The organism is Sanguibacter gelidistatuariae (genome assembly GCF_900096585.1).
Classification (GTDB): domain Bacteria; phylum Actinomycetota; class Actinomycetes; order Actinomycetales; family Cellulomonadaceae; genus Sanguibacter; species Sanguibacter gelidistatuariae.
Map to the genome: position 1 here is coordinate 225,301 of NZ_FMYH01000001.1, position 57,671 is coordinate 282,971.

Consider the following 57,671-nt stretch of genomic DNA (forward strand, 5'->3'; position numbering starts at 1 on the left):
GGCGCGCACCTGGTCGGCGTCGAGGTCGGGGACGGAGTCGAGCAGGATCTGCGCGGAGCCGTCCGGGTCCGAGATGGCGTCCTCGTAGCCTTCGCGGGCTCCGTCGACAAAGGCCTGGACGACGTCGGGGTCGTCGGCGATGAGCTTCTCGTTGGCGATGATCACCGGGGTGTACCAGTCGAGGGCGTCGTCGTAGTCGCGGACGAGCTGGAGGTTGAGGTCGGTGCCCTGGGTGGTTGCGAGCGGGACGTCCCACCCGGCGTAGACCCAGCCGAGGTCGATGTCGCGCTTGAACGCCTGGAGGACGCTCGTGGAGCCGATGTCGATGTTCTTCACCGCAGCCGGGTCGCCGCCGTCGGCCTCGACGAGAGCGTCGAGGATCGCGGACTCGATCGGGGAGCCCCATCCCCCGTAGGTGTGCCCCTGGTAGTCGGCCGGGCTGGTGATGCCACGGTCGACGGGCGAGGCGAATCCCGAGGTGTTGTGCGCGATGACCGCGGAGATCGACACGATCGGGACGCCCTGGCCGCGAGCCTGGGTCACGGTCTCCTGGAAGGAGACACCGAACTCGGCCTTGCCGGAGCCGACGAGCGCCTCGGCGCCGTCCTCGGGCGGCTGGATGATCGTGACGTCGAGCCCGTGATCGGCGAAGTAGCCCTTCTCCAGGGCGACATAGATGCCCGTGTGGTTGGTGTTGGGCGTCCAGTCGAGGACGAAGGTCACCGGGGTGAGCTTGTCGGCGGAGTCGGAGGTCGCGGCGTCGGACGAGGAGGAGCACGCGCTCAGGGCGACGACAGACGTAGCGACGAGGAGGGCGGTCAAGGGCGAACGGAGGGCAGACATGGCTGTCCTTCCTGCTGAGGTCTGGATGGTCTGGGGTGTGCTGGTCGTGCTGGGTCTCAGGTGCGCTCGTAGAGTCGACACGAGGTGCGCAGGAGCGTCTCGGCCGCCTCGTGCACGACGACGTCCGCGCGGTCCGCGGTCCGCGCGCGGCTCGCGAGGGCTCGCTCCTGGGCGGCCCACATCTCCCGGTACGGCGCGTAGAGCTCGCGGTCCGAGCGGCCGGCGAGCCGGTCGGCCCGCAGCGCGTCGGAGGTGTCGACCCACACGAGGGCCGAGATCAACGAGCGGTCGACCGTGCCGATGCCGCTTCCCTCCAGGACGACGACGGGCTCCGCCTCGACGCGCACCCAGGGACCCGGGCGTGCGCCGTGCCAGTCGTACTCGCGCACGAGCGCCGCACGACCCTGCGTCCACGGGGCCAGGAGGTGGGCGGAGACGTGCGCGATGCCGTCGGCGAGGGCGTCCCATCCGGGGACGAACTCGTCCACGTGGAAGACGGGGGCGCCCAGCGTCCGGGCGAGGCGATCGGCGAACCACGTCTTGCCCGAGCCGGAGAACCCGTCGACGGCGATGACGTGGACGGGCCGGCGGAGTCCCGGCGTCGGCGCAGGGCCGGTGCTGGACGGGCCGAGCGTCGCGGCGAGCTCGTGCCAGTCGAGGGTGCGCTCCTCGGAGCGAGGCGCGGCGGCGGGGCCGGGGGCCGTCGTCGGACGGGCCGGTCGCCGGGGGACCCCGGGCAGGGAGCGATGTGGGTCGGTCATGAGGGACGACTTCTCAGGAGAGGGGCGTCACGCGGCCTGGCCCGTTTCCGGGGCGGGTGGCATGCGTGCGGACAGCTGGTGTCAGGACGCGCCGTCGACCCGTAAGGTTTCGGCGCGTCTAGCGACAGCGCGCACAACAGGGCCGCCATGCGGCCGTGCGGTGTGCGTGCGTGCTCACTAGGTCTCCTCGGGAAGTGGTGATGCCGCCAGCGTAGCGACTTTGTGCACACAGATCAACATCATGGCGTAGTTGCGTATACGCAGATGCGTGACGGGCTAGGATCAACCTCGACGGTCGAGCCGCCCGACCCGAGAGGACTGCCAGTGAGCACCATGTTGACCACACCGACCGGTGACGTCGTCGGCGACCGGGCAGAAGCCGCCGCCCAGCACTATCGCCGCATCCGCGCCGACATCCTCGACGGGGCCTTCCCCACCGGCTCCGTGCTGCACGAGACCGCGCTCACCGACCGCTACGGCGTGTCCCGGACCCCGATCCGCGAGGCCCTCGCCCGTCTCGAGCACGACGGTCTGCTCGACCGCGCCCCCCGCGGCTACCGGGTGCGCTCAGGCACACCCGAGGATGTCCTCGACATCTACGAGGCGCGCATCGCCCTGGAGGCCGTGGCCGCGGCCAACGCCGCGACCCGTCGCACCGAGCTCGAGCTCGCCCGGCTCGAGGGCCTGCACGCGGAGGCCGCGGCCGCAGACGACCTCACGACCGGTCGTCGCCTCAACTCGGCCTGGCACGAAGAGCTGTGGTCGGCCGCGCACAACAGCACGGTCCGCAACCTCCTGACCCGCCTGACCGCGCAGCTGCGCATCTACGACAGCCACCGGAGCGAGGACCCGAGCGACCTCGCGCAGTCCCAGGCCGAGCACGAACAGATCATGGAAGCGCTCCGCAGCCGCGACGCGACCGCCGCGGGCATGGCCATCAGCGCGCACCTCGACCGGTCCCGCGACCTGCGCCTGCGCGCCTTCGCCTCGCACCCGAGCGAGGCCTAGGGCGAGGTCTAGGACGTCGCTGGGTCGGTCACGATCGGCCCAGCGACGTCGGCCTCAGTCGCGCGTCTCGCGCAGGTGCTCGATCTCCGCTTCGGTCTCGGGGTCCTCGAGGTGCGCGACGACTGATGCCTCCTCCGCCACCTCGTCCGGCGACGCATCCTCCGGCTCTTCCTTCGCCTCCGGGCCGGCGTCTTCCCTGACGCCCTCGACGATCTCCGGTATGAACACCGGTCCTGATGTGCCGAATCCGCTTGTCGTCATGACCTTCTCCTTGTCCGTGTCGTGCCTGGCTGCAGCCGCTGCCGACTGTCACGTGATGCCTCCATGCTCGTCCCCCGATCGGGTCTTCACCCTTCGAGCCCTCCGGTCAGTCCGCCGGTCAGTCCGCCGGAGCCGCCGGGGCCGCCGTGGACACGTCGGCTCGGACGCTCCGCGGGGCCGGGCCCGGCGGGAAGATCAGGGTGCACAGCACCGCCCCGAACAGGAAGATCCCGGCCGACCACCAGAAGGCCGTGTGGTACCCGGCGAGCGCGGCCTGGGAGGTGACAGCCGACGTCGGGCTGGTGAGCTTGAGGTCGGTCATGAGGGTGGTGAGGTGGCTGGCGGTCGCCGAGGCGGCCATCGTGCTCAGCAGCGCGATGCCGATCGCGCCGCCCACCTGCTGGGACGTGTTGACGAGCGAGGAGCCGACGCCGGCATCGTCGTCGCGCAGGCCCAGGGTCGCGGTGCCGAGGGCGGAGGCGAAGAGCATGCCGACGCCCAGGCCCGCGAAGAGCAGCGGGACGAGCACCCCGGGGAAGTAGGTGGTGGAGTCGTCGAACCGCGTCATCAGCGCAAGTGCGAACGCGCCGATCACCATGCCCGTGCCCACCAGCCGGCGCGGCCCGATGCGCACCAGGAAGAATGCGCCGACCAGCGCGGACGTCGTCGCGAGGACGGCGACCATCGGCAGGAATGCCAGGCCGGTGCGCATGGCGGTGAAGCCGAGAGTGTCCTGCAGATAGTAGGTGAGGAAGAGGAACACGCCGAAGAGCCCGGACCCGGCGAAGAGTACGGCCGTGAGTGCGCCGCCGCGGAAGCGGTTGCTGAGCACCCGCAGCGGCAGCAGCGGCGAGGTCAGCGTCCGCTGCAGCATCAGGAAGATGGCCACGAGCACGACGCCGCCGATCAACAGGACGAGCGTGGCCGGGTCGGACCAGCCTGCGGTCTCGGCGTGGGAGAGACCGTAGACGATGCCGAAGAGGCCGCCGGCGATGAGGACGGCGCTGAGCGGGTTGACGCTGACGTCGTGGTCGGGGAGCGTCCGGGGCAGCAGGACCACGGCGCCGACGAAGGCGATCACCGCGAAGACGATATTGACCAGCAGGCACCACCGCCACGTGAGGTACTCGGTGAGGAACCCGCCGAGCAGCAGACCGATCGCGCCGCCGGCGCCACTCGCCGCACCCCAGATACCGAAGGCCTTCGGTCGCGTCGGTAGTCCCTCGAAGGTGACCGTGACCAGGGACAACGCGGCCGGTGCCATGAGCGCCCCGAAGGCGCCCTGGAGGCCACGGGCCGCGATGAGCACGTGATACGTCGGCGCCAGCCCACCCATCGTCGACGCGACCGCGAAGCCGACGACGCCGATCAGGAACGTCGTGCGCCGCCCGACCCGGTCCCCGATCCGGCCGCCGATGATGAGCAGCCCACCAAAAGCGAGGGAGTAGGCCGTGACCACCCACTGGCGCATGTCGGCCGGCATGCCGAGGTCCTTCTGGGCGGTGGGCAGGGCGATGTTGACGATCGTCGCATCGAGCACAACCATGAGCTGCGCGGTGACCAGGACGGCGAGGATCCACCAGATCTTGAGGTCTCCCGGCGCCACACCGGTGCGGTGCCGTGCGCCTGTGGCCATGACTCCGCCTCCCGCTCCCGCAGGCAGTGCCGGCTGGTGCCAGCGCGATCAAGCGGACCCTCTAGCAGGGTAAGCCGGGGCCGCGCGGCACGCGCGAGCACCTGCCGGCGCGGGCGGGGCGCGGGTGCCAGCCCGGGTGCCAGCCGGGCCGGCCCGCCCCGGCCTTGCGGCGCCGCCCCCCCTACCCGAGCACCCCGACCAGCTCCCCCAGCGCGCCGTCGCGGGCGAAGACCGGGATGACGCCCAGGGGCGCCGCCTCCTCGACCCAGGCCCCGCCGTCGTGCACGGCGCCGGTGGACAGCGACGTCCAGGACGAGCCGGCCGGGAGGTACACCCGGCGTGACCGCGCACCCGCGACAAGAACCGGGGCGACCAGCAGCGACGGCCCGTAGAGGAACTGGTCGGCCACGTCCCACGCGGCCGGGTCGCCGGGGAAGTCGTGGAAGAGCCCGCGCATGATCGGCTGGCCGTCGGTGTGCGCCGAGGCCATGAGGCCGCGGGTGTACTCGCGCATGGATTCCCGGAGGAAGGCGTAGCTCGACAAGATCTCGTAGACCTCCTCGCCGTAGCTCCACAGCTCGTTCTCGGCGCCGGTGTGGCACCGCCGGGTTCCGTCGGCCGCGAGCACCTCGCGCTGCGGGCCGCGGTCGCCGTGCAGACGCATGACAGGCATGAACGCGCCCATCTGGAACCATCGCACGAGCAGCTCGTGGAAGGCCGGGTCGTCGACGCGCCCGCCGCCGAATCCGCCGATGTCGGTCGTGAACCACGGGATCCCGGCCACGCCCATGTGGATGCCGGCCGTGACCTGGCGGCGCATCGAGGCGAAGGAGGAGTGGATGTCACCACTCCACACGAGCGCGCCGTAGCGCTGGGAGCCGGCCCAGGCGCACCGCACGAGGTTGACCGAGTCGACCTGGCCGCCCGCGACCTGGCCGTCGTAGACCGCGCGGGAGAACAGCTGGGGGTAGACGTTGCCGACCTCGAGGGCCTGACCCGCGTAGTAGCTGTACGCCCCGAACTCGAAGAAGGTGTACTCCGGCTCCGCCTCGTCCAGCCAGAAGAGCTTGACCCCGGGGTAGTTGGCGCTCAGCTTCGCCCACAGCCACTCCCGCGCCCCGGGATGAGTCACGTCGAGGAACCGGCTTGGTCCCTCGAAGGACATCTGGATGTCGACCCCACGGTTGGACCGCACGAGGTAGCCGAGGCGGTCGAGCTCGGCGAAGTTCTCCGAGGCGAGGGAGACCTGCGGCCACACCGAGACCATGAGCTCGATGCCCAGGCCGGCGAGCTCGGCGATCATGGCCGCCGGGTCCGGCCAGAACTCCTCCTCAAAGCGGAAGTCGCCCATCTTGGGCCAGTGGAAGAAGTCCGCCACGATGACGTCCATCGGCAGGCCGCGGCGCTTGTGCTCGCGGGCGACCTGCAGCAGCTCCTCCTGGGAGGTGTAGCGCAGCTTGCACTGCCAGAACCCGAGGCCGTGCTCGGGCATCATCGGCGCGTGCCCGGTCGCCCGGGCGTAGCTGCGCGCGATGTCCGACGGCGTCGCGCCGGCCGTGATCCAGTAGTCCAGCTGGGCGGTGGACTCCGCGACCCACTCGGTGCGATTGGTCGCGAACGTCGCCCGCCCGATGGCCGGGTTGTGCCAGAGGAAGCCGTAGCCCGCGCTCGACATCACGAAGGGCACGCTGACCTGGGAGTTTCGGTGGGCGAGCTCGACCGTGGAGCCCTTGAGGTCGAGGATGTCCTGCTGGTACTGGCCCATCCCGTAGAGCTTCTCGTCGCGGCTCGCCACGAAGGCGGTGCGGGCACGGTAGGTGCCGCCGGGCAGGGCGTCGTAGTCGCGTGCGCGCAGCTTGAGCGCGCCGCCGTGCTCTTCCTCGGCCAGCAGCAGCGTGCCACCCGCGTCGAAGAACTCCAGCCGGCAGCGCGACCGCGTGTAGCCGGCCTGGCCGTCGAAGAACTCCTCGGCCGTCGCGACGACGCGGATCGCCCCGTTGGTCAGCGCGGCGACCTCGGCATTCCCCTCGCCCTGCCCGACGACGATGCTCGCCGCCGCGGCCGGGTCCGGTTCCAGCAGCGCCCAGTCGGAGTCGAGGATCGGTCCGCCGAGGACGGCGCGCACGCGCACCGAGTCGTCCCCCCAGGGCTCGACGACGAGGGTCTCGCCGCTGCCCCGCCAGAGGAGGCGATGACCGTCGATGAGGAAGGCGTCAGACACGGGAAGGCTCCTTGGTGGGCTGGGACACAGGGACGGGCGAGGGGGCGGAGGCCCGCGGCAGCACCCCGGACTGCCAGACGTAGGCCATGATCGCGAAGGCCGGGGCGACGACCCCGAACACGACGGCCAGCCCGGGCAGGACGTAGTACAACCCGAGGGCGACCGCGAGGATCCCGGCGCAGACGAGCGCCAGGACCGGGCGCGCGATCGTCAGCACGGCGCTGCGCCGCAGCACCCGCGCGGGGCTCTCCGCGAAGTGTGCGTGCAGCACGAACACGGATGCGCTCACCACGAGCAGCGCGACCGTGAGGATCCACAGCAGCCCCGTCAGGACGGGGGCGGCCGCCATGTCGACGGCGCGCAGCAGGCGGTGGTCGTAGACGACGACCGCCCACCCGGCCGTGAGCACGAGCCCGATGACGTTGGCGCCGACGAGCTCGCGCCGCCACTCGTCGTGGAACTCGCGCCACACCGAGGGGCGGTGGCGGGCGCCCTCCCAGTCGGCGGCCTCCATGCGGTCGCGTCGCAGGACGGCGAACACAGCCGCGGTGGCCGGGTAGACGCCGAGCACGATCCCGCCCATGAGGGCGTGCACGATCCACAGGAGCTGCAGGTGGGCCAGCCGGAAGCCAGCATCCCCGATCCGGGTGTGCCAGCTCAGGACGCGGTTCATCCCTTCACCGATCCGATCATGACGCCCTTCTCGAAGTACTTCTGCAGGAAGGGGTACAAGATGATGACGGGAAGCGTGGAGACCACGATCACGCCGTACTTGATCTGGTCGGCGAACTGCTGGCCGTAGCCACCTCCGGTGCCGCCGGCCCCGCCCGCGCCGCCGGCGAAGGCGGAGTTCGAGATGAGGATGTCTCTCAGGACGATCTGCAACGGCTGCTTGTCGTAGTCCCGGATGAAGATGAGGCCGGTGAAGAAGTCGTTCCAGTGCGCCACGATGTAATACAGCATGATCACCGAGAGGATCGCCTTGGACAGCGGGATCGCGATCTTGAAGAAGAACTGGAAGTCGTTCGCGCCGTCGAGCGTCGCCGCCTCGTGGAGCTCTTGCGGCAGGGAGTGCTCGTAGAACGCCCTCGCGATGATGAGGTTGTAGACGTTGAGCGCCCCCGGCAGGATGAACACCCACATGTTGTTCAGCAGGCCGACTTCCTTGTAGAGCATGTACGTCGGGATGAGCCCACCGCTGAAGAACATCGTGAAGGCGAAGAACAGCATGAGCGGGCGACGCGCCGCGAAGTCGCGCCGCGAGAGGGCATAGGCGGCCGGGATGGTGACGACCATGTTCACGCACGTCCCCAGGACCGTGTAGACGATGGTGTTCCGGTAGCCGTTCCAGATGCGGGCGTCGGCGAAGATCTGCTCATACCCGAACCAGTTGATGCCGCGCGGGATGAACGAGACCGCCCCCGACTGGACCAGCTGCGGCGAGCTGACCGAGGCGATCATGACGAAGTAGATCGGGTACAGCGTCACGAAGACGATGACGATGAGCACGACGGACACCAGGAGGGTGAAGACGACGTCGCTCGGCGTGGAGTATCTGAGCTTCTTGAACATGTTCATCGGATTCCCCTCACCACAGGCTCGTGTTGGAGACGCGTTTCGCGATCTGGTTGGTGATCACGAGGAACGTGAAGTTGATGGCGGTGTTGAACAGCCCGATCGCCGTCGAGTAGCTGAACTGGGAGCCCAGGATTCCGATCTTGTAGACGTAGGTCGAGATCACCTCGGACACCGGCAGGTTCAACGTGTTCTGCATGAGGAAGATCTTTTCGAAACCGGCGTTCAGCACCCCACCCATGTTGAGGATGAGCAGGATCACCATGGTCGGGACGAGCGCCGGGAAGTCGATGTGCCGGATCACCTGGAAGCGGTTGGCGCCGTCGATCTTTGCCGCCTCGTAAAGCTGGGTGTCCACGCTGGCCAGGGCCGCGAGGTAGATGATGGAGTTCCACCCGCAGTGCTGCCACACCTCGGAGATGACGTACACCGGCACGAAGGTGTTCGTGTCACCGAGGAAGTTGATCCCGGTGATGCCGAAGTTCTCCAGGAACCGGGTGATCAGGCCTGTGCTGGGTGAGAGGAACACCTGCAGCATGCCGACGATCACGACGATCGAGATGAAGTGCGGCAGGTACGTGGCGGTCTGCGTGAACCGCTTGCGGCGCCTGCTGAGCACCTGGTTGATGAGGATCGCCAGGCCGATGGGCGCGACGAAGCCGAACACCAGGGTGGACAGGCTGATGGTCAGGGTGTTGCTCATCAGGGTCCAGAACTGGGGAGACTCGAAGAACTTGATGAAGTACTTCAGGCCGACCCAGTCACCGCCCGTGATGCCCTTGGAGAAGTCGAACTCGCGGAAGGCGAGCTGGATGCCGTACATCGGCCCGTAGGCAAACACCGCCGTGAAGCCGATCGCGGGCGCCAGCATGACCCACAGCTGCCACTGCCGGGCGAAGTGCCGCTTGAGGCGCGGTCCGGCCTTGGTGGGCTGGCCGCTCTTGGTGATCTTTGACGAAGTCTTCTTGGCCTTGGGTGGTCGTCGGTCGATCGCTACTGCCATGACGAAGCCCCTCTGCTCGTGCGGTGGCTGGCCGCAGGACGAACGATCGACGTCGGCGTCGATCGAGTCGGTTGTCCGGGCCGGCCGGCATGCGGCCGGCCGACCCGGACACTGCAGACACTGTGGTCGCTGGTGCGACCGCAGGTCCTGGGACTACTTCGACGCGATGTACTCGTCGTAGTACTTCTGGTGGATCTCGTTGTTCGCCGTGACGCCGAGGGTGTCGAGCTGGGAGACGTAGCTGTCCCACTCCTCCTCGACGCCGCCCGCGGTGATCCACTGGGCGAACTTCGGCATGGCCAGGCCGAAGATGGCCGTGTTGTTCAGGGCGATCGTGGACAGGTCCTCGGAGGACATCTTGATGAAGAGTCCCGGCCACACGAACTTGTCAGCGTCGAGGCCGTCGAAGGCGGGCTGGAGCGGCACGGCGTCCTGCACGGCCTCGGCGAGGTCGCTCGGGAGCTCGACGTTGAGGTCCTCACGGATGAAGATCGGTCCGTTGTCCGCGAGCGAAGAGGTCCACTTCCACGTCGAGGGGTCGAGGTTGGCGTCTGCGGGCGGGAGCACGTTGAAGTCGGTGTCGGAGACCTTCTCGACGTTCGTGGGGATGTCGCCGAAGAGCACCTGGATGGAGGTGTCTGTGCTGTAGAACTCGTTGATGGTGCGCAGTACCGCGTCCTTGTTCTTCGCCTTGGCGGACATGGTCACGTGGTTGCGGGTGAGGTTCTCGAAGTCGTAGGACCAGGAGACGTCCTCGCTCTGGCCGGCTTCGGCGGGCAGGGAAGCCATCGCCGAGTACTGCTCGTAGACGCCGGGACCGAAGCGGTCCGATCCGGACCAGCCCCACGAGAAGCCGACGCGGGCCTCGTCGCCCGTGCCGCGGGCCACCGACTGGTAGGTCGAGTAGTCCTGGGTGAAGGCCTCTTCGCTGATCAGCCCGGCCTCCCAGCACCGGTTGAGGAAGGAGACGAGCTCCTTGTAGCGCTCGTCGGCGAAGAGGTTCTCGACCGTGCCGTCCTCCAGGATGATGCCGGAGCCGCCACCGCCGGAGATGGTCATGCCGGTGCCGCCCAACAGAGCGGTCGGCTGGAAGTAGCCAAATCCGGTGGTCCCCAGGGGTGCGAAGTCCATGGCGATCTCGTCCGCCTGGCCGTTGCCGTTCGGGTCGCCCTCCTTGAACGCGACCAGGACGTCGAAGAGCTCGTCCCAGGTGGTCGGCGTCGCCAGGCCCAGCGTGTCGAGCCACTGCTGGTTGATGTACTGGTGGGTGACGGTCTGCGGCCAGAACCGCTTGTAGGAGGGGATCGAGTTGATCTTCCCGTCCAGGGACGTCGCCAGCAGCTGGGCGCCGTCGACCTGGTCGAACATCTCCTTGACGTTCGGAAGCGCGTCGAGGTCGTCGCTGAGGTCCTCGAAGAGGGAGCCGAAGGTCGCCAGGTCGGAGTCCGTGATCGCGTTGGCCCCGATGATGAGGTCGGGCACGTCACCGGCCGCGAGCATGGGGTTCTTCTTCTGGTCCCAGTCGGCGGACACCTCTTCCCACTTGATGGTGACGTCGGCGTTCTTCTCAAGCTCGGCGACCCACGTCATGTCGGTCATCTTCTTGGTCAGGGGGTGCTTGATGACGAGGATGGTGACGGTCTTGCCGTCTCCGGGCCCGGCGTCGGACCCGCCACCACAGGCCGTGAGCACCAGACTTGTTGCCATGGCGAATGCCACGACACCGGCACTCTTCCTCATACGACCGCTTCGGGTTTGCTGGGTCATCTGTCTCCTCCTTGAGACGTGCGCCAGGGGCGCGGGGTGGGAAAGCACGGCGGGAATGCGGATACAGCTGAGGCGCCCCCGCGGTCGCCCGCGGGGCCTGGGTGGGACGTTTCAGGGCCGTTTCAGGGACGGACGGGGATCCACACCCGCATCGCGCCGGGCGCTGCGTTGCCCCAGGTCGCGAACGGGATAGCGGTGACGGTGAAGGTCGGTGCATCGCCGGCGGTGCTGCCCGACGCCGCGTACAGGCCACCCGAGGCCACCCCGCCTGGGGCGGTGGTCACGGAGGCCACCTGTGTCACAGAGGCGACCGTCACGGCCAGCTCGCGCGGGCTCACCTCGTGGGGTGCACCGGGGACCAGGACGAGGTCGTCGACGATCGCGCCGTCGGGCATGCTCGCCTGCTCGACGCAGAAGACGACGGGCCCGCGCTCGAGGGCGAGGCAGCCCCGCACCGCGTCGACGCGGTGGTGACCGCTCGTCCAGCGTGGGGTGAGGTCCAGGTCGATGCGGTACGTGGCGCCCTCGACGAGCTCCACGTGGGCGTAGCCGTCCGCGCCGACCGGTGCTGCGGCGTCGGGCAGGACCGGGCTGGCCAGGGCGCTGGACGGTGACCAGCTCGGCACCCGGACGGCGAGGCGCGCCCCGGGGGTGATGCGCCCGTGCACGGTGATCTCGACGGCGCCGTCGGCCGGGTAGGCGGTCGCAATCCGCAGGACCCCGTCGCCCAGGTGGGCCGGCAGGTCGATCTCGGCGGCCGCGAACTGGTGCAGCCAGAGCGTGGTGTCCGTGGAGGTCGCCACGTAGGACGAGAGCTGCGCGACGGTCCGGGCGATGTTCGGGGGGCAGCAGGCGCAGGCGTACCAGGAGGTGCGCTCGCGCGGCGCGTTCTCCTCGGAGTAGCGGTCCGGGCGCTGCTGGAGGGGGTTGGAGTAGAAGAACTTCGTGCCGGTCGCGTCGATCGAGGCGGCGAGGGCGTTGTGGACCTCGCGCTCGATCGTCTCGGCGTAGCGGGCGGCGCCGGCCTGGCCGCCGGCCAGCAGCATCCGCCAGGTCCAGTGCAGGTCGGCGATCGTCGCGCAGGTCTCGGCGTAGGCACGCTCGCTCGGCAGCTCGTAGTCGTCGCCGAAGGCCTCGTCGCGGTGCCGCGATCCGAAGGCGCCGGACAGGTACATCTTGCGCTCGTGGGCGCTCGCCCACTGGCTGTCCATCGCGGACAGCAGCGTCGGGTCGCCGTTCTCGAGGTAGGCGTCGGTCACCCCGGCGTTCAGGTACAGCTGGCGCACCGCATGCCCGACGGCGTCGCGCGACTCGCGCACGGGCGCCTGGTCCTGGAAGTAGCGGGCTCCCAGGCCCCCCACCTTGAGCAGCCCGGTTCCGCGCAGGTCGATCATCCGCTCGGCGAGGGTGAGGTAGCGGCGCTCCCCGGTGTGGCGGAACAGCTCGACGAGGGCGGTCTCGATCTCGGGGTGACCGCAGATCCCCTTGTCGCGGCCGGGGCCGAAGCGCCGGTCGACGAGGTCGGCGAAGGCCCGAGCGATCGTGAGCAGGTCGGTGCGGCCGTTGGCGCGGTCCAGCGCGACGGCCGCCTGGACGAGGTGACCGAGGACGTACATCTCGTGCGTCCAGTCCAGCTCGGCGAACTTCTTCTCCGGGTGCACGCCCTGGATCCAGCTCATGACGTATCCGCTGGGCTCCTGGACGCGGGCGACGAGGCCGATCACGTCATCGAGCCAGGCGTCGAACTCGGTCGTGCCGGTTCGCGCGATCTCCCAGGCGACGGCCTCGATGACCTTGTAGAGGTCGGAGTCGGCGAAGTAGAAGCCGCGGTAGGCGGCGCCGGACTCCCCGACCACGCGACGGAAGTTGTCGATGACCCCGCTGGCCTCGAGCTGGTCGATGCAGTGCGGGATGGTCGCGGAAGCGTTGAGATCCTGCCAGTCGGCCAGCGTGCCGGTCGTCAGGCGGATGGCTCGCAGGTCGAGCGGGCGGTGCGCGGCGATGTCGCCGACCGGCAAAGCCGGGGTGGCGAGTGCGCTACGGGCTTGGAGAACAGTCACGGTCATGTCCTTCATCGTTGAAGTGGCTGACTGGAGTGTGTACCGGGTGATTCAGCGTTGTCAACAGCGAGACAAGGGGTGGACAAAACCGTGATGTGAGCGTTATCAAAGTGGGAGCGCATCCATGGGCGGGGCCGGGACCGGCGGTTGGGTTCGGGGTGCCGGACCCGGGCGGCCGGTCCGGGCGGCCGGTCGCTGACCCGCATGCGAGGCGTGGCGGGGCCCAGCGGCCACGCCGAGACTGCGTAAGGGGCGCGGGACGCGCTCAGCCGACGGAGGAGGCGCGGACGATGAGGTCCGCGCCCGTGCGCACGTGCCGGCCGGGGCCGTCGTACCCGCCGAGGCGCTCGACGAGCATCGAGACCGCGCGGGCGACCATCTCGGGTTTACGCGGGCTCACCGAGGTGAGAGCCGGCGTCGTGAACTCGCCCTCGTCCGTGGCGTCGAAGCCGGTCACGGCGACGTCGCCCGGAACCGTGCGTCCGTGGCTGCGCAGCGCGCGCAAGGCCCCGACCGCGATCGCGTCGTTGACGCACAGTGCGGCGTCGAAGCGGACCCCCGAACGCAGCAGGCCGACCATCGCCTCGTAGCCGGAGACGCGCCGGTCCCAGTCCGACCCGCTCGCGAACAGCGCCGGGTCGATCTCGATCCCGGCCTCGCTGATCGCCTGCCGGTAGCCGTCGTAGCGGTCGCCCCCCGGCTCCTCGCCGTCGGGGGAGTTCCACAGCAGCGCGATCCGGCGCCGACCCGTCTTCAGCAGGTGCCGGGCCGCGGCGTAGGCACCCTCGTACTCGCCCATGACCACGCAGTCGAGCCGGTCGATCGGGCCGCCACCGAGCTGTACCACGGGTCGGGTGAGCGCGACCCCGTCGATCATCGAGGAGATGAACTCGTGCGGGCAGATGATGACGCCGTCGACGTCTGGGGTCGTGACGCCGACCACCGCGTCCCGCTCGGCGGCCGCGTCGGGGGCGATCCGCAGGGTCGTCGTCAGCCCCTCGGCCTCGAGGGCGAGGATCAGCCGCTCGGCGATCTCGGCGAAGTAGGGCTGGTAGAGCATCGGGACCACGACCGCGATCCGTCCCGTTCGCCCCGAGACGAGCCCGCGACCTGCGGGGTTGACCGCGTAGCCGACCTGGGCGACGGCTGCCAGCACTCGCTCCCGGGTCGCCGCGGAGACTCCCGGGCGCTCGAGCAGCACGTTGGAGACGCTCTTGGCCGAGACCCCTGCGACGGCCGCGACGTCGGCGAGTGTGGGGCGGGCGGGTCGGGCGGGGCTGGGCGGGCTAGTCGGGCTGGGCGAGCCGGGCGGGCTCGTGGGGCCGGTGGGGCGATTCACTGGAGCCCCGTTCCGAGCGTCGACTCGCGGCGGACCAGCTCCACGGGGGAGATGATGCGGCGCGCCACGTCGCCCCCGGTCCCGGCGAGGCGGTCGGCCAGCAGGTCGACAGCTGACCTCGCCAGCCGCGCCGCACCCGGGTCGACCGTCGTCAGGGACGGTGTTGAGAAGAGCGCGTCGTCGAGGTTGTCGTGGCCGACGATCGCGACGTCGTCGGGCACGGCCTTGCCCGAGCGCACGAGCTCGGCGAGCGCCCCCAGGGCCAGCTCGTCGCTGCCGCACAGCAGCGCATCGGTGTCCGGCTCCTGGTCGAGGATCTCGCGCGCGGCGCGTGCGCCGTCGGCCCGGCCCTCGACGTGGTCGACCCGCGGGACCGCGGGCGCGATGCCCGCGGCGGCGAGCGCCGCCGTCATGGCGTGGTTGCCGTGGCGGGTGCGGTCCATCCCGATCAGCGCGGGGCGGGAGCGGCCCATCACCACGAGGTGGCGCGCCACGAGCGAGGCCGCCTCGACGGCGTCGGCGTCCACGGAGTCGACCCGGTCGGTCGGCCCGTGGTGCACGGCCACGACGGCGTCGGTCGGGCGGAGCGCGTCGATCAGGTGCGCGGGGGCGTCGCCGATGAGGACCACTCCGTCGAAGACGCGGCCGCGGGAGTCGAGCAGTGCGGCGATGCGGTCCTCGCGGTGGTGCGTCGGCTCGACGGCGGCCTGCAGCCCGCGGCGGTAGAGCTCGGAGACGACGGCCTCGGTGAGCATCGACAGGTAGGGGCGGCGCAGCTCGGACACGCCCACGCCGATGACCCCGGTGCGTCCGGTGCGCAGGGTCCGGGCGCTGCCGTTGGGGACCCACTCGAGCTCGGCGATGGCCGCGCGGACGCGGCGGACGACCTCGGGACGGGTGTGCGGTTCGAGGTTCACCACGCGGGAGACGGTCTTGAGGGACACCCCAGCCAGCGCGGCAACATCGCGCATCGTGGCTGCCATGGGGTCCATGGTAGGGCCGCCGGCCAGGATGCTTCGTGGGACCGGTCAGCAACCCCCGCCCCCGCCCTCCTCCCTGTCGCCGAACTCGTGAGCCCGTCGCCGAACTCGTGAGCCACGGCGGTTCTGGGCCTGCCAACCGCCGTCGCTCACGAGTTCGCGTGAGGGCTCACGAGTTCGGCGGGGTACGTGACAGAACCGGATCGTGTTGTTAGCGTTCACACACCGCACACTCTTCGAGGAGCTCGATCGCATGGCAAAGACGCCGTCACCCAGACCACCCCTGGGCTGGAACAGCTGGGACTGCTACGGGACCACCGTCACCGAGGCCGAGGTGCTCGCCAACGCCGTGTTCATGGCGGCCCACCTGCTGCCCTTCGGCTGGGACACCGTGGTCGTCGACATCGACTGGTCGGACCCGACCGCGCGGTCGCACGGCTACAACGAGGGCGCCCCGCTCAACGTCGACGCGCACGGTCGGCTGCAGCCCGACCCGGAACGCTTCCCGAGCTCGGCCGGCGGCGCCGGCTTCGCGCCGCTCGCGGCCACGATCCACAGCCTCGGCCTGAAGTTCGGCATCCACATCATGCGCGGGATCCCGCGGGTGGCGACGGCCGCGGCGGCGCCGATCCTGGGCACCTCGCACACCGCTGACGAGGTCGCCGATGCCACCAACCGCTGCGAGTGGAACCCCCACATGGACGGGTTGCTGCCCGCTCACCCCGCCGGCCAGGCCTACTACGACTCGATCGCCGCGCTCTACGCGCAGTGGGGCGTCGACTTCATCAAGGCCGACGACATGCTCTGGCCCTACCAAGCCGCCGACATCGAAGCTTTCGCCCTCGCCATCGAGCGGTCCGGGCGCCCCATGGGCCTGTCCCTCTCCCCCGGCCGCGACCTCTCCCTCACCCGCCTGGACCACCTGCGCGAGCACGCCACCATGTGGCGCATCTGCGACGACCTCTGGGACACCTGGTCCGACGTCGAGGCGAACTTCGCGCGCTTCGCCCGCTGGGCCCCGGTCGCCTCCGACCGCGGCTGGCCCGACGGCGACATGCTCCCACTCGGCCGCATCGGCATCCGCGCCGAACGGGGCGAACCCCGCGACTCCCGGCTCACCCCGGCCGAACGGGTGACGCTCATGACGCTCTGGGTGATCGCCCGGTCCCCGCTCATGATCGGCGGCGACCTCCCGTCGTCGACCCCAGAGACGATCGCGCTGTTCACGAACGCCGACGTGCTCGCGGTGCTGGATTCTCGCGGGTCCCGCGAGGTGTTCCGGGAGGGGAATCTGGTGCTGTGGACGGCGGATGACGCCGACGGCGCCGGCTACGTCGCGGCGTTCAACCTCGGGGACGAGGCGCTGACTGTCGCGCTGGACTCGGCGAATGTCGGGATGCCTGGAGTCTTCTCGGGGACCGTTCGGGAGCTGTGGACGGGGGCGGTCCTGGCGACTCGCCCGGTCACGGTACAGAGCGACGAGGCCCGCGGCGTCGCCCCCGGGAGCACGGCGATCCCGCTGACGATCGAGCCCCACGGCGCCCAACTGCTCCGCTGGGAGAGCTAACCCACCCAACCACCCCGCCTGCCCCGCCCCGCCCCGCCCCGCCCCGCCCCGCCCCGAAAGACGCTCACCCTCGATAGGTGCACTGTTTCCGCCCCATTTTCGACCCGAAAGAGGGCGGAAACAGTGCACCTATCGAGGGGGCGACCAGGTCGGGCGACCAGGTCGGGCGACCGGGCTGGGCGACCGGCTGAGTGCCGGCCGGGCGAGCGGGTAGCCATGTTCCCTCTGCCGGGCTGCCTACCCCTGGGACGTCCTCCGCGCGGGTTCGATGACGTACACGATCCGGTCCGGTGCGTCTCCGGGGACGTCGGGGGGCGATAGGACGTCCGGGACCAGCGCGCTGGCACGCGTCGACCGCCGAGCCACGGCCAGCCCCGCCGAACTCGTGAGCCATCCGCCCAACTCGTGAACGACGACCGTTTGTCACGCAATTCGTCCGGTAGCTCACGAGCTCGGCGAGCCGTTCACGAGTTGGGCGAGCGCTACGTCTGCCGTGAACGGACGCTCGCGTCGCGTCAGACCGCCCATTGACAGCACGCTGTCAATGCCTCACAGTTGACAGTACGCTGTCAATCAAGGAGACCTCATGAAGACCATCGTCCTGTACGCAACCGCCACGATGGCGGACTGGGAGTACGGCTACCTCACCGCCGGGCTGGCGATGTCCGGCAAGGTCGCTTCGGGGGACCTCGCCCTCGTGGTCGCGGCGGACGGCTCTGCTGGCACCGTGACGACCATGGGCGGCCTGACCATCGTCCCCGACTCCGATCTGGCCGACCTGGACACGCGGGACATCGCGGCCCTCGTCCTGCCCGGGGCGAACACCTGGGGCCAGGGCCACGCGGCAGCACTGCGTCTGGCGGGCGACTGCAAGGACAGCGGCATCCTGGTCGCCGCGATCTGCGGAGCCACCTTGGGCTTGGCCCGAGCCGGGCTGCTCAACGACCGCGACCACACGAGCAACGCACCCGAGTTCCTCGCGCACGCCGCGGAATACACCGCCGCTGACCGGTACCAGGCAACCACGACCGTCTCGGACCGCGGCGTCATCACCGCACCGGCCACCGCGCCGATCGACTTCGCCCGGGCAGTCTTCGAGCACCTGGACCTCTTCCACCCCGCCACCCTCGACGCCTGGTACGGCCTGTACACAACCGGGGAGAAGAAATACTTCGAGCAGCTGCAGCAGGCGGACCAGTGACTCCACGTTCGCCCGCCGGCGACGCCCTGACCGAGCTTGTGCTGCCGGCCTTCGAGCTGAACGGCGAGTTCCTCGCCGCCGCGCGCGAGATCGCTCTGCCAGTCGGGCTGACCCCAGCCGGGTGGCAGGTCCTCGGCGCTACCCTCGACGAGGCCCTGCCGGTTGCCGAGATCGCGCGCCGCGTCGGGCTCGGCCTCGCCCGGCAGAGCGTCCAGCGCACCGCCGACGGACTCGTCGAGAAGGGGTGGGCCGAGTACCTGCCCAACCCGCAGCACCGTCGGGCCAACTTGCTCCAGCCGACCGAGCAAGGTCGCGCGACCGTCGCGCAGCTTCGCGACGCTCAGCACGCCTGGGCCGACGCCGTCGGCGCGGAGGTCGGCGAGCACGAGCTGCGGGCCCTGCTCGACGGGATTCGCCGCGTGATCGCCGCCTCCCGTCGGCATCGCTAGCCGGGGTCGACCTTCCGAGGAAGGCTCAACGCCCGCCGTCGGCCAGCATCTCCCGCACCAACGGCACGACCTTCGTCCCGTAGAGCTCGATGCTCGACATGAGCTTGGAGTGGGCCATCGGGCCGTTGGCGTACTTGAAGTCGAAGCGGTCCAGCTCGAGGGCCTTGACCACACGGACGATCTTCTTCGCGACCGTCTCGGGCGAGCCGATGAAGTACGCGCCCTCCGGGCCAACCTGCGCCCGGAACTGGCCCTCGCCCATCGCTCGCCCGCCGCGCTCGAGCGCGATCTTGGAGAAGTACTTGCCGATCAGCGGCCAGGAGTCCTCCAGAGCCTGCTCGTCGGTCTCGGCGACGTAGCCGGGCGCGTGCACCCCGACGGGTTGTAGCGCCTGGCCGAACTCGCCGAGCGCCCGCCGGTACAGGTCGGTGAACTGCTTGAAGGCGACCGGGTCGCCGCCGATGATCGCGAGCATGAGGGGCAGCCCGTGGCCGGCCGCGCGGATGACGCTCTCGGGGCTGCCGCCTACCGCGATCCAGGTCTTGAGCAGCCCGGACTCCAGGTGCGGGTACACGTCGAGGCCGTCGAGCGGCGGGCGGACGGTCCCCGACCAGGAGACGGGCTGCTGCTCGCGGATCTTCATGAAGAGGTCGAGCTTCTCCTCGAAGAGCTCGTTGTACTGGTCGAGGTTGTAGCCGAAGAGCGGGAAGGACTCGATGAACGACCCCCGTCCGAGGATCACCTCGGCGCGCCCGCTCGAGATCGCGTCGATCGTGGAGAAGCGCTGGAACACCCGGATCGGGTCGTCCGAGCTGAGCACGGTCACGGCCGATCCGACGTGGATCCGCTCGGTCTGCGCGGCGATCGCGGTGAGCACGACGTCGGGCGTGGAGATCGCGTAGTCGGGGCGGTGGTGCTCGCCGATCCCGATGAAGTCGAGGCCGACCTGGTCGGCGAGCACGCCCTCGGCGACGACGTTGCGGATCACCTGCGCGTGGGAGTGCGGGGTGCCGTCGTCGGCCAGGGTGGTGTCACCGAACGTGTCGATGCCAAATTCGAGTGCACTCATCGGGTTCTCCTGTTGGTCCGGCGAAGTAATTGATGCTTCAACTAACCCTAGCGTAGCGGGCTTTGTTCCGGTCCGCCTCGGCCAGAGATCACCCGCACACCCCCTTGAGGTTCGTCCCTGGACCGCCGACACCTACAGTGGACCCGGCCTCCGCCCGTTCGCCCGCGTCGCCGTCACCCACGAAGGACACCATGTCTGCTGCTCGCCCCCGCACTCGCCGCGGTCCCACGTTCTGGATCGGGCTCGGGGGGCTCGCCCTCGTGACGCTCGTCGGTGCCGCAGGAGGTGCCGGTTCGGCAGCCATGTGCGCTGGGTTCTACCTGCTGATCACCTTCATCGTCGCGGCCGTCCGCGGGCATTCCTGGCTCGGTCGGACCACCCGCCGCGCGTCCTCCGTCGCGATCGCCGCCTGCGCGGTCGTCGCGCTCGCCGGGGCGAGCACAGCCTCCCCGGCCGACCCTTCGCCGTCGGCCAGCCCGACGACGTCCATCACTGCGAGCGCCACGCCCACTCCCGCGGAGCCGGCCCCGGACGCCACCGTCATCGAGGTGGCCGATGGCGACCAGCCGATCAGTGGCACGGAGAACCTCGCCGCCCCCGAGCTGCCCGACACGGTGGACGTCGCCGCGGCCGCGCAGCAGGCCACCCCGCAGACGGCCCTGGCCACCGCGCTGCTGCTCACAGTCAAGGGACGCGCGCCCAAGACCGGATACGACCGGGCGAACTTCGGAGCCCGCTGGGCCGACACGGACCGCAACGGCTGCGACACCCGCAACGACATCCTCACCCGTGACCTGACAGCCGTGACCTACAAGCCGGGGACCAAGGACTGCGTCGTGCTCACCGGGACCTTCGCTGACCCGTACTCAGGGACGACGATCGGATTCGAGCGCGGGGAGAAGACGTCGAGCGCGGTCCAGATCGACCACGTCATCGCGCTGTCCGACGCCTGGCAGAAGGGCGCCCAGCAGTGGGACGCCGCCACCCGGGAGAAGTTCGCGAACGACCCGCTCAACCTGCTCGCTGCGGACGGCCCGCTCAACTCCCAGAAGGGTGACGGCGACACCGCCACCTGGCTGCCGCCGAACAAGGCGTTCCGCTGCGTGTACGTCGCCCGCCAGGTCGGCGTGAAGTACACCTACGGCCTGTGGGTGACCGAGGCAGAGCAGAACGCGATGGTCGCGGTGCTCTCGACCTGCCCGGCCGAGCCGCTGCCCGCCGGGTCGACGGTCCCCGAGGCGCCCGTGGTGGTTCCCGAGCCAGCGCCGGTCGTCACGACACCGCCGCCCGCACCCGCGCCGAAGCCGGCGCCCGTCGTCCCGGCTCCACCCGTCCCCGCTCCACCCGTCGAGGCCCCGCCCGCGCCGGCCCCGGAAGCTCCGTCGGACGTCTACTACAAGAACTGCACGGCCGCCCGCGACGCGGGTGCCGCACCCGTCTACCGCGGCGACCCCGGTTACGGCAAGCACCTCGACCGCGACAACGACGGCATCGGCTGCGAGTAGCCAGCCGGTCCTGCCTTCTCGACCCGCGGGTGCTCAGAGGACCATCTCGGTCCTCAGCTCCCGCGCCCCCTCGCTCGCGGCGGAGAGCCCTCCGCCGCGCGGCCAGCGGTCGACCGAGCCCATGTTCTGACGAAGCTGCGTGAGGTCCTGGGCGAGGCTCGTCACGATCGCGGCCGTGTCGTCCAGCCGCATGACCGCCGTGTCAGGGTTCGTGGACGGGTCGGCGACCCGCAGCACATCCAGACGCTCCGCGTCCGTGTCGACGACGAGGATCGTTCCGAGGGCTCGGCGTCGTCCGGTGACGGCGGTGCTCGCCCAGCCGGGAGACTCTGGCCCCACGGCGATCTCCTGGTCGTAGAGCGGCACTCCCTCCCGGGCAACCCGGAGGCGTTGCCGGAAGCTTCCGGGGTCTTCCCGGTGGCGCCCGAGGAGGATCTCTTCGTGGGCGTAGAGTCGCGCCCCCTCGGCCAGGTCGATCCGGTTGAAGGCCACGTGACGGCAGCCGCGTGCGGCGATCTGCGCACCGGGGAGCCAGATGAGGGTTCCGCCCTGCGCGACGGAGATCGTGACGTCGCTGCGGGACTCCCCGCCGTGCACACCGGGCAGGATGATCGTCGCGGCGACCGCGCCCAGCAGCAGCGTGGCCCCCTCGGCGACCTCGATCTCCAGCGTCCAGTCGTCCCCGCCCAAGGGTCCTGCGGCCGCCGCCATCGACCGGACGGTCGCGGCCTCCTGCGCGCTCGCTCCCCAGTCCTGCGCCCACCCGGGCAACAGTTCGTTCGTCGGCCGCAGAGAGATGGGCCCCTCGGAGCGAAGCCGTCGCACGCGCGTCGTCGCGCCGCCGTACCGGTCGCGTTCGAGCTCAACCCGGAGCCGAGCATGAGCGCGCATCAGCGGTTGTGTTCTGCCAGCTTCGAACGGACCCAGTCGGCGACGGCGGTCGCCGCGGGATCCTCGGTCAGAGACGTGAACAGCACGGGCAGCTGGCCGCGCTTGTGAGCCGCATCGCGCTCCATGACCGAGAGATCGGCGTTGACGTAGGGGGCGAGGTCGGTCTTGTTGATGACCAGCAGATCCGACGTGGTGATCCCCGGGCCGCCCTTCCTCGGGATCTTGTCACCGCCGGCGACGTCGATCACGAAGATCTGCTGGTGGACCAGCCCGCGGCTGAACGTGGCGGTCAGGTTATCGCCCCCGCTCTCGATCAGCACCAGGTCAAGCGGCGGGAGCTTCTCCTCCAGCTCCTCAATCGCCTCAAGGTTCGTGGAGATGTCGTCCCGTATCGCCGTGTGCGGGCAGGCCCCGGTCTCGACGGCCGTCACCCTCTCGGACGGGAGCACGCCGTTGCGCAGGAGGAAGTCGGCGTCCTCGGTCGTGTAGATGTCATTGGTGACGACGGCGATCTGGAGCTCGTCGGCGAGGGTCCGGCAGAGCGCGGCGACGAGCGCCGTCTTCCCCGAACCGACCGGGCCGCCGATGCCCACCCGGAGGGCGCGCTTCGCGTTCGGCGGCAAAGGAGTCTGTTCGTCGACATGGACGTGCTCGGGGGCCGCCCTCAGGGTGTTCGCGCCTTCCGTGCTCGATTCGAGCGCATATGCGGTGCCGTGGTTGTGGTCGTGGCCGTCGTGGTCGTGAGCGTTAACTGGCAAAGAGTCTTACCTCCCAGGTTGCATGAGCTTCGGCGGATATGTCGAGCAGGTAGCCGGCGCGGGCCGGGAGGTCTTCCGGGGGTGACGCGGCGTATGCGGCCCCGTCGGCCGCCACCCGCCCCACCTCGTCGCTGAGACGGGCAAGAGTCGCATTGACGTCGAAGGGATCGAGGCCCAGCAGCCGGACCGACGCCGTCGCCGGACCTGCGATCGACTCTTGGGCCGCCGCGACCGCGCAGATCTCGGGACTCAGGCCGGCGGCGGCCGCGACGGCTCCGAAGGCGATCGGCTGGTGCAGCCCGGCGCCCGGCACCTTCGCGAGGCGTTCGAGAGCCTCGGACGGCCAGACTCGGCGCGCGACCCGGATGACCTGCCGGCCGAGCCTGCGCGAGACGACACGCAGGACCGGCGAGGGCGTCCGGGCGGAGAGCTCCTGGTCGTAGCGGTCGAGTCGGTCCCCGACGTCTGACCCGCCCGTGACCTCGATCGACCGGGCGAACGCGTGGCACGACGCGGAGCTGAAGGCGGCCGCGAGGAGCCCCGCCGTGTGCAGGCGACCGAGCAGGAACTGTTCCAGCGCGTCGACGTCGTCGATCCCCTCTCGCTGCGCGGCGGCTTCAAAACCTCCCGAGTGTGCATGCCCACCGGCCGGGAAACGGCCGTCGGCCAGGAGCAGCAGGGCCGGCAGGGTGCGGGCGGTGGGCTGCATCAGAAGAGGAAATAGCGTCGGGCCATCGGCAGGTCGTCGGCGGGTTCATGGTCGATGAGCTCGCCGTCGACTTTCACGGCGTAGGTGTCCGGGTTGACCTCGATCCTTGGCATCGCCGTATTCTCGGGCATGTCCATCTTGGTGAGCCTGCGGGTGTTCTGGATGGCCACCAGCTTGCGGTCGATGTTGAGCCGCTCAGCGAGGTTGTCCTCGATGGCCACCTCGGAGACGAAGGCGACGCTGGTAGCTGCCGCCGCTCGCGTGTGCGCGTTGAAACCGAGCCGCTCCCGGACGGGCTGCGGGGTCGGGATGGAGGCGTTCGGGTCCCCGAGAGCCGCGACCGCGGCGACTCCTCCCTTGAACACGACGGTCGGCCTGACGCCGAAGAGGGCGGGTTGCCACAGCACCAGGTCGGCCATCTTGCCGACCTCGATCGAGCCGACCTCGCGGTCGAGCCCGTGTGCGATGGCGGGGCAGATCGTGTACTTCGCCACGTACCGGCGGGCCCGCAGGTTGTCGTTGGCTCCGTCGCCGGGGAGGGAACCTCTGATCTTCTTCATCTGATGAGCCGTCTGCCACGTCCGGATGACCACTTCACCCACCCGCCCCATGGCCTGGGCGTCGGAGGACATGATCGAGAGCGCCCCGAGGTCCTGGAGGACGTCCTCGGCCGCGATCGTCCCGGCGCGCACGCGGCTCTCCGCGAATGCCAGGTCATTGGGGATCTGCGGGTTCAGGTGGTGGGCGACCATGACCATGTCGAGATGCTCATCGACCGTGTTGACCGTGAACGGACGGGTCGGGTTGGTCGACGCCGGCAGCACGTTCAGCTCGCTGGCGATCCGGATGATGTCCGGAGCGTGCCCGCCCCCCGCCCCTTCCGTGTGGTACGAGTGGAACGTGCGGCCGTTGACCGCGGCGAGCATGTCCTCGACGAAGCCCGCCTCGTTCAGGGTGTCGGAGTGGATCGCGACCTGGACACCGGACTCGTCGGCGACACCTAGTGCGGCATCGATCACCGCGGGGGTGGCACCCCAGTCCTCATGGACCTTGAATCCTCCGACGCCGCCCCGGAGCTGCTCCCACAGGGCCTCCCTGGAGACGGTGTTGCCTCGTCCAAGGAAGAGGACGTTGATGGGCCACGGGTCGAATCCTTCGAGCATCCGCTGCATCCACCATGCCCCGGGGGTCGTCAGCGTGGCCTTGGACCCCTCGGTCGGCCCGGTCCCGCCCCCGACGACCGTCGTCGTCCCGCTCGCCAGGGCGACCTCGAGCAGGTCAGGACCGACGAAGTGCACATGGGTGTCGACCGTGCCCGCGGTCATGATCAGCCCGTTCCCGGCCATGATCTCGGTCGACGGGCCGATCACGAGATCGGGGTGGATCCCGTTCATGGTGTCGGGGTTTCCGGCCTTCCCCAGCGCCACGATGCGGCCGTCTCGGATACCGACGTCGGCCTTGATGACGCCCCAGTGGTCGAGGATGACCGCACCCGTGATGACCAGGTCCGGCGTTCCTTCGGCGCGGGTGGCGGAGGACTGTCCCATGGACTCACGGATGGACTTTCCGCCTCCGAAGACCGCTTCGTCGCCGCCGAAGCCGAGGTCCTTCTCGACCTCGATGACGAGGTTCGTGTCGGCAAGCCGAATCCGATCACCCGTGGTGGGGCCGAACGAGGCCACGTACTCAGAACGAGAGAACCTAGCCATCGAGCTCACCCCCGCACAGTCCCCGAAGCCCTTCGACGATTCTCCTGCCACCGATCGGAACGAGCTGGATCTCCTCGACTGCCCCCGGTTCGAATCGGGCCGAGCCTCCCGAGAGGATGTCCAGACGTTTGCCCCAGGCGGCTGCCCGGTCGAATGCCAGCCCGGCGTTGACCTCCGCGAAGTGGTAGTGGGACCCCACCTGGATGGGCCGGTCGGCTGTGTTCTCCACCCGCAAGGTCGTCACCTCGAGGCCGACGTTGATCTCGATGTCGCCCTCCGCCATGAGGATCTCGCCGGGGATCATCGGATGTTCGGTCGGCGGCGCGGACGACTGCCGGACAGGCGCCTGTCGCCCGCCGCTCCCGGGCCGACGCGGCTCGCTCGGCCCGGACATGCCGGACGACCGGTGCGATCCCCTGTCGTCCGCGACGACGTCGGGGTACTCGCGCCCCGGCGCATCGGATGGGTGGATCGGCTTCGTCGGGTGGTCCTTGGGCGTGTGTGCCGCGCTCTCGAACGGGTTCTTCTCGTCGTTCGTCACTGCAGAGGTCCCGTCACGGTCACGAGCTTGGTGCCGTCCGGGAACGTCGCTTCGACCTGCACCTGGGCGAGCATCTCCGGGATCCCCTCCAGCACGTCGTCACGAGTGAGCACGCATCTGCCCTTCTCCATCAGGTCCGCCACGCGTTCCCCGTCACGCGCACCTTCGAGGAGGAAGGCCGTGATGATCGCGGTGGCCTCCGGGAGGTTCAGCTTCAGTCCCCGGGCCTTTCGTTCCAACGCCAGCTTTGCCGCCGTGTAGACCATCAGCCGTTCTTGCTCGTAGAGGCTCAGGAACATGCGAATCTCCCATCCGATCAGTCGTCGAAGGAATCAGGTCGAGCACGGGCCAGCAGGTGTCGTCCGAGTCGGTTCAGGCCGGTGCGGCAGCTGCGCGTCAGCGCCCGCGGGGCTGGCTGCGTAGGGCGACGTCACCGTGGATGACTCCGACCTCTCGATTCTCCGTCGGGCGAAGTGATTGCGCGCGGTGACCGGCGGCGAGGGGACACGGGAATGCTGCCTCCGACGGGACCAAGGCCCCGCCGCAACCGCTTTCACGCAGGCGACGATGAATTCATCGGATCGACCTCACGGAGGACATCATGACCAGGGCACTTGTCGTCGGCGGCACCGGACTGCTCGGCTTCCACACCACCCTCGAGCTGCTCGCGCGAGGCTACGAGGTGACGTCGCTGTCACTGCCACCCATGCCTGTGGACGACCTCTTCCCGGCCGACGTCGAGAACATCCTGGCCGACATCACCGCGCTCACCGACGCCGAGCTCAGCGCGATCCTCGCCGGCAAGCACGCGATCATCTATGCCGCAGGAGCCGACGAGCGGATCACCCCGCCCGCCCCCGCCGCCCGCTTCTTCTACGAACAGAACGTCCTGCCGGTCCAGCGCATCGTGCGTCTGGCCCGCGCGGCCGGCGTCAAGAAGTTCGTGCTCTTCAACAGCTACACCGCGGAGTTTGCCGAGCTGTGGCCAGACCTCGGCTACCGCACCCACAACGGCTACCCGCGCACCCGCCTGGCCCAGGAGGAGATCGCCTACCTCGAGGGCGACGGCGCCATGGACGTCACGTCGCTGCGCCTGCCGTACATCTTCGGCACTATGCCCGGCCGCACGCCCCTCTGGCAGATGTTTATCGACATCGTCCGAGGTCAGCGCGACATGGTCGCTGTGCAGCAGGGGTCGACGTCGTCGGTCACGGTCACCCAGGTGGCCCAGGCCGCGGTCGGCGCGATGGAGCAGGGCGCGCACGGCGGGCGCTACCCGATCAACGGCTACGACCTCAGCTACGTCGAGTTCCACCGCCTCGTCTGCGAGGCCCTGGGCCGCGATCCGGGCGCCGTGACCTGCGTGCCCTTCGAGGCCCTCGCCCCGACCATGGCGAAGCTCGACGCCGAGGCCGCGGCGACCGGCGTCGAGCACGGCATCCACATGCTCGACGCCGCGCGCTTCAGCGAGCGCCACGCGGTCAGCGACCCGGCCCCCACCATGGCCGCCCTCGGCTACCTGCCCGACGACGTCCCAGCCGCCATCCGCGAGACCCTCGCCTACTGCCTCGCCCGCGAGGCGAAGGTCGGCTGAACCCGGCCGCCCGGCCGGTCAGGCCACCCCGACCCCGGCTCCCCAACACGTACGGGGCGTGCTCTTGACTACGGAACGTGCGTTCAAACGCACGCCCTGGAGTCAAGAGCACGCCCCGTACGGAGGCGCCGCACTAGCTGGCCGAGCCGGTCCGGTCCTAGTTGACGTCCCGGCGGCGGAACACGAGCGCGGCCACGGCGACCACCACAACGAGCACGACCGAGAGGGTCACCACGCCGTTGGTGAGGGAGACTGTCTTCTCGATGCCGTGGCAGACCTGTCCGGTCGGGCCCGACTCGCAGACAGTCTCCCAATATGAGGTGCCGTTGCTGAGGACCGCTTGAAGATTGAGCTGGAGCAGCCACGGCCGCAGCCCTTCGAAGGTGTTCCCGAGGATTCCCTCGACGACAATCGCGTACCCGACGAGGATCCCGACGGCGGCCGCGGTGTGCCGCACGATCGTCCCGACCGCGACGCCGAGCATCGCAAATCCGATCGTCAAGAGCAGGAGTCGGATCCCGCCGGCTCCGACGTCCCTCCAGATCTCACCGGTCATCGTCCCGACGTTGTCATTCAGGGAGTAGGCCAACCACGTCCCGCCGACCATGATCGCACCCGTGACCAGGGCGATCGGTATCACCGCGATTCCCGACGCGCCCACCTTGGTCCCGTAGACCCTTCCTCGACGCGGCTCGAAGGTGAGCCAGTTGCCGATCGCTCCGCTGGAGAACTCGGCGGCGATGAAGCTCACGCCCATCGCGAAGGCTCCGAAGACCATCAGCAGTCCGTAGTCAGGGAGGACCCGATCCGCCCTCTCAGCAAAGGGCGTCGGACCGTACATCCAGCTCTCGATGTCCCCGGGACCGCCCTGCTCACAGCCGTAGTCGACATCCGGGCTAGTTTCCTGGTCGGCGGCCTCCTGCTCCTTGCAGGAGGCGATGTACTCGTCCTTGTTCTCGTCCCAGTCCTTGACGGAGGCGTCGTACTGCGCCTGGATCTGGGCCTTCTCGACGTCGGAGAGCGGTACGGAGGTGCGCCAGGAGCCGTAGAGCATCACCAGGATGACCCCGAGTATCCCGAGCACGGCCAGCTGGTTGATCCGACGACTCCGAAAGCGGGTCAGCTCGACCCTGAACAGGCGCATCACTTCGTCTCTCCCTTACGCGAGCGGCGGCTGGGTCCAGCGCCGGCGAGGACGGCGTCGTCCGGGGTGACGATGTGCGTCCCCGGCCCCTGACCGGCGGTGAGCTCAAGGAACACCGACTCGAGCCCGGCGCGCACGGGCACCAGCTCGTTGACGTAGAGCTCGTGGTGGGCGAGCCGCCGGGTGATGTCGGCGGGGTTCGCCGCGCCGTCGACCAGGAGCAGGCCGCCCTCGGCGCGGACCGTGAGCCCGGCCTCGAGGAGGACCTGGCGGGCGGTGATCGGATCGGCGACGCCGACCCGGACGGTCGTCGTCGTGCCGGCGATGAGGTCGGCGACGCGGCCGCTCGCGAGGAGCGTGCCGCGGCCGATGATCGAGACCGTGTCGGCCACCTGCTCGACCTCGGCGAGGATGTGGCTGCTCACCAGGACGGTCTTGCCGCGCTCGGCGAGGGAGCGCATGGTCGTGCGGATCTCGCGGATGCCCGCGGGGTCGAGGCCGTTGGTCGGCTCGTCGAAGATCAGCAGGTCCGGGTCCTTGAGCAACGTCGCGGCGATGGCCAGGCGCTGCTTCATGCCGAGGGAGTACGTGCGGAACTTGTCCTTGGCGCGGTCGGTCAGGCCGACTTCCTCGAGCACCTTGGAGACGTCGGATGCCGAGACGCCGATCGCCCCGGCGAGCAGGTCGAGGTTCTTGCGGGCGGAGAAGTTCGGGAAGAACTTGGGCTGCTCGACGATCGCGCCGATCCGGGCGACGACGTCGGGCAGCGCCTCGGGCACGGTCTGGCCGAAGATCGTCATGGTCCCGGAGTCCGCGCGGATGAGGCCGAGCAGCATCCGGATGGACGTCGTCTTGCCGGAGCCGTTGGGGCCGAGGAAGCCGTGCACGCCGCCGAGCGGCACGTCGAGGTCGAGTCCCTGCACGGCGACTTGGCGGCCGTGCCGAGTGCGGTAGGTCTTGCGGAGACCGCGCGTGCTGACCGCGAGCGAGGCCGGGTCGACGTCGGGTGGAGCGATTGCAGTTGTCATACGTATCCCCAGATCACACCGTTGGGCGAGGGCCTTCGCACGCCGCATCGACGCGCCACGGGGAGCCTATAGGTCCCACTTCGCCCGCGTCTGTAGTCCCACGGGTGGATATTCCTCTCCCCGCCTCCTCCTTTCCGCTAACCACCAACCCCGCCCCCCGCCCTTCCGCTGAGTGCACGAAATAGCGCATGTCGCCCCGGCGTGTCGCGTATATCTTCGTGCACTCAGCAGCCGAGTGGGGGTGTTGGTGGAGGCGAGGATTTGTTAGCGTTCACATCAGCCGGACGATCCGCAACCCTAGGACACCTCGTGACCCCCACCACGCCCACCCCCCTGCCCGACGACGCAGCCAGCCCCGCGCGCACCGCCGCCGGACCCGCAGACCCCGCCGGCGCTGTCGGCGCTGTCGGCGCCGTCAGCCCAACGGCCCCCGGCGCCGACACGGACTCCGGCTACGCCGGATACGTCATGGTCGCCCACTCCGACGAGACCCATGAGATCCACGCGATGCTCTCCGACGGCGCCGACCCGACGCGCTGGACGCCGCTCAACGGCGGCGACGGGATCGTCACGTCGACGATGGGCGAGCGAGGCATCCGCGACCCGCACCTGGTTCGCTCCCCCGACGGCACGTTCTACCTGCTCGGGACGGACCTCGACATCCGCCGGACCGAGCGCCCCGGGCTGCACGGGAGCTTCTGGGACTGGTTGGGCCGCCACGGCAGCCGCAAGATCAACGTCTGGGAGTCCGCCGACCTGGTGACCTGGGGCCCGCAGCGCCAGGTCGAGATCTCCCCGCGCTCGGCCGGCATGGCCTGGGCGCCCAAGACCGTGTGGGACGCGGCCGCCGACGCGTTCCTGCTCATCTGGTCCGCGCGCATCTACGCGCCCAACGACCCGGGCCACGACCGCGAGGGCCGGCACCGCCTGCTCGCCTGCCACACCCGCGACTTCACGACCTTCACCGAGCCGGTCGACTGGGGCCACCCCACGCTCTCCACGATCGACGCCCTCGTGATCGCGGTCGACGCCGCCGGGAACGCCGTCGCCCCTGGCGCCACCCCCGCCCACGGAGCGGTCAGCTACGTCCGCTTCGTCAAGGACGAGGCCGCCGGGATCGTCTTCGCCGAACGCTCCGACGACCTGCACGCCACGAACTGGGAGCCCGCCTCGACGTCCGTGACCGCGGGCACCGAGACCGGGATCGTCGAGGGTCCGCTGGCCTTCCAGTCCTTCACCGACGGCGAGTGGTACCTCTGGGTCGACGAGTACACCGGCGCCGACCGCGGCTACGTTCCCTTCCACGCGTCCTCCCCGGACGCCGAGCGCTGGGAACCGGTCGAGGGCTACTCCTTCCCCGGCAAGGTCAAGCACGGCACGGTCCTCCCGCTGACCTCGGCGGAATACGCGCGGCTGCGCGGCTGACCTGCGTAGCCGCCGGAGTCTGCGCCCTTTACTGTTGGGCCGTGGAGTCCAAGTGGTTCGCTGCGGCGACGAAGAGCAGCGTCATGGGTACGGCCGCCATGCAGTTCCCCTGGGAGTCCACCCCGCTGGGCCCCATGAGCACCTGGCCCGCGTCGCTGCGCCAGGCCGTCAAGCTCTGCTACAGCACCCGCTTCCCGGTGATGATCGCCTGGGGGCCAGAGCTGACGATGATCTACAACGACGCCTACCGCGACATGCTCGGCACCGACAAGCGCCTCACCGCCCTGGGCGCCTCGGCCCGGTGCGTGTGGGAGGAGATCTGGGACGACCTCGAACCGCACTTCGACTCCGTCCTCACCCACGGCCGCCCGACCTGGTCGGTCGACGCTCCCCTGATCATGAACCGCTCGTCCTTCGAGGAGGAGACGACGTTCACCTTCTCCTTCAGCCCGCTCTTCGATGACGCGGGCGAGGTCTCAGGCGTGCTCGACATCGCCATGGAGACGACCGAGCACGTGCTCGACCGTCGCCGGCTCAAGACGATCGACGCCCTGCACATGGCCATGGCAGACCACCGCGGCGACGCGCAGTCCCTGGCCACCCTCGTCGTGGACGTGCTGGGCGAGAGCCCAGACCTCGCCCGGTGCGCCTTCTACCTCTCGGCCGACTCCGGCCTGGTGCTCGCAGCGGCGAGCGACACCACTCTCGTCGACGACGTGGACCCCGAGACAGTCGCCCACGTCTTGTCCTCACGCGAGCACTCTGTCGTGAGCTCCATCCTCATCGCTCCCCTCGCCCGCCCGCACGACGACTCTGCCACGGGGGTGCTCGTGCTCGAGGCCAACCTGCGCCGTCCCTTCGACGCGGCCCAGCGTTCCTTCCTCATGGTCACCTCCGCCGCCGTCGGTGCCGCGCTCAGCGCGACCCTGGCCCAGCAGACTCGGGTCGACTACCTCCGCGCCCGCGCCGAGCTCTCTGAGCTGCGTGCACAACGCGTGCGTGAGTCCTCGATGACGCTGCAGAGGTCGATGCTGACCCCGCCGCCGGAGCCGAGCGACCTGGAGATCGCCGTCCGGTACCAGCCCGCGGCCTCAGACCTGCAGATCGGCGGCGACTGGTACGACGCCTTCGAGACCACCGGTGGCGCCACCATGCTCGTCATCGGCGACGTGACCGGCCACGACCACCACGCGGCCGCGGCGATGGGCCAGCTGCGCGGGTTGATCCGCGCCATCGCTTTCGACACCGGTCTCAGCCCGGCGCGCGTCCTGGAGCGCACCGACCGGGCGATCGGCGGGCTCGAACTGGGTCCGTCGGTGACGGCTACCGTCGTGCTCGCGCGCATCGACCCCGCTGCTCCGGACGGCACCCGCCAGATCCAGTGGGCCAACGCCGGCCACCCGCCCCCCGTCGTCGTCCGCGGCGACGGTCAGGTCGAGCTGCTCCAGACCGCCAACGACCTCCTGATGGGCATCACCACGGTCGACCGTGTTGACCATCGCACGACGCTCGGCGCGGGAGACACCCTCTTCCTCTACACCGACGGCCTCATCGAGCGACGAGGCCAGCCGATGCCAGTGAGCATGGATCTCCTCATCGACGCCCTGGCCGGCGGGCACCGTCTGACCCTGGACGCGCTGAGCGAGCACGTGCTGTCCCGGCTCGCTCCGGGTGCGGCAGACGACGACGTCGCGCTCGTGCTGCTGCGTCCCGCGCCGGGTGCCGCACTGCTCCAGGCCGCGGAGGCCGACGCTCTCTCAACCGCAGGCCAGTCCTGAGGTCAGCGCCGCCAGGTTCGCCCGCATGACCGTGAAGTAGTCAGCCGACGTGTCCGCGTGCCCCTCGAGCGGGTCGAGCACCGCAGCGCTGACGCCCAGGTCTTCGGCGAGCACGGTGGTCACCTTGGGACTGACCAGCACCTCGAAGTAGAGCGTGCGCACCCCGTCACGGACGACGACGGCGCGCACCTCACGCAGCCGCGCGGGCGCCGGCTCGACGTCGGGATTGATGCCCGAGATGCCGACCTGGTGCAGATCGTAGCGCTGGGCGAGGTAGCCGAAGGCCTCGTGCGAGGTCACCAGGGTGGCGCCAGAGCACTGCGCGAGGCCCTCGGAGAACTCCGCGTCCAGCACGCCGAGCCGGCGCTCGAGGTCGTCGGCCCGCTGCGCGTACTCCGCGGCGTGCGCGGGGTCGATGGCGCTCAGCTCGTCGGCGATCTCGTGGCCGAGGGCCGCCATGCGCATGGGGTCGAGCCAGAAGTGCGGGTCGAGGCTGGTCGCCTCGATGCTCTCACCGTCGAGCTGGCTGGCGGCGTCGACCACGTGCTCGGGGCGGAGCTGGGCCACCGCCTCGTCGGTCGCGGCCTGCATACCGGACAGGACCACGACGAGGTCGGCCTCCCCGAGCGTGCGCACCGCCGCGGGGGACAGCTCGAGGTCGTGCGGCTCGGCTCCGGGCGGGGTGAGGTTGGAGACCGACACCCGGTCCCCGCCGATCTCCTGGGCGGCGAACTGGAGCGGGTAGAACGAGGCGAGCACGTCGATCCGGTCGGCCCCCGAGGGCTGCGGCGCACCTGAGCACGCGGCGAGCAGCGCGAGCGCGCCGACGAGCACGGTCGCCGTGAGGGACCGCCGGAGAGCACTGCGCGGGGCGTGGAGGTGAGACATATTCCTTCTCCGGTCGGCGGGACGGTTCAGTCCGTGTGCGGCTCGTCGCTCTCGTGGTCGTGGCCCTCGTGCTCGTCGGCGTGCTCGTCGGCGTCGTCGACGTCCGTGCGCACCACCCCTGCCTTGCCGGACACCCCGGTCAGCTCGTTGGGCGTGACGGTCAGCACGACGCTGTTCCACACCTCACCGGTCTCGATGTCCACGGCGTAGATCGTGCGAGTCGACGGGTCGGTGATGTACGCCGAGCCGTCGAGCACGGTGAGCGCTGGGCGGGCGACCTGCCACTCCTCGGGCTCCTCCCACGCGGCCATGACCGGGATGGACCGGGTGAGCGTCCCGGTCTCGGGGTCGATCACGTGCAGCTGACCGTCGGTCCCCAGGACGAGCGCCTCGCCGGCGTCGCCGCGCCCGAGGGAGCGGAAGGAGTAGCTCGACGGGAGGTCGACGAGGGTGAGCTCGGCGGTGCGGGTGTCGATGAGCGACACCCTGGTGGGCCGCTCGAGCTCGGCGTCGGCGTCGGACTTGTAGTCGCCGAGGACGATCGGGGACGCCTCGGAGCCGGCCTGGTTGCCGATCCGCCCGTAGGCGTCCGGGCTGGTCACCTTGGAGACGACCCAGTTGGCGTAGACGAGGGCACCGTCCTCACAGCCGATCACGACCGCCTCGTCGGCGGCGACAGCCTCACCGTGCACACCCGGGCACTCGTCGCTGCTGGCGATCTCGACGTCCTCGAGGTCGAACACACGGATGCCGGTGCGGGCCTCGGCGGTGCCCTCGGAGACGATGAGGCGGCCGTCGGTCAGCTCGACAGCCACGCCGTGGTGCACGGACGGCGCCGTGTACGCACGCGTCGCCCGGTCGGCGTCGGCCACCTCGGCGGAGTGGAAGACGACGACGTCGCCCGTCGCGTCGTCGAACAGGGTCGTGCGGCCCTCGTGCGCGACGACGTGCCCGGGCTTCTCGGCCTCGAAGCTCACCTGAGCGAGGCTCGGCTCAGCCGTGTAGTAGTGCGAGTGGTCGCCGTGCGGCTCGGCCCACGTGCCGGCGTCGAGCACCTGGAAGCCGCCGGAGGTCGAGACGAGGACCGAGCGGCCGTCGCCCGCGGCGTTGATCCGGTTGAAGCCGGCGAGGTCGATCGAGGAGACGGTCTCGAGGGTCGTGGCGTCGAGGACCTGCAGTCCGCCCTCGTACGTGATGACCAGGCGCGGGGTGTCAGTGGCGGCCTCGGTGGCGGTCGTCTCCTCGTCCGTGGCGGGCGCGTCGTCGGCCGCGACGGTCGGCAGGGCCTCGTCGGCCGCCGACGAGCAACCGGCGAGCAGCACGAGCGGGAGAGCGAGGCCGAGCGCGACGGAGCGCAGACCGGTGGGGCGAGCGAAGGTGGTGAGAGTCATTCGAGGGACGGGTGACCGTGCGCGGACGCAGCGGTCCCCTCTCCTTCCAGGTAGGTCGACGGGGAGCTCAAGAGCTGTCGTCACACTAACAGATAGTAGTAACCATTCTCATTAAGGGGCCAGCAAGGTCACCTGCAGAAACAGCTGTGCCCAGCCGAGGCGTCAACCACCTCGACCGGGCACAGGTACTCACCTCAGGTCAGCGCACCTACGAGCGCCCACCTCAGCGGAACTGCGAGAACTCCGCGGTCGCCGGGTCGGACCCCAGGCTCTTCCCGGACTCCAGCCCGTCGATCAGCGCAACCTCGGCCGCGCTGAGCTCAAAGCCGAAGAGGTCGAGGTTGGCCGCGATCCGCTCGGGGTTGTTCGACTTCGGGATGACGATGGTGCCCTGCTGCAGGTGCCAGCGCAGCACCACCTGGGCCGTGGTCGCCCCGTGTGCGGCCGCGATGGCTGCCACGACGTCGGACTCGAGGTCCGCCCCGCGTCCGAGCGGGCTGTATGCCTCGATGGCCAGACCCGCGGCGCGCGACGCGGCGACGGTCGCGGCGTGCTGGAAGGTCGGGTGCACCTCGATCTGGTTGACGGCGGGGACCACCTCGGCGCTCTCCAGCAGCGTCGTCAGGTGCTCAGGCAGGAAGTTCGAGACGCCGATCGCGCGCACGGCGCCGTCGGCCAGGAGCTTCTCGAAGGCGCGCCACGTCTCGACGTAGAGCCCGCGCGCGGGGGATGGCCAGTGGATGAGGTAGAGGTCGACGACGTCGAGGTCGAGGGCCGCGCGGCTCGCCTCGAAGGCCGCGAGCGTCGACTCGTAGCCCTGGTCGCCGTTGCGGAGCTTGGTCGTGACGAACACGTCCTCGCGGGCCAGCCCGGACGCCTTGATCGCGGCGCCGACACCGGCTTCGTTGTAGTAGCCGGCGGCGGTGTCGATGTGGCGGTAGCCCGCCTCGAAAGCCGACTCGACGACCCGCTGGGTGTCCTCCTCGGCGACCAAGAACGTCCCGAAGCCGACCTGGGGGATCGCAACGCCGTTGTTGAGGGTGATGGAGGGAATCTGGTGTGTCATACATCCACAGTAGATTGCTCAGTGTGACCTCACCCCTTCCCGACGTCGACCAGTCCACCACCCGGACCCCCTCGCAGGCGTCCCCCTTCGCCATCCGTCCGGCGCGCACCGACGACCCCGCCGAGGTCGCCCGCCTGTACGAGATCTGCCTGCTCACCGGCAGCGACGGCGGTGACGCGACGGCCCGCACGACCGAGCCGCGCCTGCTCGGCGAGATCTACCTGGGCGCCTACCTGCGCTTCGCCCCCGAGCTGGCCTTCGTCGTGGTCGACCCCGAGGCCGACGCCGACGACGCCGCGAGCGTCGTCGGCTACGTCATCGGCACCGCGGACACCGCCGCCTTCGAGGCCACGCTCGACCGCGAGTGGTGGCCCGAGCTTCGCGCGCGCTATCCCCTGGGCACCTTCCCGGAGGGGTCCTACGACGCGAACCTCGTGGCGAACATCCACGGCGAGCACCACTCCGATCCGGCGACCCTCGACCGCTTCCCGGCGCACCTGCACATCGACCTGGTCCCCCGCGGGCAGGGCGGCGGCAACGGACGGCGGCTGCTCACGACGCTCTTCGACGCGCTGCGCGCCGCCGGCGCCCCGGGCGTGCACCTGGGTGTCTCCACGACGAACACCCAGGCCACCGGCTTCTACGCGCACATCGGCTTTCAGAAGCTCTCCGACGACGGGGCGCTGCTCGGCCTCGTCCTGTCACCTCCGGCCTGACCCACCTGCTTCACCCACCTGTTTCACCCACCAGCTTCACCCACCTGTTTCACCCGCGCCACCCCCTGCCTGACCCACCCCCGCCTGGCCCGGGAGGCCCCGTGTTCCTGCTCGACGACGTCCTGATCTCCAGCGCGAGCGACCTCACCCTGGCCTCGACCTGTGAGTTCGCGCTGCTGCGCACCCTCGACCGCCGGCTCGGCCGGGCGGCCGGAGGACCGGAGACGGCCGACTCCCCCGACGCCATGCTCGAGCGCACGGCCGAGCTGGGCCTGGCCCACGAGGCGCGGGTCCTGGCGGGCTACGTCGCCGAGTTCGGCCACCACACGCCGCCCCTGCCCGACGACGGCGCGCCCGTCGCGGAGCCCATCACCTCCGGCGACGCACCCGCAGGCGCGGACGGCGGAGCGCACGGCGTCGTGCATCTTGGGGGGAACTGGGAGACCGCAGCCGACCTGCGGGCCGCCCACGCCCAGACCGTGGCGTACCTGCGTGCCGGGGTCGACGTCGTCTCCCAGGGGACGCTCTTCGACGGGCGCTTCCTCGGCCGGCCGGACTTCCTCGTCCGCACCACCCCGACCGCGGAGACAGACGCGGAGACTGCCGTCGAGACGGCCCAGGTCACGGCCCAGGTCACCGCCCAGATCACCGTCGTCGACGCCAAGCTCGCCCGCCGCGCGAAGGTCACCGCGCTGCTCCAGCTCGCCGCCTACGCCGACCAGCTGCTCGCCGCCGGGATCCCGGTCGCGCCCAAGCTGCGCCTCGTCCTAGGCGACGCGTCCTACTCCGAGCATGCGCTGAGCGACATCCTGCCGGTCTACCGCGAGCGCCGGGCCCGCCTCGAGACCCTCCTGGACACCCACCGCGCCGAGCCCGACGCGGTGACCTGGGACGACGAGCGCTACCTGGCCTGCGGAACGTGCGCGGACTGCCGCCACGAGGTCACGGCCCGCCGCGACCCGCTGCTTGTCGCCGGCCTGACCATCGCCCAGCGCACCCGCCTGCGCGACGCCGGCCTCACCACGATCGACGCCCTCGCCACGAGCGCGGGTCCGGTCCCCGGGATCAGCGCCCGCACCCTCGCGGTGCTGCGCGAGCAGGCCGCGCTCCAGGTCGCCCAGGACACCCGTCCGTCGTTGCCGGACGGCCGCCCGGACGTACAGGCCGTCGTCTTCGCGACCGAGGCCCTCTCCGCGCTGCCCTCCCCGAACGCAGGCGACCTGTTCTTCGACTTCGAGGGCGACCCGCTGTGGGCCGAGCGCGGCTCGAGCGACTGGGGCCTGGAATACCTCTTCGGCCTGCACGACGCCGACTCCCCCGACGGCTCCCCGGGAGCGTTCCGCACGTTCTGGGCACACGACCGCGCCCAGGAGCGGGCGGCCCTGCTGGACTTCTTCGCCCTGGTCGGGGAACGGCGTCGGGCGTACCCCGCGATGCACGTATTCCACTACGCCCCCTACGAGGTGACGGCGCTGCGCCGGCTGGTGGGCCGCCACGGCGTCGGCGAGGAACAGCTCGACGACCTCCTGCGGGAGGGCGTGCTCGTCGACCTCTACGCGACCGTCCGCCAGAGCGTGCGCGTCTCCCAGCCCTCGTACTCGATCAAGAAGCTCGAGCCCCTGTACATGGGCGACGTCCGGCGCGACGAGGCCCTGGACAACGCGGCGGACTCGATCACCGAGTACGCCCGGGCGTGCGCGCTGCGCGAGGCCGGCGATCCGGCCGCGGAGAAGGTCCTCGAGCTCATCGCGGACTACAACCGCTACGACTGCCTGTCCACCCTGCGCCTGCGGGACTGGCTGCTGGCCCGCGGCGCCGAGAACGGCGTCGAACCCCGGGAGCCGAGCGAGGCGGAGCCGGAGCACGACGACGAGCCGGTCGAGGCTGACCCGCTCTTCGATGCCCTCCTGGAGCTGGCCGGGCCGGCCGCGACCGCTGCCCACGCCGACCGATCCGACGACGACCAGGCGCTGCTCATGCTCGGCGCCGCCCTCGGCTACCACCGCCGCGAGGACAAGCCGTTCTGGTGGGAGCACTTCGACCGGCTGACCGCCCCCGCCGACGAGTGGTCCGCGACCCGCGACGTACTCGTCGCGGACGACGTGCGACTCAAGCGGGACTGGTACAAGGAGGGCTCCCAGCGGTCGTTGCGCCGCGAGGTCACCCTCATCGGGACGCTCGCGACCGGCAGCGCCCTGACCGCCGGGTCGAGCGTGTGGTGCATCTACGACGCGCCGCTGCCCGCCGGTCTCGAGGCGCCCGCGGGCGGCATCCGCCAGGTCAGCGGCAGCTCGACCGTGCTCTGGGTGGGCCTGGACGGCGAGGGCCGGGACATGGTCGTCGTCGAGGAGGTCCTCAAGAAGGAGCTCGAGCCCTATGCCGAGCTGCCGATGGCGGTCGGCCCCGGCCGGCCCGTGCCGACCGGGCTCGTCGAGGGCGCGGTGCGTGAGCTCGCCCAGGTGGCGCTGCGCACCCTGCAGTCGCCGTCGGGGTCCTTCCCCGCCCAGTCCGCGCTCGACCTGCTCCGCCGGATGCCGCCGCAGCTGCGCGCGGAGGACGGGGACGACTCCGACTTCGACGAGACCGACGGCCCCGCCGGCCTCCCTCCCGTGGGCTCGGGCAAGGGCGCCTACATCAGCGCGATCACCGCGGCCGTGCGGGCCCTCGACCGCTCCTATCTCGCCGTCCAGGGCCCGCCCGGGACCGGCAAGACCTTCGTCGGCGCACGGGTCATCGAGCGCCTCGTGCGCAGCGGCTGGCACGTCGGCGTCGTCGCGCCCTCGCACGCCGTCGTGGAGCACCTGCTCGACACGATCGTCGAGGCCGGCGTGCCCGGCTACCGCGTCGGCAAGAAGCCCGTGGACGACTCCCCGCACGCCTGGACGTCCATCCCGGACAAGAAGCAGGGCAAGTTCCTCGGTGAGCACCGCGAGCACGGCTGCGTGATCGGCGGCACGGCGTGGGACTTCACCAACGGCTCCAAGATCGGGCGGCGTTCCCTCGACCTGCTCGTCATCGACGAGGCCGGGCAGTTCTCCCTGGCCAACACCCTCGCAGTGTCCCTCGCCGCGCAGAACCTGCTGCTGCTGGGCGACCCGCAGCAGCTCCCCCAGGTGACTCAGGGGACCCACCCCGAGCCGGTAGACACGTCCGCGCTGGGCTGGATCGCCCGCGGTCAGGACGCCCTGCCGGCCGACCGCGGCTACTTCCTCGAACGCAGCTGGCGCATGCACCCCGCCCTGTGCGCCCCGATCTCCCGCCTCTCCTACGCCGGCCGCCTCACGAGCGAGGAGGCTCCGGCGGCGCGCCACCTGGAGGGTCTGGCCCCCGGCGTGCACGTCGTCGAGGTCGCCCACCGAGGCCGTTCGGTCGCCTCCCCCGAGGAAGCCGCCGAGGTCGTCCGCCAGGTCGGGTCGCTGCTCGGGAACGCCTGGACCCCGGCCGACGGCGCGGCCCCGCGCCCGCTCGACGCCGGCGATGTGCTCGTGGTCGCCGGATACAACGCCCAGCGCGCGCTGATCACCGCCGAGCTGCGCGCGGCCGGGTTCGACGGCGTGCGGGTGGGGACCGTGGACAAGTTCCAGGGCCAGGAGGCCGCCGTGGTCATCGTCAGCATGGCGGCGTCCTCGGCCGGTGACGTGCCCCGTGGGATGAGCTTCCTGCTCTCGCGCAACCGGGTCAACGTGGCGGTCTCGCGCGGGCAGTGGGCCGCGATCGTCGTCCGGTCCCCGGCCCTGACGGACTTCCTGCCGACCACCCCGTCGTCCCTGGCGGAGCTGGGCGCCTTCATCGGCCTGTGCTCAACCGATTCCCGGCCCGCTGACCAGCCCGTATCTCCGGTCTCCGACGCACCCGCAGACCCCGCCCAGCCAACCATGTGACCGACACCTCTAGCCATCAGGGCCAGATGCCTGTACTCTGTTCATTGAAGTTGCTGTGCCTCTCATGTCTTTGCCGCTCAGGGTTCATGCCCGCGGATCTTGTTCTTTCAAGAGTTGACGACGGAACACCGTGACGAACGGCTTCGAATCGCGAAGTCGTCCGACGACTCTTGAAGGAGTATCGAAATGACTGTTGGAACTGTGAAGTGGTTCAACGCTGAAAAGGGCTTCGGCTTCATTGCACCCGAGGACGGCTCGGCTGACGTGTTCGCGCACTACTCCGCGATCGCCTCCTCCGGCTACCGCTCGCTCGACGAGAACCAGAAGGTTGAGTTCGACGTCACCCAGGGCCCCAAGGGCCCCCAGGCTGAGAACATCCGCCCCCTCTGATCTCTTTCCTCTCGATCACGGCCTCGTGCCGCTGATCAAGGATTGACATCTTTCACGAATGCCCCGGGCCTTGTGCCCGGGGCATTCGTATGTCTTCACCACGTCACCACCTCTGCGCGCCTCCACGCCAGGCACAGTCGCCTAGCCTGAGAGAACGAGCGCAACTCATCTGGTGACGAAGCATCACGTGCGACCCTCGCTCTCCCCACTCCTTCGGAGGACAGATGAGCGCCACGCTCACCGCTGACAGCCCGCGCCCGCCCGACGGCTCCCCTCGCCAGCGGCAAGTGACCGACTTCGCCGAGATCTCCAGTCAGATCCAGGCCGCCGGCCTGATGCGCCGCCGCTACGGCTACTACTGGGCCAAGCTCGTCGGCATGGTCGCAGTGTTCGCCGCCTTCGTCGCGGCCTTCCTGTGGATCGGCGACTCGTGGTGGCAGATGCCCATGGCTGCCCTGCTCGCGGTCGTCCTCACCCAGACTGCCTTCCTCGGCCACGACGCCGCACACCGCCAGATGTTCCGTTCCGGGCGCTGGAACGAGTGGGTCAGCCTCATCGTCGCGAACCTCTTCGTCGGGCTGAGCTACGGCTGGTGGCAGAACAAGCACACCCGCCACCACGGCAACCCCAACAAGGAGACCGTCGACCCGGACATCGACCTCCCCGTCCTGGCCTTCACCCCCGACCAGGCCGCGGCCCGCACCTCACGCCTGGGCCGCTGGTTCGCGACCCGCCAGGGCTGGTTCTTCTTCCCGCTGCTCCTGCTCGAGGGGCTCGACCTGCACTTCCAAGGCCTCAAGCGGGTCTTCGGCCGCGAGCGCATCGCCCGCCGCTGGGCCGAGATCACCTTCCTCAGCGTCCGGCTCATCGGATACTTCGCCCTCGTGCTGCTGGTCCTCTCCCCGGGCAAGGCCGCCGTCTTCCTCGCGATCCAGATGGGCCTCTTCGGGCTGTACATGGGCGGGTCCTTCGCCCCGAACCACAAGGGCATGCCGATCGTCCCCAAGGACGTGAAGATCGACTTCCTGCGCCGTCAGGTCCTCATGAGCCGCAACGTCACGACCGGCCGCTTCATGGACACCGCGCTCGGCGGGCTCAACTACCAGATCGAGCACCACCTGTTCCCGAGCATGCCGCGTCCCCACCTGCGCCTGGCCCAGCCGATCATCGAGCGGTTCTGCGCCGAGAAGGGTGTCCTGTACACCCAGACCGGACTGTTTGCGTCCTACGGGATCGTCATCCGCTACCTCAACCGCGTCGGCCTGGGCGACCGCGACAACTTCACCTGCCCCCTAGTCCGCTCCTACCGCTAACCCGCGCAGCCGCCCCCGCATCCCGCTGAGTGCTGGGTATTACACGCGACGCCGGCGTTTCGGTGCAATACCCAGTACTCAGCAAGGGGGACGGGGTGGGTTTTAGGGGTGGCGACCGGCTAGCCTCGGTAGTGAGAGGACGCGTGCTGGCTGTCCTCAACAGATTCCTCGAGACAACAGCGGGAGCCGCCCAGTGGCCAATGTCGTGAGCACCCAGGTCCAGACCGCGCAGGGCACTCTGCGCGGCGCGCTCACCCCCACCGGGCTGCGCGCCTTCCGCGCCATCCCGTATGCCGCTCCGCCCGTGGGCAATCTCCGGTTCCGCGCCCCCCGGCCGCCCGAACGCTGGACCGGCGTCCGCAACGCGATGCACCACGGCCCCGTCGCCCCGCAGCGGATCAGCCAGTACTACTCGGCCGCCGGACCCGACACCGATCAGTCCGAGGACTGCCTCACGCTCAGCGTCCTCACCCCCGCGGCCAGCTCGCCCGTTCTGCCCGACGCCGGCCCGTCCCTCTCCCCGCCCGACGCCGCTGCGCCGTCGGCCATGCGCGCGTCGTCGGCCATGCGAACGTCGTCGGCCATGCGAACGTCGTCGGCCATGCCCGACGCCGGCCCTGCCGCTGGGAGCGCCGCGCCGGATGCGGACCCCGCGGCGCTGCGCCCGGTCATCGTGTGGTTCCACGGCGGTGCGTTCGTCCGCGGGGCCGGGTCGGCGCCCGCCTACGCCGGAGACGCCCTCGTCGAGCACGGCGACGCGGTCCTGGTCACGGTGAACTACCGGCTCGGCGCACTCGGCTTCCTCGACTTCTCCCAGTTCTCCACGCCGCAGCGGGTCTTCGAGTCCAACCTGGGCCTGCGGGACATGGTCGCCGCCCTCGAGTGGGTGCAACGCAACATCGCGGCCTTCGGAGGCGACCCGTCGAACGTGACCATCGCCGGGCAGTCCGCCGGCGCGACCGCGGTGACCACGCTCATGTGCGTGCCCTCCGCGGCAGGGCTGTTCCACAGGGCGATCGCGCAGAGCCCCGCGGTCGCCGCGGTCTACGGCGCAGAGCGCGCCGCCGGTTGGGCCCGGGACTTCATCAACTGGCTGCACACGACCGAGAGCCTCGCGGTCGACGCGCTGCTCGGTGCCCCGCCCACCGAGCTTGTCGCGGCGGCCACCCGGCTCATGGCCCTGACCCAGGTCGAGACCCCGGGTGCGATGTGCATGAGCCCGGTCGTCGACGGGGACTTCCTGCCCGAGCACCCGATCGACGTGCTGGCCGCCGGCCGCGCGCACCCGGTCCCGCTGCTCATCGGCTCGACCAAGCACGAGGGCGCGCTCTTCGCGACGGCGAGGCCTGGGCTGCTGCCGATCAGCGCCGAGTCGATCAACCTCATGTTCGAGATCACCGACCCGGGCGCCCAGCTCAAGGTCCTCTCCGCCTACCCGGGGTACCCGAGCAAGCGGGCGCGGGCCCAGCTCGTCGGCGATGCGGCCTTCTGGGTGCCCGGCGTGCATGCCGCCCAGGGTCACGCGACCGTCGCCCCGACCTTCGTCTACCGCTACGACTTCACGACGGCGGCCCTCAACCTCAAGGGGCACGGTGCCACCCACGGGACGGATCTGCTGCCGGTGTTCGGCAACCTGGACTCGTCGCGCGGCCGGGCGGCCACGATGCTCGGCGGCAGCGAGGAGCTGGCCGGGGTGAGCGAACGGATGCAGGACCAGTGGCTCACCTTCGCCCGCACCGGCGCTGTGAGCTGGCCGGTCTACGACGACGTCGACCGCCCGACGAAGATCTTCTCGACCACGGACCGCCTGATCAGCGACCCCGGCCGGGAGCGCCGCCGAGCCTGGGACTCCGTAGCCACCTACCGCTGACCCGCCCACCCCTTCCCCCACCCCCAACTAATCCGCTGAGTGCTGGGTTTTACACGTGAAATGGGCCGTTTCGCGTGTAAAACCCAGCACTCGGCGAGGGGGTGGGATGGGCGGGTTATCGGCGGGTTGTGGACGGTTGGGGCTCGGGATCTGAGAAATGGCTCTCAGACCTAGCGCGTATCCCCCAGACATGACTAAAGTAGGCCGCGAAGTTGCAGTGCATCGCACGTCTCACCTGCACCGACGCGAGTCGGGGTAGTTCTTGATCTTCAGGAGTGGACGACGAACACCGTGACGAGCGGCCTCCACAGGGGAGACCGTTTGACAACTCTTGAAGGAGTATCAAGATGGCTGTTGGGACCGTGAAGTGGTTCAACGCAGAAAAGGGCTTCGGCTTCATCGCACCTGAGGACGGCAGCGCTGACGTGTTCGCCCACTACTCGGCGATCCAGAGCTCGGGCTACCGCTCGCTCGACGAGAACCAGAAGGTCGAGTTCGACATCACACAGGGCCCCAAGGGCCCGCAGGCGGAGAACATCCGCCCGGTCTGATCTCGCCTCGGCTAGATCCAGCACCATCTGTTGGCCCCGGACGGGAACGTCCGGGGCCAACGGCGTTCCCGGACCGCCGAGGGACCGCCGCCGCCAACCCCGAACTCCTCATGACCACCGCCCGGGTGTCGATGGGTGAACGTGAGCGGAATCGAAGCGATCTCATCGCGCATCCTGGAGATCCAGACGACCGTCGCCTCCTTCTCCGCACGGGCCCAACCGGCCATGGGGACCCTGCTGACCCAGGCAACCTCTCAGTCGACGACGTTGCAGTCCGCGACCTCCTCCGCGACGGCCTTCGACCTGCTGCTCGCCCAGGCCCAAGCCACCACCACGACCGCCACCTCGACGCCTGGGACCTTCAGCCTCAACGCCGACGGGATCCCCAGCGACCTGGCCGCCTACGGCAACGGGCAGGTGCCGGCGGCCGCGCTCGCCTCGGTGGGCAGCACCGGACACAAGCTGTGGACCCCCGCGGCGGGCGCCTTCGAGACGCTGCTCGCGGCGGCGAAGGCCGACGGCGTCGACATCGGGATCACGGACTCCTACCGGACCTATGACAGCCAGGTCGACCTCGCCGAGCGCAAGGGCCTGTACTCCGACGGCGGGTTGGCGGCCAAACCCGGCACGAGCGACCACGGCTGGGGACTGAGCCTCGATCTCAAGCTCGACACCGCGGCGCTGAGCTGGATGCGCACGAACGGTGCGACCTACGGCTTCGCCGAGGACGTCCCCCGGGAGCCGTGGCACTGGACGTTCCAGGGCGCCGACGCTTAGCCTTGTGCGGGCCTTCCAGCCGTTGTTCCTGGTGGGAGCGGAAGGCCCCGATCCCGAAGCAGGAATTCAACCATGGGGACTTCTCCCCATGCGATTCACCCGGCTGGGCCTTGAACGGGTGGGACGGCCGGTCATAGTGTCGCTAGGTGATCAGTCGTAAGCTCCAGACCTCGGCGGCGGCCCCCGCCACGCTCGTCTCGCTGGCGCGCGTCGGCATCGCCGGACTGTCCCTGGCATCCCTCATCAGCGCAGATGCTGTCGAGCCCGCCACGGCCACAGTCCCTCAGGCCGCAACTGCGCCCACACTGGGCGCCGCGGTCACGATCCAACGGCTCCGCGCAAGCGTCTAGCCACCGCCCCGTCGGCGCGCTCGACACGAGCGCCCTCCGTGTGAGCGGCGCCCTCCGTGTCCGCGTCGTCGCCGCTCAACGGCGCATGACCGAGCCGCTCAACGGCGCAGGACCAGGCCGCGCACGTAGCCCGCCTGCCCGACGTGCTCGAAGTCGTCGGCGAGGATGCTCATCAGACGCACGGCCACCGTCACCGGCGGGTCGTAGGACTCATCGATCACCCGGGCGAGGTCATCGTCGTCGAGCGAGCCGATGACCTCCGACGTCCGGGCGAAGGTGCTCTCGTGGTAGGCCACGAGCTCCTCAGCCGACACCCCACGCACCGCAGCAACCTGGGCGCTCGTGTACCCGTAGCCGGTGTCGGCTGGATCGAGTCCAAGCCCGAGACGCTCCGCCCACCCCTCGGTGATCCACACCTGCTCCGTCCCGGCAATGTCGGCCACCTGCGCGTCCTGCACGCGGGAGATGTGCCAGAGCAGCCAGGACAGGGAGTTGCCGTCGGGGTCCAGGCGATGCTCCAGCTGCTCCTTCGAGAGGCCGGAGGCGATCTCACGTACCTCGTCGTCGATCCGGGTGAATCCGTCGAGCAGCAGGTCGGTGGACTTCATCGAGGCTCCAGGTGCTCAGTGCCGATGTGGGCGAAGGCGGCTGAGGGTGGGTGAGTAGGGGCGGTGCCGATCATCTCCGATCCTCGTCCTCGGGCGGCACGTTGGCAACGGCGACGTCTACCGTGGAGGGATGAACCGCCTCGGCTCGGCCCTGTCCCCCTACCTGCGCCAGCACGCGACCAACCCGGTCGACTGGCACGAGTGGGACACCGCGGCCTTCGAGGAGGCGACAGCCCGCGACATGCCGATCCTGCTGTCGATCGGCTACGCGGCCTGCCACTGGTGCCACGTCATGGCCCACGAGTCCTTCGAGGACCCCGCGACCACGGCCCTGATGAACGCGTCCTACGTGTGCATCAAGGTGGACCGTGAGGAACGCCCCGACATCGACTCGGTCTACATGGCAGCCGTCGTGGCCATGACCGGGCAGGGCGGCTGGCCCATGACGGTCTTCCTCACCCCGGACGGCGCACCGTTCTACGCCGGTACGTACTTCCCACCCATCCCCGCACACGGCCTGCCGTCTTTCCCGCAGGTGCTCGACGCCATCGCGGAGGCCTGGCGCGACCGCCGCGACGGCCTCGAGGAGCAGGCCGCCGCGCTCGTCGCGCGGCTACGCGAGCAGCCCGACGCGCTCGCCACCCTGACGACCGCCCCCACCACGCAGGACCTGGCCGACGCCGCGCAGCTGCTCTCCCGTCAGCACGACCGGGTAAACGGCGGCTTTGGCACCGCCCCGAAGTTCCCGCCGAGCATGAACCTCGACCAGCTGCTGCGCCACCACGGGCGGACCGGAGACGCCGTGGCGTTGCGCGTGGCCGCGCACACCTGCGAGGCGATGGCCCGCGGCGGGATCTACGACCAGCTCGGCGGCGGCTTCGCCCGGTACTCCGTCGACGCCGAGTGGGTGGTCCCCCACTTCGAGAAGATGCTCTACGACAACGCCCAGCTGCTCGGCGTCTACGCCCGGCTGTGGCGCACGACGACGGCCCTGGCCGACGGCGGCGCGTCCGCGACCGACCCGCCCCTCGCCGACCCGTCGGCCGTAGCCGATCTCGCCCACCGGGTCGCGACCGAGACCGCGGACTTCCTGCTCACCGAGCTGCGCACCGCGGAGGGCGCCTTCGCCTCCTCCCTCGACGCGGACACCGACGGCCACGAGGGCACGTTCTACGTGTGGACCCCGGAACAGCTCCTCACCGTCCTGGGACCCGACGACGGCCCGTGGGCCGCAGACCTGTTCGGCGTGACCGCGAACGGCACCTTTGACGACGGCGCGAGCGTGCTGCAGCTGGCGCGTCCGGACCTGCTCGCCACTCCCGGCGCCGCCGAGCGCTGGGCCAGGGTGCGGGGCACCCTGGCCGCGGTCCGTGCCACCCGCACCCGCCCGGGCCGCGACGACAAGGTCGTCGCGGGGTGGAACGGCCTGGCGATCGCCTCTCTCGCCGAGGCCGGCATGATCTTCGACCGTCCCGACTGGGTGGCCGCGGCCGAGCGCGCCGCCGAGCACGTCGTCGCCCGGCACTGGTCCGGTGGGGCCGGTGAGTCCGGTGCCGGCCCGTCCGGACCGTCCGGCCAGCCCGGCCAGCCGGAGCCCGCACCCGGCGGGTCCACCTCCGACACCGGACCCGAGCTCCGTCGGGTGTCCCTGGGCGGGGAGCTGTCGAGGGCAGCCGGAACCCTCGAGGACTACGCCCTGCTCGCCGACGGGCTGCTCGTGCTGTTCTCCGCGACCGGGGCGACCCGGTGGTTCGAGGTCGCCGAGGCGCTGCTCGACGTGGTGCTGGACAGGTTCACCGAGCCGTCCGGCGACGCCGTCGCGTTCTTCGACACCCCGTCCGCGCCATCGGCCGCGACCGGTTCACCCGCGCACACCTCGCCCGCGCTCATCGTCCGGCCCGCCGACCCGGGCGACAACGCGAGCCCGTCGGGCCGGTCGGCCGCGGCGGGGGCGCTGCTGCGCTATGCGGCGTTGTCCGGGTCGCACCGTCACCGGGCGGCCGCGGAGGCTGCGCTGAGCGTCTACCCCGTGCTCGCCGCGCAGGCTCCGCGCTTCGCCGGACATGCCCTCGCGGTGGCCGAGGCGCTCGTCGACGGACCGCGGGAGATCGCGATAGTCCTGCCGCCCGGCGCCGATGCTGTCGCCCAAGAGGCCGCATCCGCCCTGATCAGCGCCGCGTGGCGAGGAACCGCGCCGGGCGCGGTGATCGCCGTCGGGCAGGAAGGAGACGGGCACCCGCTGCTGGCGCGGCGGCCCGCCCCGGTGCCCACGGCGTACGTCTGTCGTGGGTTCGTCTGCGACCGCCCCGTCACTGACGCCTCGGCGCTCACGCGCCTGCTGCAGGCCTGACCCTCACTCGATCCTCGGGGCCCGACCGGACCTGACACTGCGCCAGAGTCCGCGCCACTGCCGTGCCGCCGCACGCAGGCGGCCGGGCAGAGACATCGGGTCGCGGGTCCGAGCTGAGCGATAGAGCGCTCCACTCCGAGAGGCTCAAGGCCTGTCGAGTTTGCATGACATGGGCGGATTAGCGCCCAGTTAGGCAACCTGCAATTTCTGGGCTCCGCCAAAATCACCCTTGCATTCTCCTCATACTCTCATCCACACTTTGACCATCTCAGAGAGCGCTCTCTGTGGCTCTTTGATCGAAATACCCACTTCACCAGGCCAACGAAGGCCTGGACGCAGCGGTCACCGTCGACCGCACTAGCTGGAGGATCAATGCCCGCTCCCTCGTGGCCATCGCCACCCAGAACAAGACCGCAGCACGGCCGGCCCGGCTGGGGCCGCAAGCTCATCTCCGGATTCAGCGCGATTGCACTCCTTGCCGTCGGACTGACCGCGTCGATCGCCGCGACGCCGGCATCTGCCGCCGACCCGGCGCTCATCTCTCAGGGCAAGGTGGCTACCTCCTCCTCGGGAACTGCGGCGCGCGCCTTCGACGGGGTCCTGAGCACGCGGTGGGAGAGCGCTTCAAGCGATCCCCAGTGGATCAAGGTCGACCTTGGCAAGATGAGCTCGATCGGTGAGATCACACTGCGCTGGGAGACCGCCCGCGCAAAAGACTTCACCCTCGAGGTGTCCAACGACGACAACACGTGGACAACGATCCACACGACGACCGGCGCACCCGACGCCATCAACGCCGTCGACACGATCACCCCCGACGACGGCGTGGCCATCGGCCGCTACATCCGCATGACCGGCACAGCCCGCACCACGGCCTACGGCTACTCGCTGTATGAGGTCGAGGTCTACAGCAGCGGCCTGCCGCTGCCGCCCGGCCCCGACGCACTCCTCTCCACCTCGGTCGTCTCGATCGCCGGCACCCAGGGCGCCTGGCAGCTGATGGTCGACGGCGCGCCCTACACGGTCAAGGGCATGACCTGGGGCCCCAGCCCGGAGACGGCCGAGTCCTACATGGCCGACCTCAAGGCGATGGGCGTCAACACGATCCGCACCTGGGGAACCGACGCCTCGTCTGCGCAGCTCTTCGATGCCGCCGCAGCGGTCGGCATCCGCGTGATCGCAGGATTCTGGGTCCAGCCCGGCGGCGGCCCCGGAAGCGGCGGCTGCCCCGACTTCGTCGCCGGCACCGACCCGTACTTCGACGCCGTCCGGTCCGATGTAGCCACCTGGGCCGCCGCGTACAAGGACCACCCCGCCATCCTCATGTGGGACGTCGGCAACGAGTCGCTCAACGGCCTGAGCAGCTGTTACAGCGGCGCGAACCTCGAGGCGCAGCGCAATGCGTACGCGTCCTTCATCAACGAGCTCGCTGGCTCGATCCACGGCATCGATGCCAACCACCCGGTCACCTCGACCGACGCCTGGGTCGGCGCCTGGCCGTACTACAAGGCTCACGCCCCCAGCCTCGACCTGTACGCCATCAACTCCTACGGCGCGATCGGCGGCATCAAGCAGGCGTGGATCGACGGCGGCTACACCAAGCCCTACGTCGTGACCGAGGCCGGACCGGCCGGTGAGTGGGAGGTCGTCGACGACGCCAACGGCGCACCGACCGAGCCCACGGACATCGAGAAGGCCCAGGGCTACGCCGACGCGTGGGCTGCGGTCCAGAGCCACCCTGGCGTCGCGCTCGGGGCGACGATGTTCCACTTCGGCATCGAGAGCGACTTCGGCGGGGTGTGGCTCAACGTCCTCACCGGCGGCGACAAGCGCCTCGCGTACTACGAGATCGCCAAGCTGTACGGCGGCAGCAGCGGACAGCCGGGCGTCAACACACCCCCGCGCATCACCACGATGACCGTCCCGACCACGACCGTCGAGCCCGGAGCGAAGTTCCCTCTCTCCGTCGTGGCGAGCGACCCGGACGGCGACGCGATCACCTACACGATTCAGGTCTCGGGCAACTACGCGGACGGGAACAAGAACCTCGTCCCGGCGACGTTCACGGCGAGCCAGAACGGGGCCTTCACCGTGACCGCCCCGCTGACCGAGGGCGTCTGGAAGATCTATGTCCTGGCGCGCGACAGTCACGGCAACGCGGGCATCGAGACCCGCAGCGTCAAGGTTGCCAACCCTGCGGTCGTCGAACCGCCGGCGAACGCGGAGCAGGTCTGCGGGCGCGACGTCACCGGCGATACCGGCGTGACCGCCACTGCCTCGCACGGCACCGGCAGCAGCGCGATCGACACGAACGTCTGGTCGCGCTGGGACTCGGGCGTCGCCGAGACCCCGGTCGGCAGCGGCAACTGGATCGGGCGCGACGGCGAATGGCTCGCCCTCGACCTCGGTGCGCTCAAGACCGTCTGCGGCGTCAAGCCGTACTGGGAAGGGGCTTTTGCCAAGGACTACGACATCCAGACCTCGACCAACGGCACCGACTGGACCACGGTCTCCCAGGTGCGCGGCGTCAGCGAGCAGGGACCGCAGGTCACCCGTTTCGCCCCGGTCAGCACCCGCTACCTGCGCCTCCTCAGCGTCACCCGGGGCACGGAATTCGGCGTGTCGATCTGGGACCTGGAGGTGTTCGAGGCTCGCGACATCGTCCTGCCGACGACCGACCTGCTGGGTGACCGCGTCCTCGTGTTCGACCCGTCGATGAACATGAAGGACATCCAGGCACTGTTCGACTCCGTCTTTGCCGACCAGGAGAAGGACCAGTTCGGCGAGGGTCGCTGGCAGTTCATCTTCAAGCCCGGAACATACTCGGTCGACGCTCGCATCGGCTTCTACACAGCGATGTCAGGAGCGGGCATCAACCCGACCGACGTCGACGTCCAAGGCGGCGACTGGGTCGACGCCGAGTGGTTCAACATGAACGCCACCCAGAACTTCTGGCGTTCGGCGGAGAACCTCTCCTATACCCCCACCGGTGGCACCGGGCGCTGGGCAACCTCCCAGGCCGCCCCGCTGCGCCGGGTCCAGGTGAATGGCGACCTGCTGCTCGACTCCGGTCGATACGGCTGGGCGTCGGGCGGATACATCGCCGATACGAACGTCTCCGGATTCGTGAAGTCGTTCACCCAGCAGCAGTGGTTCACCCGGGACAGCTCCGTGGGCACGTGGACCGGAGGCGTCTGGAACCTCGTGTTCTCCGGCGTGACCGGGAAGTTTGCGCTCGGCGACAAGCCGACCGACGCGTCCGCAACCCTGCCGCAGTTCCCCGGGACGTGGCCCGTTCCGCCGGTGACCGCTCTCGAGACCACCGGGCCGATCGCTGAGAAGCCCTACCTCTACATGTCCGGGACCGACGAGGACAACGTCGCGGACTGGTCTGTGCGTGTTCCCGAGGTTCGCGAGGACACGACCGGCACGACCTGGGCGAACGGCGTCACGCCGGGGACGTCGCTTCCCCTGTCGACGTTCTTCATCGTCAAGGAGGGCGCGACGGCGACGCAGGTCAACGCGGCGCTGGCGGCCGGGAAGAACCTGCTGTTCACCCCGGGTGTCTACCGCATGGACACGACCATCGAGGTGAGCCGTCCGGGCACCGTCGTGCTGGGTCTTGGCCTCGCGACGATCATCCCCACCGGGGGCGGGATCGGCATGCATGTCGCCGACGCTGCAGGCATCCGGGTCGCCGGGCTGCTCTTCGACGCCGCCGTGACCGAGTCACCTGCACTGTTCGTGGTGGGCGACAAGGGTGTGCACGTCGACCACTCGGCCGACCCGATCGTGGTCAGCGACGTGTTCCTGCGCGTCGGTGGCGCGGTGGCCGGCAAGGTTGACGCAGCCATGGTGGTCAATGCTGACGACACCATCGTCGACCACGTGTGGTCGTGGCGCGGAGACCATGGCGCTGGAATCGGGTGGGACCTGAACACCTCCGACTACGGCTTTGTGGTCAACGGTGACGACGTCTCGGCCTACGGGCTGTTCGTCGAGCACTTCCAGAAGTACAACGTGTACTGGAAGGGCGACAACGGCCGCACGGTCTTCTACCAGAACGAGCTGCCCTATGACGTGCCCAGCCAGGACGCGTGGCAGAACGGCACCGTCAAGGGTTGGGCCGCCTACAAGGTGGACAACTCGGTGACCACGCACGAGGCGTGGGGGCTTGGGTCGTACTCGAACTTCACGACGGACACCGGAATCTCCGTGGCCGGCGGTTTTGAGGTACCCAAGACGCCGAACGTGAAGATGCACCACATGCTCGCCGTATCCCTCGGTGGTGCTGGCATCTTCGACGCCGTGATCAACGGCGTCGGCGCCTCCGCCTCGGGCACCCAGACTGTCCCGAGCTACGTCGCGGAGTACCCGGACCCGGCCAACCCGGATGCCGGGATCCAGCCGCCCGACGCGGTCAAGGACCCGGCGACGGATCCTGACACGACGCCGGTAGTCGACCCGGGGACGGACCCCGGTACCGACCCAGGCACCGACCCTGGAACAGATCCCGGTACAGACCCGGGGACCGACCCCGGTACGAACCCGGGGACCAACCCCGGGACAGATCCTGGTACGAACCCGGGGACCACCCCCGGAACCAACCCGGGCACCGTTCCGGGCACGACTCCCGGCACCACTCCCGGCACGACTCCCGTGGCCCCCAAGCTCGTCGTCGACCTCTCGCGGTCCTCGGTCCAGGCGGGTGGCTCCGTGAGCGTGGAGACGTCCGGCCTCAAGGCGGGAGAAAAGGTCGAGGTCTGGCTGCACTCCACGCCGGTCCTGCTGACCTCCGGTATGGCGTCGAAGGATGGAACCGTTCGTCTCACGGTCAAGATCCCAGCCGGGACCTCCGCGGGCGAGCACTCCATCGTCGTCAAGGGTCTGGACTCCGGCGCGTCGGGCAGCGCGCCCCTGCGTGTGAGGGCCGCGGCCTCCGGTCTCGCAGCGACCGGGAGCGACGCGCTGTCGCTCGGGCTGCTGGCCACGCTCACCGTCGTCGCCGGTGCCGCGTTGCTGGGCATCCGTCGACGGAGGATCGGGACCGCGTCGAAGGGCTAGCGCGACCCGCGACAGCAGGTAGCGAATGACACTGTCCGCGCCCCCCGAGGGGGACGCGGACAGTGTCATGTCGGCGGCGGTCCGGCCCCGACGGGTGCCGCTCGCAAAGTTGCCACGACCGGACCGCGAGGACCGCGCCGCGCTCGCACGAGCCCCTACGACGCCGTGCGCGCCGCCGGCTCACGAGAGGCACCGCTCGACGCCCGGTTGCGGGCCATCCCCCACAGCACGAGCGCGACGGTGATCACCGCGGAGATGACCCCAAAGACGAGCGACCCCCACTCGATGATCAGCGGCACGGAGAACGCGGTGAGGATGCCACCACCGAGAATCGGCTCATAGGTGAGCTGCTTGTACCCGTAGGCGGTGGCCGTGTTCGTCTGGTGCTTGGGGTCGGCCATGTCGGCCAGGATGAACCCGGTGGCGACGTTCCCCTGCGACTGCCCGAAGTCCGCGAGGGAATGCTCGAACCAGCTCGGCCCGTGGATCCGCGGGCCGAGGAACAGCATGCCGAAGACGCTCCAGGCCACCGCAATCACGGTGAGGATGACAAGCGCCGGGATGTTCGCGCCGAGGGCCGCCAGGGACATGGTGCCGATCGCGCTCGCGATGAGGGCATCGAGGGAGATCGAGGAGATCCCGGTGACCGAGCGGCGGTCGATGTAGTGGTCCTTGCCCAGCTTGGTGGCGATCGCCTGGACGAGGAACCCACCGATCACGGTGAACGGGAAGAGCGGGAAGTTGTCGAAGATGTCCAGGCCGACCGCGCCGAAGGCGAAGCGCAGCAGCTCGAGGATGGCGATCGCGACGGCCACGGCCAGGGAGATGAACATGAAGGCCGCGGTGACCGAGCTCATGCCGGCGTCGGCGGGCTCGTGGTCGTCCTCGGGGGCGATGCCGACCTCGGACAGGTCGAGGCCTTCGGCGCGGGTCGGCGGTGTCTGGCGGGCGACGGGGATCTTCGGGTGCTTGAGCGCGTACCGCACGATGAGCGAGCCACCGATCACGCCGGTCACCATGCTCACGGTCGCCAGGCCGAGGCCGAGGTCCACGACCTCCCCCGCGCCGGCGTCGTCGAGCAGCGGGCCCATGCCCGCGATCGTGCCGTGCCCACCGGCGAAGGACATCTCCAGGATGGAGCCGGCGAGGTCGGTCAGCCCGAAGATCGGGGTAAGGATGAGGACGACTGCGAAGGCGCCGAGGGCGAACTGGCCGAAGGAGAACACCGACCCGAGGATGAAGTGCGGGGCGGAGGCACCCCAGATGTTCTTCAGCGACGGCAGACGCTTGCCAAGCATGACCGCGGCGAAGACGATGTTGATGAAGATCCCCGGCAGAACCGACCACACGGCGATGACCTGCGCGGGGATCAGCCCACCCGTGCCGGTCCACTCGCCGAGAAGTTGCGGGCCGATCAGCAGGATGACAAAGCCGGCGATGACCGAGGAGGGGATGAACAGGGCTGCCAGCCCCGGGACGTAGCGCCGCACGAGCCAGGCGAGGCCGAGCACGATGCCGAGGAAGACGAAGGCCACCCCCACCCACTGAGCTTCGGAGTACTCGATAGTGACCATGGGGAATCTCCTGTGCGTGAGGCCGACAAGTCGCCAGGTGCGCAACCTTGCGCATACTGTCCCACCGTGCGGTGGCTGCGCCCCGATGAAACGCGGGAGTTGTGGAGTATTTGTGCGCTACCTCCGGTGGGCATCGGAGCGCTTGCCGAGGCGTATCGTGCCGGGTCGCCAAGGGAGAATGGTCACCATGACTGCCACCCTCGTCGCCCGCGGCCTCGGCGCCGCACACGCCGACCGCACCGTCTTCTCCGGCCTCGACCTCGTGGTCAGCCCGGGCGACGTCGTCGGCCTGGTCGGCGCGAACGGTGCGGGCAAGTCCACCCTGCTCGCCCTCCTCGCCGCCGCCCACCTGCCCGACGCCGGCAGCGTCACCCTCGCGCCATCGGGCGCCCTGGTCGGCTGGTTGCCCCAGGAGGTGGAACGCGTCACCGGCGAGTCCGTCCGGGAGCACCTGGCCCGCCGCACGGGCGTCGCCGCCGCCCAGGAGGCCTTTGACAACAGCACCACGGCACTAGGCGAGGGACTCCCCGGGGCCGACGACGCCTACGCCCTTGCCTTCGACCGATGGATGGCGATCGGGGCGGCGGACCTGGACGAGCGGCTCGGCGCCGTGCTCGCCGACCTGGGCCTCGACGTAGATCCCGAGCACCCCATGACGGGCCTGTCCGGCGGCCAGGCCGCCCGCGTCGGCCTGGCCGCGCTGCTGCTCTCCCGCTTCGACCTGCTGCTGCTCGACGAACCGACCAATGACCTGGACCTGGACGGCCTGGCCCGGCTGGAGGCCTTCGTCCGCGACCAGCGCGCCGGGATCGTCGTGGTCAGCCACGATCGGGAGTTCCTCGCCCGGTGCGTGACCCGGGTGGTCGAGCTCGACCTCGCCCAGCAGCAGGTGGCCGTGTACAACGGCGGCTATGAGGCCTACCTCGAGGAGCGGTCGACCGCCCGTCGGCACGCCCGCGAGTCCTACGACGAGTTCGCCGACAAGAAGTCCGGGCTCGAGGCCCGCGCCCGGATGCAGCGCGGCTGGATGGCCAAGGGCGTGCGGGACTCGGTGCGCAAGGGCGACCCCGACAAGCACATCCGCGCCGCCCACCGCGAGGGATCGGAGAAACAGGCGGCCAAGGCCCGCCAGACCGAGCGGATGATCGAACGCCTCGACGAGATTGTCGAGCCCCGCAAGGAGTGGGCGCTGCGCTACGAGATCGCCGCTGCCCCGCGCGGCTCGGCGGTCGTCGCGGTCCTGCGGGACGCCGTCGTGCAGCTGGGAACGCGCGCGGGCGACGCGCCGGGCGCGCGGGGCGAGGCCGCACTGGAAGAGTCGGCCGCCGCGTTCACCCTGGGCCCGGTCTCGCTCCAGGTGGACGCGGGCGACCGGGTGGCCATCACGGGGGCGAACGGGTCGGGCAAGACGACCCTGCTGCGCGCGCTGCTCGGGAGCGTGCCCCTCACCTCCGGAACGTCCACGCTGGGGACTTCCGTGGCGATCGGGGAGGTGGACCAGGCACGCAGCCAGCTCGGCGGCACCCCGGGGACGGTCGCGGCGCCGCTCTTCGAGGCGTTCTCCCGTCAGGTCCCCGACTGGCCCGAGGCCGAGGTGCGGACCCTGCTCGCGAAGTTCGGACTGAAGGCCGACCACGTCCTTCGCCCGGTCACCTCGCTGTCCCCGGGCGAGCGCACCCGTTCCGCCCTCGCGCTGCTGCAGGCCCGCGGGGTCAACCTGCTTGTGCTCGACGAGCCGACCAACCACCTCGACCTCCCGGCGATCGAGCAGCTGGAAGAGGCGCTGGAGTCCTACACCGGGACGCTTCTGCTGGTCACCCACGACCGGCGGATGCTCGACGCAGTCCACGTGAATCGGCGCTGGGCCGTGACCGGCGGACAGGTCACGACCCAGGACTAGAGCCGGACCTGCCGCCGGGGCGTCGTCGCGGCGGCCGAGCGGCCTCATCCGCCCGGCCGGGGTGCCACCGCCTCACGCGGCGCGGCGACCGTGATGGCGACGACGAGCGCGCAGATCGCGGCGATCCCGGCGACGACCGGGGCGGCGCCAACCGTCTCGG

The 57,671-nt window shown here is 70.1% G+C and carries 46 protein-coding genes (2 of these 46 only partly in view); 19 read left to right on the plus strand and 27 right to left on the minus strand.

Annotated elements, in window-relative coordinates:
* Together BLQ50_RS01060 and BLQ50_RS01065 are read right to left on the minus strand one after the other, a co-directional pair.
* A protein-coding gene (locus tag BLQ50_RS01060) for an ABC transporter substrate-binding protein (protein WP_093180549.1) crosses the window boundary here: on the minus strand, nucleotides 1-843 show its 5' portion. 189 nt of this gene lie to the left of the window's left edge; 843 of the gene's 1,032 nt are visible here — the first part of the coding sequence; it begins with the start codon at nucleotides 841-843; its stop codon lies off the left edge, out of view.
* A 56-nt stretch (nucleotides 844-899) separates the two neighbouring features.
* A complete protein-coding gene (locus tag BLQ50_RS01065; RefSeq protein WP_093180550.1) occupies nucleotides 900-1,604 on the minus strand; it encodes a nucleoside/nucleotide kinase family protein in 705 nt (234 codons plus the stop codon).
* Between the two features lie 333 nt (nucleotides 1,605-1,937).
* On the opposite strand from BLQ50_RS01065, the gene BLQ50_RS01070 reads away from it, so the two are divergent.
* Nucleotides 1,938-2,612, plus strand: a complete 675-nt coding sequence (locus tag BLQ50_RS01070) for a GntR family transcriptional regulator (RefSeq protein ID WP_093181594.1) — start codon at nucleotides 1,938-1,940, stop codon at nucleotides 2,610-2,612.
* Between the two features lie 54 nt (nucleotides 2,613-2,666).
* Here the strand turns inward: BLQ50_RS01070 and BLQ50_RS01075 are convergent, their stop codons facing one another.
* The 10 genes from BLQ50_RS01075 to BLQ50_RS01120 form a co-directional block, all read right to left on the minus strand.
* Entirely contained in the window at nucleotides 2,667-2,873 is a 207-nt protein-coding gene (locus BLQ50_RS01075; protein WP_093180552.1) for a hypothetical protein, read from the minus strand.
* A gap of 118 nt (nucleotides 2,874-2,991) precedes the next feature.
* On the minus strand, nucleotides 2,992-4,509 hold the full coding sequence (locus BLQ50_RS01080) for an MFS transporter (RefSeq protein WP_093180554.1): 1,518 nt from the start codon (nucleotides 4,507-4,509) through the stop codon (nucleotides 2,992-2,994).
* A 181-nt stretch (nucleotides 4,510-4,690) separates the two neighbouring features.
* Complete coding sequence (locus BLQ50_RS01085) at nucleotides 4,691-6,730, minus strand: glycoside hydrolase family 31 protein (RefSeq protein WP_093180556.1); 2,040 nt, start codon at nucleotides 6,728-6,730, stop codon at nucleotides 4,691-4,693.
* Nucleotides 6,723-7,403 carry a YesL family protein gene (locus tag BLQ50_RS01090; protein WP_093180557.1) on the minus strand — a complete coding sequence of 227 codons (681 nt, stop codon included), beginning with the start codon at nucleotides 7,401-7,403 and terminating at the stop codon, nucleotides 6,723-6,725. The genes BLQ50_RS01085 and BLQ50_RS01090 overlap by 8 nt, the downstream gene beginning before the upstream one ends.
* Complete coding sequence (locus BLQ50_RS01095) at nucleotides 7,400-8,308, minus strand: carbohydrate ABC transporter permease (RefSeq protein ID WP_093180558.1); 909 nt, start codon at nucleotides 8,306-8,308, stop codon at nucleotides 7,400-7,402. Before BLQ50_RS01095 ends, BLQ50_RS01090 begins: the two co-directional genes overlap by 4 nt.
* A gap of 10 nt (nucleotides 8,309-8,318) precedes the next feature.
* The gene (locus BLQ50_RS01100) at nucleotides 8,319-9,308 is read right to left on the minus strand and encodes an ABC transporter permease (RefSeq protein ID WP_093180560.1); all 990 of its coding nucleotides are present in this window, start codon (nucleotides 9,306-9,308) and stop codon (nucleotides 8,319-8,321) included.
* Nucleotides 9,309-9,461: 153 nt separating this feature from the next.
* The gene (locus BLQ50_RS01105) at nucleotides 9,462-11,015 is read right to left on the minus strand and encodes an extracellular solute-binding protein (RefSeq protein ID WP_245700820.1); all 1,554 of its coding nucleotides are present in this window, start codon (nucleotides 11,013-11,015) and stop codon (nucleotides 9,462-9,464) included.
* 182 nt (nucleotides 11,016-11,197) lie between these two features.
* On the minus strand, nucleotides 11,198-13,141 hold the full coding sequence (locus tag BLQ50_RS01110) for a glycoside hydrolase family 127 protein (RefSeq protein WP_093180563.1): 1,944 nt from the start codon (nucleotides 13,139-13,141) through the stop codon (nucleotides 11,198-11,200).
* A gap of 259 nt (nucleotides 13,142-13,400) precedes the next feature.
* Entirely contained in the window at nucleotides 13,401-14,474 is a 1,074-nt protein-coding gene (locus tag BLQ50_RS01115) for a LacI family DNA-binding transcriptional regulator (protein WP_093180564.1), read from the minus strand.
* Nucleotides 14,471-15,457 (minus strand): LacI family DNA-binding transcriptional regulator, encoded by a 987-nt coding sequence (locus BLQ50_RS01120; RefSeq protein ID WP_093180566.1) that lies wholly within the window; start codon nucleotides 15,455-15,457, stop codon nucleotides 14,471-14,473. Before BLQ50_RS01120 ends, BLQ50_RS01115 begins: the two co-directional genes overlap by 4 nt.
* 250 nt (nucleotides 15,458-15,707) lie before the next feature.
* Here BLQ50_RS01120 and BLQ50_RS01125 point away from each other — a divergent pair, with 250 nt between their 5' ends.
* The 3 genes from BLQ50_RS01125 (at nucleotide 15,708) to BLQ50_RS01135 (ending at nucleotide 18,671) form a co-directional block, all read left to right on the plus strand.
* On the plus strand, nucleotides 15,708-17,021 hold the full coding sequence (locus BLQ50_RS01125; RefSeq protein ID WP_093180567.1) for a glycoside hydrolase family 27 protein: 1,314 nt from the start codon (nucleotides 15,708-15,710) through the stop codon (nucleotides 17,019-17,021).
* A gap of 586 nt (nucleotides 17,022-17,607) precedes the next feature.
* Nucleotides 17,608-18,222: a DJ-1/PfpI family protein gene (locus BLQ50_RS01130; RefSeq protein ID WP_093180569.1), complete on the plus strand. Its 615-nt coding sequence runs from the start codon at nucleotides 17,608-17,610 to the stop codon at nucleotides 18,220-18,222.
* Complete coding sequence (locus BLQ50_RS01135; protein ID WP_093180570.1) at nucleotides 18,219-18,671, plus strand: MarR family winged helix-turn-helix transcriptional regulator; 453 nt, start codon at nucleotides 18,219-18,221, stop codon at nucleotides 18,669-18,671. The genes BLQ50_RS01130 and BLQ50_RS01135 overlap by 4 nt, the downstream gene beginning before the upstream one ends.
* Nucleotides 18,672-18,696: 25 nt before the next feature.
* On the opposite strand, the gene BLQ50_RS01140 is transcribed toward BLQ50_RS01135, so the two are convergent.
* Nucleotides 18,697-19,740 carry an LLM class flavin-dependent oxidoreductase gene (locus tag BLQ50_RS01140; RefSeq protein ID WP_093180572.1) on the minus strand — a complete coding sequence of 348 codons (1,044 nt, stop codon included), beginning with the start codon at nucleotides 19,738-19,740 and terminating at the stop codon, nucleotides 18,697-18,699.
* Between the two features lie 191 nt (nucleotides 19,741-19,931).
* On the opposite strand from BLQ50_RS01140, the gene BLQ50_RS01145 reads away from it, so the two are divergent.
* Nucleotides 19,932-21,245 (plus strand): GmrSD restriction endonuclease domain-containing protein, encoded by a 1,314-nt coding sequence (locus BLQ50_RS01145; protein ID WP_245700822.1) that lies wholly within the window; start codon nucleotides 19,932-19,934, stop codon nucleotides 21,243-21,245.
* Nucleotides 21,246-21,278: 33 nt separating this feature from the next.
* Here the strand turns inward: BLQ50_RS01145 and BLQ50_RS01150 are convergent, their stop codons facing one another.
* Genes BLQ50_RS01150 through BLQ50_RS01175 form a run of 6 tightly spaced genes read right to left on the minus strand, consistent with a single transcriptional unit; the run spans nucleotide 21,279 to nucleotide 26,152 of the window.
* Complete coding sequence (locus tag BLQ50_RS01150; protein ID WP_093180573.1) at nucleotides 21,279-22,136, minus strand: urease accessory protein UreD; 858 nt, start codon at nucleotides 22,134-22,136, stop codon at nucleotides 21,279-21,281.
* Nucleotides 22,136-22,894: an urease accessory protein UreG gene (ureG, locus tag BLQ50_RS01155; protein WP_342672036.1), complete on the minus strand. Its 759-nt coding sequence runs from the start codon at nucleotides 22,892-22,894 to the stop codon at nucleotides 22,136-22,138. The genes BLQ50_RS01150 and ureG overlap by 1 nt, the downstream gene beginning before the upstream one ends.
* Nucleotides 22,884-23,603 (minus strand): urease accessory protein UreF, encoded by a 720-nt coding sequence (locus BLQ50_RS01160; protein ID WP_093180575.1) that lies wholly within the window; start codon nucleotides 23,601-23,603, stop codon nucleotides 22,884-22,886. Before BLQ50_RS01160 ends, ureG begins: the two co-directional genes overlap by 11 nt.
* Nucleotides 23,603-25,312, minus strand: a complete 1,710-nt coding sequence (locus BLQ50_RS01165) for an urease subunit alpha (RefSeq protein ID WP_093181599.1) — start codon at nucleotides 25,310-25,312, stop codon at nucleotides 23,603-23,605. Before BLQ50_RS01165 ends, BLQ50_RS01160 begins: the two co-directional genes overlap by 1 nt.
* Nucleotides 25,305-25,853 carry an urease subunit beta gene (locus tag BLQ50_RS19255; protein WP_342672037.1) on the minus strand — a complete coding sequence of 183 codons (549 nt, stop codon included), beginning with the start codon at nucleotides 25,851-25,853 and terminating at the stop codon, nucleotides 25,305-25,307. Before BLQ50_RS19255 ends, BLQ50_RS01165 begins: the two co-directional genes overlap by 8 nt.
* Nucleotides 25,850-26,152, minus strand: coding sequence for an urease subunit gamma (locus BLQ50_RS01175; protein WP_093180576.1), 303 nt, complete (start codon nucleotides 26,150-26,152; stop codon nucleotides 25,850-25,852). The genes BLQ50_RS19255 and BLQ50_RS01175 overlap by 4 nt, the downstream gene beginning before the upstream one ends.
* Before the next feature lie 302 nt (nucleotides 26,153-26,454).
* On the opposite strand from BLQ50_RS01175, the gene BLQ50_RS01180 reads away from it, so the two are divergent.
* A complete protein-coding gene (locus tag BLQ50_RS01180) occupies nucleotides 26,455-27,447 on the plus strand; it encodes an NAD-dependent epimerase/dehydratase family protein (protein WP_093180578.1) in 993 nt (330 codons plus the stop codon).
* Between the two features lie 157 nt (nucleotides 27,448-27,604).
* Here the strand turns inward: BLQ50_RS01180 and BLQ50_RS01185 are convergent, their stop codons facing one another.
* Together BLQ50_RS01185 and BLQ50_RS01190 are read right to left on the minus strand one after the other, a co-directional pair.
* Nucleotides 27,605-28,591 carry an ABC transporter permease subunit gene (locus tag BLQ50_RS01185; protein ID WP_093180579.1) on the minus strand — a complete coding sequence of 329 codons (987 nt, stop codon included), beginning with the start codon at nucleotides 28,589-28,591 and terminating at the stop codon, nucleotides 27,605-27,607.
* Nucleotides 28,591-29,619, minus strand: coding sequence for an ATP-binding cassette domain-containing protein (locus BLQ50_RS01190; RefSeq protein ID WP_093180581.1), 1,029 nt, complete (start codon nucleotides 29,617-29,619; stop codon nucleotides 28,591-28,593). The genes BLQ50_RS01185 and BLQ50_RS01190 overlap by 1 nt, the downstream gene beginning before the upstream one ends.
* 309 nt (nucleotides 29,620-29,928) lie before the next feature.
* Here BLQ50_RS01190 and BLQ50_RS01195 point away from each other — a divergent pair, with 309 nt between their 5' ends.
* Together BLQ50_RS01195 and BLQ50_RS01200 are read left to right on the plus strand one after the other, a co-directional pair.
* A complete protein-coding gene (locus BLQ50_RS01195; RefSeq protein ID WP_093180582.1) occupies nucleotides 29,929-31,044 on the plus strand; it encodes a glycoside hydrolase family 43 protein in 1,116 nt (371 codons plus the stop codon).
* 41 nt (nucleotides 31,045-31,085) lie between these two features.
* Nucleotides 31,086-32,822, plus strand: coding sequence for a PP2C family protein-serine/threonine phosphatase (locus BLQ50_RS01200; RefSeq protein WP_093180584.1), 1,737 nt, complete (start codon nucleotides 31,086-31,088; stop codon nucleotides 32,820-32,822).
* On the opposite strand, the gene BLQ50_RS01205 is transcribed toward BLQ50_RS01200, so the two are convergent.
* From BLQ50_RS01205 to BLQ50_RS01215, 3 genes are all read right to left on the minus strand, one after another.
* Entirely contained in the window at nucleotides 32,802-33,710 is a 909-nt protein-coding gene (locus tag BLQ50_RS01205) for a metal ABC transporter substrate-binding protein (protein WP_093180585.1), read from the minus strand. The genes BLQ50_RS01200 and BLQ50_RS01205 overlap by 21 nt on opposite strands.
* Before the next feature lie 26 nt (nucleotides 33,711-33,736).
* Nucleotides 33,737-35,101, minus strand: a complete 1,365-nt coding sequence (aztD, locus tag BLQ50_RS01210; protein WP_245700823.1) for a zinc metallochaperone AztD — start codon at nucleotides 35,099-35,101, stop codon at nucleotides 33,737-33,739.
* Nucleotides 35,102-35,324: 223 nt separating this feature from the next.
* Nucleotides 35,325-36,167: an aldo/keto reductase gene (locus BLQ50_RS01215; protein WP_093180587.1), complete on the minus strand. Its 843-nt coding sequence runs from the start codon at nucleotides 36,165-36,167 to the stop codon at nucleotides 35,325-35,327.
* Between the two features lie 23 nt (nucleotides 36,168-36,190).
* On the opposite strand from BLQ50_RS01215, the gene BLQ50_RS01220 reads away from it, so the two are divergent.
* The 8 genes from BLQ50_RS01220 to BLQ50_RS01255 all read left to right on the plus strand — a co-directional run bounded on the left by BLQ50_RS01220 (nucleotide 36,191) and on the right by BLQ50_RS01255 (nucleotide 46,015).
* Nucleotides 36,191-36,883 (plus strand): GNAT family N-acetyltransferase, encoded by a 693-nt coding sequence (locus BLQ50_RS01220; protein WP_245700824.1) that lies wholly within the window; start codon nucleotides 36,191-36,193, stop codon nucleotides 36,881-36,883.
* Nucleotides 36,884-36,984: 101 nt separating this feature from the next.
* Nucleotides 36,985-40,764, plus strand: coding sequence for a TM0106 family RecB-like putative nuclease (locus tag BLQ50_RS01225; protein ID WP_093180588.1), 3,780 nt, complete (start codon nucleotides 36,985-36,987; stop codon nucleotides 40,762-40,764).
* A gap of 186 nt (nucleotides 40,765-40,950) precedes the next feature.
* A complete protein-coding gene (locus tag BLQ50_RS01230) occupies nucleotides 40,951-41,154 on the plus strand; it encodes a cold-shock protein (protein WP_042437666.1) in 204 nt (67 codons plus the stop codon).
* 224 nt (nucleotides 41,155-41,378) lie between these two features.
* Nucleotides 41,379-42,467 carry a fatty acid desaturase family protein gene (locus tag BLQ50_RS01235; protein WP_093180590.1) on the plus strand — a complete coding sequence of 363 codons (1,089 nt, stop codon included), beginning with the start codon at nucleotides 41,379-41,381 and terminating at the stop codon, nucleotides 42,465-42,467.
* 205 nt (nucleotides 42,468-42,672) lie between these two features.
* On the plus strand, nucleotides 42,673-44,337 hold the full coding sequence (locus tag BLQ50_RS01240; protein ID WP_175558970.1) for a carboxylesterase/lipase family protein: 1,665 nt from the start codon (nucleotides 42,673-42,675) through the stop codon (nucleotides 44,335-44,337).
* Between the two features lie 347 nt (nucleotides 44,338-44,684).
* The gene (locus tag BLQ50_RS01245; RefSeq protein ID WP_093180593.1) at nucleotides 44,685-44,888 is read left to right on the plus strand and encodes a cold-shock protein; all 204 of its coding nucleotides are present in this window, start codon (nucleotides 44,685-44,687) and stop codon (nucleotides 44,886-44,888) included.
* 141 nt (nucleotides 44,889-45,029) lie between these two features.
* Nucleotides 45,030-45,665 carry a M15 family metallopeptidase gene (locus BLQ50_RS01250; RefSeq protein ID WP_245700825.1) on the plus strand — a complete coding sequence of 212 codons (636 nt, stop codon included), beginning with the start codon at nucleotides 45,030-45,032 and terminating at the stop codon, nucleotides 45,663-45,665.
* A gap of 146 nt (nucleotides 45,666-45,811) precedes the next feature.
* Nucleotides 45,812-46,015: a hypothetical protein gene (locus tag BLQ50_RS01255; protein ID WP_093180594.1), complete on the plus strand. Its 204-nt coding sequence runs from the start codon at nucleotides 45,812-45,814 to the stop codon at nucleotides 46,013-46,015.
* A gap of 98 nt (nucleotides 46,016-46,113) precedes the next feature.
* Here the strand turns inward: BLQ50_RS01255 and BLQ50_RS01260 are convergent, their stop codons facing one another.
* Nucleotides 46,114-46,623 (minus strand): mycothiol transferase, encoded by a 510-nt coding sequence (locus BLQ50_RS01260; protein WP_093180596.1) that lies wholly within the window; start codon nucleotides 46,621-46,623, stop codon nucleotides 46,114-46,116.
* Between the two features lie 130 nt (nucleotides 46,624-46,753).
* On the opposite strand from BLQ50_RS01260, the gene BLQ50_RS01265 reads away from it, so the two are divergent.
* Both BLQ50_RS01265 and BLQ50_RS18200 read left to right on the plus strand, forming a co-directional pair.
* Nucleotides 46,754-48,973 carry a thioredoxin domain-containing protein gene (locus tag BLQ50_RS01265; RefSeq protein WP_093180597.1) on the plus strand — a complete coding sequence of 740 codons (2,220 nt, stop codon included), beginning with the start codon at nucleotides 46,754-46,756 and terminating at the stop codon, nucleotides 48,971-48,973.
* A 372-nt stretch (nucleotides 48,974-49,345) separates the two neighbouring features.
* A complete protein-coding gene (locus BLQ50_RS18200; protein WP_139185669.1) occupies nucleotides 49,346-54,037 on the plus strand; it encodes a discoidin domain-containing protein in 4,692 nt (1,563 codons plus the stop codon).
* 155 nt (nucleotides 54,038-54,192) lie between these two features.
* On the opposite strand, the gene BLQ50_RS01275 is transcribed toward BLQ50_RS18200, so the two are convergent.
* Complete coding sequence (locus BLQ50_RS01275; RefSeq protein ID WP_093180599.1) at nucleotides 54,193-55,611, minus strand: sodium/glutamate symporter; 1,419 nt, start codon at nucleotides 55,609-55,611, stop codon at nucleotides 54,193-54,195.
* A gap of 187 nt (nucleotides 55,612-55,798) precedes the next feature.
* Between BLQ50_RS01275 and BLQ50_RS01280 the strand changes: the two genes are divergently transcribed.
* Entirely contained in the window at nucleotides 55,799-57,511 is a 1,713-nt protein-coding gene (locus tag BLQ50_RS01280; RefSeq protein ID WP_093181605.1) for an ABC-F family ATP-binding cassette domain-containing protein, read from the plus strand.
* A 44-nt stretch (nucleotides 57,512-57,555) separates the two neighbouring features.
* On the opposite strand, the gene BLQ50_RS01285 is transcribed toward BLQ50_RS01280, so the two are convergent.
* On the minus strand, nucleotides 57,556-57,671 hold the final stretch of the coding sequence (locus BLQ50_RS01285; RefSeq protein ID WP_217629067.1) for a low temperature requirement protein A. It continues 1,108 nt past the right edge of the window; the window shows 116 of its 1,224 coding nt (coding positions 1,109-1,224); the start codon falls outside the window, past its right edge — the gene reads right to left on this strand; the stop codon is at nucleotides 57,556-57,558.

Coding starts and splice junctions, on each gene's coding strand:
- BLQ50_RS01070 (WP_093181594.1), top strand. CDS start 1,938: ATGTTGACCACACCGACCGGTGACGTCGTCGGCGACCGGGCAGAAGCC.
- BLQ50_RS01245 (WP_093180593.1), top strand. CDS start 44,685: ATGGCTGTTGGGACCGTGAAGTGGTTCAACGCAGAAAAGGGCTTCGGC.
- BLQ50_RS01275 (WP_093180599.1), bottom strand. CDS start 55,611: ATGGTCACTATCGAGTACTCCGAAGCTCAGTGGGTGGGGGTGGCCTTC.
- BLQ50_RS01145 (WP_245700822.1), top strand. CDS start 19,932: ATGTCTGCTGCTCGCCCCCGCACTCGCCGCGGTCCCACGTTCTGGATC.
- BLQ50_RS01130 (WP_093180569.1), top strand. CDS start 17,608: ATGAAGACCATCGTCCTGTACGCAACCGCCACGATGGCGGACTGGGAG.
- BLQ50_RS01075 (WP_093180552.1), bottom strand. CDS start 2,873: ATGACGACAAGCGGATTCGGCACATCAGGACCGGTGTTCATACCGGAG.
- BLQ50_RS01065 (WP_093180550.1), bottom strand. CDS start 1,604: ATGACCGACCCACATCGCTCCCTGCCCGGGGTCCCCCGGCGACCGGCC.
- BLQ50_RS01100 (WP_093180560.1), bottom strand. CDS start 9,308: ATGGCAGTAGCGATCGACCGACGACCACCCAAGGCCAAGAAGACTTCG.
- BLQ50_RS01095 (WP_093180558.1), bottom strand. CDS start 8,308: ATGAACATGTTCAAGAAGCTCAGATACTCCACGCCGAGCGACGTCGTC.
- BLQ50_RS01230 (WP_042437666.1), top strand. CDS start 40,951: ATGACTGTTGGAACTGTGAAGTGGTTCAACGCTGAAAAGGGCTTCGGC.
- BLQ50_RS18200 (WP_139185669.1), top strand. CDS start 49,346: ATGCCCGCTCCCTCGTGGCCATCGCCACCCAGAACAAGACCGCAGCAC.
- BLQ50_RS01190 (WP_093180581.1), bottom strand. CDS start 29,619: ATGACAACTGCAATCGCTCCACCCGACGTCGACCCGGCCTCGCTCGCG.
- BLQ50_RS01215 (WP_093180587.1), bottom strand. CDS start 36,167: ATGACACACCAGATTCCCTCCATCACCCTCAACAACGGCGTTGCGATC.
- BLQ50_RS01150 (WP_093180573.1), bottom strand. CDS start 22,136: ATGCGCGCTCATGCTCGGCTCCGGGTTGAGCTCGAACGCGACCGGTAC.
- BLQ50_RS01180 (WP_093180578.1), top strand. CDS start 26,455: ATGACCAGGGCACTTGTCGTCGGCGGCACCGGACTGCTCGGCTTCCAC.
- BLQ50_RS01120 (WP_093180566.1), bottom strand. CDS start 15,457: ATGGCAGCCACGATGCGCGATGTTGCCGCGCTGGCTGGGGTGTCCCTC.
- BLQ50_RS01265 (WP_093180597.1), top strand. CDS start 46,754: ATGAACCGCCTCGGCTCGGCCCTGTCCCCCTACCTGCGCCAGCACGCG.
- BLQ50_RS01080 (WP_093180554.1), bottom strand. CDS start 4,509: ATGGCCACAGGCGCACGGCACCGCACCGGTGTGGCGCCGGGAGACCTC.
- BLQ50_RS01205 (WP_093180585.1), bottom strand. CDS start 33,710: ATGTCTCACCTCCACGCCCCGCGCAGTGCTCTCCGGCGGTCCCTCACG.
- aztD (WP_245700823.1), bottom strand. CDS start 35,101: ATGACTCTCACCACCTTCGCTCGCCCCACCGGTCTGCGCTCCGTCGCG.
- BLQ50_RS01090 (WP_093180557.1), bottom strand. CDS start 7,403: ATGAACCGCGTCCTGAGCTGGCACACCCGGATCGGGGATGCTGGCTTC.
- BLQ50_RS01280 (WP_093181605.1), top strand. CDS start 55,799: ATGACTGCCACCCTCGTCGCCCGCGGCCTCGGCGCCGCACACGCCGAC.
- BLQ50_RS01185 (WP_093180579.1), bottom strand. CDS start 28,591: ATGCGCCTGTTCAGGGTCGAGCTGACCCGCTTTCGGAGTCGTCGGATC.
- BLQ50_RS01105 (WP_245700820.1), bottom strand. CDS start 11,015: ATGGCAACAAGTCTGGTGCTCACGGCCTGTGGTGGCGGGTCCGACGCC.
- BLQ50_RS01110 (WP_093180563.1), bottom strand. CDS start 13,141: ATGACCGTGACTGTTCTCCAAGCCCGTAGCGCACTCGCCACCCCGGCT.
- BLQ50_RS01175 (WP_093180576.1), bottom strand. CDS start 26,152: ATGTTCCTGAGCCTCTACGAGCAAGAACGGCTGATGGTCTACACGGCG.
- BLQ50_RS01235 (WP_093180590.1), top strand. CDS start 41,379: ATGAGCGCCACGCTCACCGCTGACAGCCCGCGCCCGCCCGACGGCTCC.
- BLQ50_RS01260 (WP_093180596.1), bottom strand. CDS start 46,623: ATGAAGTCCACCGACCTGCTGCTCGACGGATTCACCCGGATCGACGAC.
- BLQ50_RS01160 (WP_093180575.1), bottom strand. CDS start 23,603: ATGCAGCCCACCGCCCGCACCCTGCCGGCCCTGCTGCTCCTGGCCGAC.
- BLQ50_RS01140 (WP_093180572.1), bottom strand. CDS start 19,740: ATGAGTGCACTCGAATTTGGCATCGACACGTTCGGTGACACCACCCTG.
- BLQ50_RS01125 (WP_093180567.1), top strand. CDS start 15,708: ATGGCAAAGACGCCGTCACCCAGACCACCCCTGGGCTGGAACAGCTGG.
- BLQ50_RS01165 (WP_093181599.1), bottom strand. CDS start 25,312: ATGGCTAGGTTCTCTCGTTCTGAGTACGTGGCCTCGTTCGGCCCCACC.